Origin of the sequence: Romboutsia sp. 1001216sp1 (genome assembly GCF_039841805.1) — a bacterium.
Lineage (GTDB): Bacteria > Bacillota > Clostridia > Peptostreptococcales > Peptostreptococcaceae > Romboutsia_C > Romboutsia_C hominis.
Map to the genome: position 1 here is coordinate 57,672 of NZ_JBDPHA010000003.1, position 57,671 is coordinate 115,342.

Below are 57,671 nucleotides of genomic sequence, written 5' to 3' on the forward strand. Positions count from 1 at the left end.
TTCAGATCTTTAAATATAAATTGATTTTAAAATGATTATCCATTTTCTTAAAGTATATTATAAAACATGAATTATTTATTTATCCATATATTTTTCACACAATCAATAATATAATCTATTTCTTTTTCTGTGTTAAAGTACCCAAAACTAAATCTAACTGTACCATTAGGAAAAGTTCCTAGTGTTTTATGAGCAGAAGGTGCATAATGAAGACCACTTCTAGTTGATATACCGTAATTTTTATCTAACATATGACATACTATCCATTATCAAGTTCTTTAAAATCAGGAGAAACTACCGAGGTTCTATTTTTAGTATCAAGCTTTCCAACTAACAAACTTTTATCTATTCCTTTTATTCCATCTACAAATCTTTTAGTTTGATTTCGCCTAAAAAGTTACAATTAACTTTTGTAATCATTATGTCATTTAAAGAATTCAACGGTCTCATAACTGCATTGTGCTCCATAGAAGAAACTATTACATTGTCACCTTTTTTTAGTAAGCCTTTAATTACTATATTTAAGCTAGTTGTAATATTGGGTGTGAAAACAACATTTTCAGGTTTATCAAAATTGAATAATTCACATATTAATTCTCTAGTTTCATATAGAACATTTTCCGCTTTATAGGATGATGAATATGCACCTCTATTTACATTACAACCTACATTATTTATATAATCTAACATAGCTTCACCCATTAATGGTGCCTTTGGATATGATGTTGCTCCATTACCACAATATATCTTATTCATTTTTGTCTAATTATCTACAAAATGGCTATGTTATACTTTGCGTGGAAAAGTATTTTGTATTTAACAATTTCATATGGGGGTATTTTTAATGAAGGAAAAAAGAAGTATCATTATCGGTTGAGCTATAATTTGAATTATATCTGTTTTATCCGTACTTTGTGGAAATCCAAGGAATATGAGAATATGTGTAACTTGATTTATTAGAGATATTGCAGGTTCATTGGGCCTTCATAGAACTGAAATAGTTCAATATATAAGATCTAAGATTATAGGAATGGTGCTAGGTTCTTTTATTTTAGCACTTAGTAGTCGTGAATTTAAGTCTCATGGTGGCTCTTCTCCATTTATAAGATTTTGTCTAGGATTTATAGTAATGAGGAGCATTAATGTTCTTAGGTTGTCCTACTAGAATGGTGCTTATACTTGCAAGTGGAGATTTAAATGCTTTATTTGGTATAGGTGGTTTTGTAGTAGGTATACTTATTGGTATAGTTTGCTTGCAAAAGGATTCTCTCTTAAGAGAAGTTACAAACAAACTAGATTAGAAGGATTTTTATTCCCAGCTATAAATATTGTATTATTCATTATGCTAATATCATCTTCTGCTTTATTGTTATTCTCAAAAGAAGGTCCTGGTTCTCAGCATGCTCTAGCTTTTATAGCTTTAATAATAGGGCTAGTAGTTGGAGTTATATGTCAAAAAACTAGATTGTGTATGGTTGGTAGATTTAGAGATTTAATATTGTTTAAAGATTATTATTTTTTATTAGGATTTTTAGCTATGCTAGTAGCTGCTTTTATAGGGAATTTAACTTTTGGATTCTTCACTCCTGGATTTACTGATCAGCCAGTAGCCCATACAGATGGTTTATGGAATTTTTTAGGTATGGTATTAGCAGAATGGGGTTCTGTATTATTAGGTGGTTGTCCTATGAGACAATTAATTTTATCTGGCGAGGGAAATATTGACTCTGTAATAACTATATTTGGTATGCTTGTTGGAGCAGCTTTTTGTCACAACTTCCAATTAGCATCTTCTTCAAAAGGACCTACATCTAATAGTCAAATAGCTGTGATTGTATGCTTTTTTATACTTGGTATCATTTCATATTACAGTTGCAAGGCTGATAAAGATATAAAAAATAAATTAAAAGTATATGTTAGTATTGGCTAAAAAAATAGATGCTAGAGGATATTCTTGTCTTCAACCTGTACTCATGGCTAAGAAGGGTTTAGAAGAAAATCCTTAAGGTGTAGAAGTTTTGGTAGATAATAATGCTGCTTGTCAAAATATAAAAAGTTTACTCATTCTTGCGCTATTAAATTTTCTAGATTTTTAACTAAAAGTGGTATGGAAAATGAGTCTTCTCCAGTTCCCAGAAATTTAAGCTCTAACTGTGGTATTGGAGTTAGCTTTTCTTATACAGATGACATAAATAAACTTTATATAAAAGATATAGAAAAAATTTATTTTATAGATTGTAATGAGTACTCTTTGTATAAGGATTTTGATGATTAAATAAATTTATAAAAGCTGTAGATAAGTTTGTTTAATACAACTTTACCTACAGCTTATTTTAATTCAATATGTTTACCTTAACCAATCAGGATTTCCTGGAACGAAAGGTCTTTTACCAAACTTTTCTTTATATTCATCAAGAGCCTTTTTTATAAGTTCTTGATTATCTTTAAAAGTATTTACTTCTTTTATAGTTTCTAACTCTTGTGCAAATGGACATACTGATATACACATCCCACAATCTGTCCCCATATACAACCATTTTATGTAACAAGATTCTTGCTCTATTACCCAAGAATCTTTATCTGGCTTATTGGATAAAGATTGCGAAGGACAAAAATGTGCACACTTGTTGCACAATTTACAGAAGTCATCTAGCCCAAAATCTATTTGCTCATCTACATCTAATTCTAAATCTGTAGTTACCACTCCAAGTCTTATTCTTGAGCCATAATCTTTAGTAGTTAAAATAGTATTTCTTCCTATCTGTCCAAGTCCAGCATCTTTTGCCACCCTAACTGGCATCAATAAATAATTCGAGTCCATATGATTTCTAGCTTCATAGCCTAGGTTTCTTATGTAATAACTAAGTACCATCCCAACTATAGATGCATCTACATAGCACTTACTAGTTTCTATAACTTCTGCTATCATAGGTCCTCTATTTATCATATCTTTATCCATCTCTACTGCAAATACTATTCCATATTTGTGATGATTAGTTATTTCTTCACCATAATTTTCTTCATGTCTTCCTCTATGAGTATAATAATGATAGTCTTTTAATTCTGTTATCCCTACTAATTTAGCTCCATACTGTTTTGCAAACCCCTTTATTTTCTTAGTTATTATTTTTTTATTTACTTTTACCTTTTCTGGTTTAGGTTTGTTTTCACATAAGTGCTTTATGTCTGATAAAAATTCAAATGCAGACAAAGCCATTGGTGAATTTGTTGGATTATACGTCATACTTTCCTCACTGCATAGATAAGGTCTAGTTCTTATGCTATCATCTATATCCTTTTTTTCAGGATTTCTCGAGTAGTAATCTACATAAGCCTCACTACCCTTTTCATAGTTTGATCTAGCAAACATTGTATCTCTTTCATCAACTCTATTCATTATTTTACTTGTCATCCCCTTTGACTTAGTGTTAGTAGATAATATATTCGACTAAATCTCCTATAATCCTTTATACAAAAAAGATACTACATAATTTATTGTAGTATCTTTTTATATATTAATTGTTAACACAAGCCTCTAGATTTTTATTATCTTTTTCTTTATAATCAATATCTCTAATCCACTTTTTGCTAAATAATCTAAACACACACCAAATTCCCTTTAAAATCTCATCTGATTTTAATACAATAAGAACTATTCCTGGAGGTAATTCTAAAACAATCCCAGCTACATATCCTAGTGGAATAGATATAATCCATAAAAATAATACATCCGCAATCATTAAAAACTTAGTATCTCCACCAGCTCTAAGTACCCCTTTTGTAAGAAGTGTTGCTACAGACATAAATACTACTAAAACTGACGTTGAGTTCATTAATTGATAGGCAATAGATTTAGTATAATCTGATATATTATAAAAATCTATTACAATATATTTAAGGCTAAATATAACTACTCCTGAACATCCCCCTAATATAATAGCCATAGCCAAGAACGTAACAGCTCTTTTATATGCTGATTCATAATCTCCTTTACCTATAGTATTGCCTGTAATAACTCCACTTGCATTAGATACACCCATTAAAAATACATTAGTAAACTGTAGGACAACAGCAGATATACTGTTAGCTGCCACCATGTCTGAACCCATTCTACCCATTATTACAGATACCATGTTAAGACCAAGAGCAAGTATAAGATCACTTACTAAAACAGGTCCACCTATTTTTATATAACTTTTAAGTAGCTCTTTATCTAAAGTAAGTAAATACTTTAATTTGAAGTTAAGTTTTTTATCTATCTTAAATAAGTAAGTAACTACCACTGTAAATTCTATAATTCTAGCTATAAGAGTAGCTATTGCTGCTCCTTGTATTCCAAGTTCTGGTGCGCCTAATTTACCAAATATTAAAACCCAATTTAGAAAAATATTAAATCCAAAAGATGTTAAAGATGCAAATAAAGCAACTTTAACTGACCCTACTGTTCTAAACAAAATATTTACTGTAGTAGATATTCCTTGGAATATAAATGATAATGATATTATCTTAAGGTACATTACTCCTTGATCTGCCACAGGTAATTCACTAGTATATATAGACATTATTTTATCTGGCATAAACTGTGATAAACTTAAGAAAATTATAGCAAAAGCTATACTAGCTCTTATCAATATTGATAATACTTTGTTAATGGAATTTATATCCTTCTTGCCCCAAAATTGACCAGATAATACACCTGCTCCTCCACCTAGTCCAAAGTTAATAATTAAAAATATAAAACAAAATTGATTCGCTAAGGATGCTGCTGATAGTGTTATCTCCCCAAAAGAGCCTAACATCATAGTATCTGTCATACTTACACCAACATTTATAAGTCCCTGCATAGCTATCGGTATGCTAATTTTTAGTACATCTTTATAAAAAGATTTTTCTTTCACAAAAACACTCATATTCTCTTTCCTCCTTATGTTAATAACTTATTTATGATATAAAAAGCTGGATAAGTTGCAAGCTTAAAGCTCACTTCTTATCCAGCATATAATCTTAATTTATAAGCACATTTTAATTATTAGCTTGATTATTTTATTATATTATATAATATAATATTTTATTTGTAAATTATTTAAACTTAAAACAATATCACAATTATATAAAATTCCTTTTGCTAAAAATATAATTTAACTTGTCCATAGTTATTATTTTTAGAGTGAGATTTTAGAGTTTTTTGATTCCGAATAAAAATAAAAGAAGATATTATCATAAGACTATGGTAGCATCTTCTTTTACCTTTAATACTTTTAGATTAAATTTCGCTCATTACCTAACTAAACGTTATATTATTAAAAATACATCTTATCGCTATCTTTATAACAGTAATATGTCTTTTCTTTTGTTTCTATACGTAAAGAATCATCATATACTACTATCTCATCTATAGCACTGTCTTCTACTTCACATACAGTAGTATTTTTACATTCTCCAAAACTTAGATATCCTTTATCTTCTTTAGGCTCATATCTAAATTTTATATTAGCCTCTTTTATATTCATTTCTTCACCATTTACTTTGCTGCTTACTTTTATATCTGTATATTCATTTGTAAGAAGTAAATTTTGTATTTTGTAAGTTAATTTATCAGTCATAATCTTATGCCTATTTCTAAGTACATTTAATACTTAAAATCCTTTCATTATATTTATATGTTTAATATAACAAATTTAATTGACATTAACAATTAGGCACTTTTTTGTAACTACCATTTTATGGTACATTGTAAAAACACCCTATCAAATATTGATATGGGTGTTTTCTTTTAAAATTTATTTACTTTTTTAAACTCTCTTAATAAAAATATACCTACTATAATCATAGTACTTACATCTGCTATTGGTTGTGATGCCCATACTCCATTTAATCCGTATATTCTAGGTACTACAAGTATAACAGGTATTAATATTATAACTTGTCTTAATAAACTTAAAAACATAGATATCTTTGCACTACCTATTGATTGGAAATATACTGCTCCCAAAATAGAAATACCTATTGTTGGTAATGTAAATGTATATATATTTACTCCATTCATAGCTAACTCAGTAAGTTTACTGTCATTTGTAAATATACTGATGAATAACTCTGGGAATAATCTAATAAATATAAACCCAAAAGTTAATATTATTGTTCCTACTAACATAGCTATTAACAATGCCTTTTTAGTACGTCCATATTGCTTAGCTCCATAATTATATGCAATTATAGTTTGCATTCCTTGGCTTAATCCAAATACAGGCATTAAGAAAATCAAGTATATAGATGTTATGGTTGTCATAGCTCCTATTGCTAAGTCTCCACCGTATATTTTCAGTACTCTGTTTGTTACTAGATGTATAGAACCTGATGCTAGTTCCATAAAAAATGGAGTTAATGCTATTAATATAATAGCTTTTAAAAGTCTTTTTTCTAGCCTAATATTTTTGATTTTTAGCTTAAGATTTGATTTTCCTAGTGTAAAATAATAGGTAGACCATATAAATACTAACAGTTGACACATTATAGTTCCTATAGCTGCACCTTTTATTCCCATATCAAATCCAAATATAAATATAGGGTCTAATATTAGATTAAGAATACAACTTATTATCATCATCGTAGCAGCTAGCTTAGGTCTTCCTTCTGCCCTTATAGCACTATTAAGTGCAAACCCTGGTAAATTAAACCATGTACCAAAGAATATTACACTCATATAATCTCTTGCGTATTTAATAGTATCAATACTAGCTCCAAATATATAAAGTATATCATCTAAAAAGAATGCCCCTATTATCATTATTGCTATAGCAACAACTATTTCTAAAGCAAATGTATTTCCTAATATTCTTTCAGCTTCTTCTTTATTACCTTCACCGAGCTTTATAGATATATTAGTACTTCCTCCAATAGCAATTCCTACACAAAATGCTCCTAGTATTGTAAATAAAGGCATTGTCACTCCAAGTCCAGATATAGCAAGTGCTCCTACATCCTTAATAGAACCTATAAAAGCTCTATCTACTGTATTATATAAAGATGTTACCATCATTGCTAATATAGCAGGTACTGAATACTTAAGTAGTAACCTTCCTATTTTATCTTCTTTTAAAGCTTGTTGACTTTCCATAAATTACTCCTATACCACCATGTCATAAGTTATACATACTGGTTTTTGAGTTCTAGGATCTTCAACAATCTCAGCATCTATATTAAATAACTCTTTAAGATTTTCCTTTGTCATAACCTCATGTGCACTACCTTGACATGCTATTTTACCCTTTTTAACACCTATCATATAGTCTGCAAACCTAGCTGCATTGTTAAGTTCATGTATTACCATAACAATAGTTGTTCCCTGTTTTCTGTTTAATTCTTCTAATAACTTTAATACTTCTAATTGGTGAGCTAAGTCTAAATATGTTGTTGGCTCATCAAGTATAAGTATATCTGTTTGTTGAGCTAGTGCCATGGCAATCCAAGCTCTTTGTCTTTGACCTCCAGATAAGGCTTCTATCGGTCTATCTCTAAATTCCTCTATTCCCGTTGACTTTAATGCCCATGTAACTATATCATTGTCTTCTTTTTTTAATTTACCAAATCCCTTTTGATGAGGAAATCTTCCATAAGCTATTAACTCCTCTACAGTAAGGCCACTTGGAGCCTGAGGACTTTGTGGAAGAACTGCCATAGTTTTTGCTAATTCTTTTGGACTTTGTTCCTTTATATTTTTATCATTTATATATATGTCACCACTTTTAGGTTGTATAATTCTAGCTATAGTTTTTAATATAGTTGATTTTCCACATCCATTAGACCCTATTATCGTAGTTATTTTTCCTTTTGGTATGTCTAAATTTAAATCTTTTACTATATCTAAATTTCCATATGAAATATTTAAATCTTTAGTATTTATACAGTTCATTTTTATCTCCTTTGGTTAATTATTTCGATTATTTAAAATGAAATTATTTATTCTGATAGCATCAGATAAATAAAGTATGGAACACCTATTATTGCTACTACTATTCCTACGGGGATTTCCATAGGTGCTATTAAATTTCTAGCTATAGTGTCAGACACTAGTAAAATTAAACTTCCCACAAGTGCAGCTGTAGGAATTAACTTTTTATGCTTAGGCCCAACTAATTTTCTAGCTATATGCGGTGCAACTAATCCTAAAAAGCCTATACTTCCTGCTACAGAAGTCGCTACACCTGCTAATATTACAGCATATATTATTAATCTTCTTCTCTCTTTTTCAACCTCTATACCTAACCCTGTTGCCACTTCATCTCCTAAATTTAGTACATCTAAATATCTAGATTTATATATTGTAAGCAAAGTAAATATTAATATAAAAGGTAAAACTGCTAATACATATTTCCAGCTTGCTCCCCATATACTTCCTGAAGTCCACGCCATTACTCTATTAAATTCTTGTGTTGTAAATCTTAATTGGAATATTGTAAGCAATGATGTAAATGCTACATTTATACCTATACCTATTAACAATAATCTAGATGAATTTATTCCGTTTTTCCATGCAAGTATATAAATTAAAAATGCTCCAAATATAGCCCCTGATAATGCAACTATTGGCATTGTAAATATAGTCATATTACTTATCCCATCATATACATTTCCATTCATAATATAAATGTATATAACAACGAATAATGCAGCTCCTGAATTTATTCCTAGTATTCCTGAGTCTGCCAAATCATTCTTAGTAACACCTTGTAAAATAGTACCTGCTATTGCCAAAGCTGTTCCAACTAGAATTCCAATCACTATTCTAGGTAATCGTAGTTTAAATATAGCAATTTCATGACTTTTAGATCCTTGTCCTACTAAAGTTTTTATAACATCTAATGGCTCTATAGACAGCGATCCCATATTTAAACTAACTAAAAATGTAGCAAATATTAATACCATTAAAATGCCTATAATCATAATAAATTTTTTATTCTTTTTTATATTCATAATCTATTTTGTATCCTTTCTAACAAGGTATATAAACATAGGAACTCCTAATAATGCTGTTAAAGAACCTATCGGTGTTTCATAAGGAGGATTAATCATTCTAGCCATAATATCACTATATACAAGTAAAACTGAACCTAATATCATTGAACTAGGTATTATATATTTATAGTCCGCTCCTACTACTCTTTTAGCAATTTGAGGAACTATTAATCCTACAAATACTATATTTCCAGCCACAGAAACAGATGCTCCAGTTAAAAATATTACTATTATTAAACTCACAAACCTAACTGCATTTGTTCTTTGTCCCAATCCTATGGCAACTTCTTCTCCTAAACTTAAAATAGTTATCTTAGGTGCCATAAACATAGCCCCTATAAATGCAGTTCCTCCTACTATAGCTAGTAGTTTAACACCTTCCCACTTAGCACTAACTAGTCCTCCAGAAATCCAAAAGCTTAGCTGTTGAGATAAGTTGAAGTACATTGAGATTCCCATAGCTAATGATATAAGTAAAGTACCTAATGCAGTTCCTGCAAGAGCAAGCTTTACTGGATCTACTTTCCTTGCCGACCTTGAGCTTATAAAATAAACTAAAAGTCCACTTATACTAGCACCTAAAAATGCAAATATCATCAACCCAAAACTTCCTATAACTAAATTTTTATATACCCTTTGTAATACAAAAGCTACTGCTATCATAAACGTAGCTCCTTGTGTTATACCCATTACAGATGGTTCTGCAATAGGGTTTCTAGTTATACCTTGCATTATAGCTCCAGCTACTGCTAAGAATCCTCCAACAAGAGCTGCACAAACAGCTCTTGGTATCCTAACATCTCTAACTATCTTAATACTTACATCATTACTATTTGTAAATATGCTATGTATTATTGTTTGAAAATCTATATCTTTCGCTCCTAGTGAAATAGACATAACTATTCCAGCTATAAGCAATATTATTCCTATAAGCATAAATGAATAAGCTAAAGTTTTTTTGCTTAATTTTTTCATAGTTCCTCCTTAGATTAAATTTAACTGAAATACTCTTTTAAATATACCCATAAAATTTAATTGTAATTATTTTTTAATTGAAATTAATTCTCTATAAATTAAATAGTAGGTGACAAAAGTTATATCCTTTTACCACCTACTTTATATACTTATATTATTTTACAACTTCATCTTTTATTGATTGTAATAATAATTCTCTTCCTATTGGATTGTATGCTTGACTAAAGTATGGACTTGCATCAAGTATTGTTACGTTACCTTCTTTTACAGCTCTAATTTCTGGCCATACTGTACTTTTTTCTAAATCGGCTTTATCTGAATCTGTAGCTATAACTATTATATGGTCTGCATCTATCTCTGTTAAACCTTCCATAGTAACAGTTGGTAAAGTTATTCCATCTTGCTTAGGCATATTAGCAGGTTGAGGTAATCCCATATCATCTTTTAATATTGTCCCTATACCACCTTCAGTAAATACCATAAATTGACCTTGACTAGCTAATACTGTTAAGTATGTTTTGTCCCCATTAGCTTTCTTTATTTCATCACCTAATTTTTTAGCTTTTGTATAGTAGCTATCTAACCATTTTTGAGCTTCTTCTTCTTGTCCAAATAACTTAGCTACATCTTTAAGTTTAGCTTTCCAATCATTTGCTTCATCTTTTAGCATAACTACTGGAGCTACTTCTTTTAATTGATCATATATCTTTTCTTGTCTTGGTGCCATTATTATTAAATCTGGATTAGATGCTAATATTGCTTCTATATCCATAGTATCCATCATTGAGTGACCAACTACTTTTGACTTTCCTAACTTATCCTCTACGTATGATGGAACTTTATCTGTTTCATATGAATCTACATTTGCTGTAGCTACTGGAGTGTGACCTAGTAAAACTAGCTCCTCACTACTTCCAGATATATCAACTATTCTTTTAGGATCTGCTGGTATTTCTACCTCCCCTTTTACTGATTGTACTACTCTTGTTTCTTCTTTTTTATTACTATCTTCATTGTTACTGTTTCCCGAACAACCAGTAACAATTCCAAGAGTAGCTATTGTTACACCTAATACTACTAATGATTTTAATCTTTTCATGTCATTCCTCCGTGTTGTTATTTATGTAATTATTATCATTATTTTTTGTTATTAATAATTATTATCACTTGATTTATATAATTATTATATCATCTAATTTTTTATAGTCAATATATTTTTATTTTATAAATTTTTTTATATATTTTAAAATAAATAAAAAAATATTATCATACGCTTATGATAATATTTTCTTATATTTGATATATTTAAAATGTATTTTACTTAACCCTATTTAATTTTTCCTTATTATTTTTCTGTTAATCTATCTATAATGCTAACAAGATTAACTATTTCTGGCTTAGTTATCTGTTCATCCGCTCCAAGTGCCTGACCTTTAATACGTATTTCTTCACTTATTAAAGATGAGAATAGTATTAGTGGAATATCTTTTAAAACACTGTCTTCTTTAACAAGTTTTGTTAGCCTATGACCATCCATTAGAGGCATTTCAATATCTGATACTATACAAGAAACATGATTTTCAATTGGGTCACCACAAGTTTTTACTTCTAATAAATAATCCCATGCTTCTTGTCCATTATCTGCCTTAACTGTGTTTTTATAGCCTGCTTTGTGTAAACACTCGATTATAAGTTTTGAAAGTAACATTGAATCTTCTACTATTAAAATAGTTTTATCATTACATTTACGATCGCCTAATTTTTCTATAGCTTCAAATTGAATACTTGATTCCGGACTAATTTCTGCAATTATTTTTTCAAAATCTAATATAGTTATAAGTCTATCCTTGTATTCTGCAATACCTGTTGCTGCGCCTTCATCTCCACCATATATAACTCTATCTGGTTTTTTTATATCTTTCCAAGAAACTCTATCAATCCCAACTACTGAATTTACACGGAATGCAAAGTTTAACTTGTTAAAATGAGTAACGATAAATATATCATGTCCTATATCTTTTGGCTTAGGAAGATTTAAATATTTTCCAAGGTCTATAACCGTGATAATCTCATCTCTTGGCTTAAATACACCTTCTACAACGTCATGTGAATTTGGCATTTTCTTTACTTCTTGAGCCATTAAAATTTCACGTACTTTTGCTACATTTATACCAAATACTTCACCTGAAATTGTAAACTCCATAATCTCAAGTTCATTAGTGCCAGACTCTAAAAGTATTTTCGTTTGGCTTGTATTTTCTGAAAGTCCCATTATAATCCTCCAATTTTCTCTACTAACTATTTTGATGTCTATATATTCTATATACGTCTTTTATGTATAAATCTATAGGATTATTAATCATCTATTGTAACTAAACTCTTGTAACGCTATAAATAAAAATACTCTTCTTTAATATGAATAGCATGTTTATAAAAACAGATAAATAATTGTTATTATTGCTATGATAATAAATATGCTTGATAGATTATCTGAAACCGTACCTACATAGAAATATGGATTTATAATAAACTTTAATAACTTACCTTCATCATTTTCTCTTTCTTCTTTATTTATTTCTAATTTGCTATCTTTTATAAATATGACAGCTTCTTCTATTGCTGCCATATTTATTTTTAATTCACTTTCTGAAATAATACCTTTACTGCTCATATTTTCTATATTCTTAATTTCTTTTGATACTATTTGTTGCCTTTCTTCTTCATTTTTACATAACTTTAATTGTTCCTTTAAGCTATTACTTTTATTTATATATTTTTCTACTTCATGTCTTAACTCTGGGTACTTTTCATTTATAAGATTTTTTTCTTTAGGAGTTAATTTCTCACTTTTAATCATTTTGATAGCTATTATTTCTGACTTTTTAAGTTCTTTTTGAATATTCTTTATGAACTTTTCAACTTCTTCTATTCCTGACATTTTAATTCTAGTTTGTGCTTCAGAAAGTATTCCTTTTTTATTCATTAGTTTTATATTGTTTATTGCTTTTGATATTGCTTGTTGTTTTTGTTCTTCACTTTTTAAGTTTTTTATCTCATGCTTTAATTCTTTTACTTCTTTTTCAGATTCTTTTGCTAATTGCTTTAAATCTGGATATTTTTCTTTTATAAAGTTTTTTTCGTCAGAATTTAATATCTCTCCTTTAACTATTTTTACTGCTATCATTTCTGCCTTTTTAAGTTCTGTTTGAATATTCTTTATGAACTTTTCAACTTCTTCTATTCCTGACATTTTAATTTTAGTTTGTACCTCAGAAAGTATTCCTTTTTTATTCATTAGTTTTATATTATTTATTGCTTTTGATATTACTTGTTGTTTTTGTTCTTCACTTTTTAAATTTTTTATTTCATGCTTTAATTCTTTTACCTCTTTTGCAGATTCTTCTGCTACTTGCTTTAAATCTGGATATTTTTCTTTTATAAACTTTTTTTCTTCAAAATTTAATGTCTCTCCCTTAACTATTTTTACTGCTATTATTTCTGCCTTTGCTATTTCTCCTTGAATTCGCTTTAATAAATTTGCTACTTCTTCTTTTTGAGATTTATTTAATTTAGCAAATTGTTCCTTTGATACTGCCTCTAAATCTATTTTTATTGCTGACTTATCTTGTATTCTCTTAGCTTGATTATTTCTATTTGTTAATACTGCTTTAGATAAATTGCTATATGAATTACTATTTATATTATTAATCACCTTGTCTCCTCTTTAGCATTATATTTATTTTAAGTAAAACTATCTTTTATTATATTTTATTACAAAAATAAAAACCACCTATCCATTATAAACCGTCTTAAATATTAGCTTCAGTTTATTTATGAAAAAGTGGTATCTAATATTAAATAATATAAATAAAAACTTCTCTATTCTTAATGATATTATTTAATAAGTTAATTTATTCTTTCTTTTACGTTCTAATACTAAATATAGCATAATTAATACTAATGATATTGATACTGCTGCTAATAAATCTAACCCTATACTTAAATAACTCCCCTCCATAATAATCTTTTTAAATGCTGAATTTATCCAAGTTAGTGGTAAAATCAGTGAAAAATGTTGAACTGATTCTGGCATAAATTCTATAGGAAGAAATCCACCACCTAATAAGCACATTGGAGTTACTATTACAGAAAGTAGTGTATAATACATTGTTGAATTATTAGATATACTTAAAACTACTAAAGCTACTGCTATCCCTACAATGGATAATGCAAACGATAGTAGCATCATCCATATTAAGTTAATATCAAACTGTGGATTTAGTATATAAAAAGTAGCTACTAAAGTTACACCTTGAAACAACAATAATACAAAGCATCCTAATATGTGTCCTAATGTATATTCTACCTTACTTATCTTAGACATTAAAATTCTCCTGTCTATTTTGAGCTCCCTTTCTTTTAATAATGGTGCTATACATCTTCCTCCTATAATTAAAAATGCCATTTCAAATAAACCAAACATGATTATATAATGGAAAGCATACGATAAATCACTATTTTCATAAGTAAATTTATAGCTATTCTTTTCATATTCTTTATATAATTTTAGGTATTCATCTTTGTTATCTCCAAAAGATTGAATTTGCATAATTCCAGTATTTATAACGCTAAGTATATACTCTTTATTTCCTGAATTACTTTGAGAAATGACTTCTATTGTTCCTTCTTTATTAGTTTTTATATCTTTATATATATCTTTACTATTTATTATGACTCCAACAGATATATCTCCTTTATCTAAAGTTTCTTTAAGCTCTTTTACACTACTAACTTTAAAAAAACTACCTACTTTATCTGGTGGCAATAAACCATCTACTATTTCACTATTGTCTTTTGTATATATCCCTACATTAAAACTATTATTTGAATCTTCTAGAGATGAGTCTACTTTATCAACCAACACGCTAACAAGTATATTAATAGCTATTGGAAATATTAATACTAACCAAAACCACCCTTTCATAGTACCTTTTAAATTATGCTTTAATATAATCATGATATTTTTCATATTATTTCACCACTTTTCTACTTAAAATTAGTATTGATATAGCCATTAACACAATAGATGCTATAATTCCAACACCTAATGCAGTATATAAATTTTCACTATAATTTAAAGTTACTAATGAATTAAATTCTTTACTGATCCATACAAATGGATTTAACTTTAATATTGGAATATTTTTTGCAAATTGTTCCATTTTCGGCATAAGTTCGCCTGAAGCTAAAGCCATAACAGTTACAATTATAGAGCAGACATTTTCTCCAACGCTTCTTTTCTTACATATAGATGATGCAAATAGTCCTATACAAACAGAAAGCATACTAAGTACACTTATCAAGGCTATCATTCCTAATAAATTTTGTTTAGTAATATTTACACCATATAAAATGGATATTGCAAGTAACATTATAATTCCTTGACCAAAAATAACTATGAATGAGCCTATTAACTCTAGTGACATAAGTTTAGATATTTTCATTGGAGAGGACTTTGCCCTTTCTCCTATATTTTCTTTTATGTAAAAGGTATTTTTAAAAGAACAAGCACTTACTGCAAGGATTGCCATTTGAAGCATGACTACACTGAAGTATTTACCATAATCTATATCTTCTGCTATTAAGTTTTTATTTCCTTCACTTTTGTATTCTGATACCTTTACTAAATTATTACTTATACTCGGTACTTCACCTTCTTTGGCCACTGATTCGTATACAGACATTAAATTAAAAAATTCTTTTGTAATCCCTTCAATAACTTCTTCACCCATACTAAGTTTTTTGCTTCCTTCAAACTTTATATTCCTATTTTTATCATCTATAATTACAGTTAAATTACTCTTATTTACTTCTTCAATATTTTTATCAAGTTCTTCTTTGTTATAGATTTTATAATCTAAGCTTATCATCTCATTTTCTTTATCAAATTCTTCTAATGCTTTTACATATGATTTGTTTATTTCACTATTTTTGTTTCCTACTATACTTATATCAAGGCTTTCCTTTACACTATCAAAGCTAAAAATTATTGAGAATATATAAGGAAGCATTATAACTAAAAATATAGTACCAATGATTGTATTCTTATCTCTTAAACTTCTTTTTATTGCAGATAGTATTATACTCATTTTTTCCTCCTCCTTAATCTCTAAGCTTTCTTCCTGTGAGATTTAAGAACACATCTTCAAGTGTTAGTGCCTTACTTTTTATATCTAAAATTTTAATGGATTTACTACTTATATAAAGTATGAACTCATTTAAACCATTAATTTCTCTATCTATACTTACAATAATTTTATTGTCTTTAAATTCAACACTATCTATTCCTTTTATATCCATTAACTCTTTTTCATTTATTTCTGTAATATCATTAACCATTACTTCAAACTTGTTTTTATCTGTAATAATTGATTTTAAGCTTTCCTTACTTCCACTTGCTATGACCTTCCCTTTATCAATTATTGCGATATTATTGCAAATAGCTTCTACTTCTTCCATATAATGTGTTGTGTATATTATTGTGCATCCGTTTTTATTTAGAAATTTTATAGATTTCATTATATGATTTCTGGATTGTGGATCTATTCCAACAGTTGGTTCATCTAAGATTAATAACTCTGGATTGTGTACTATTCCACAAGCAATGTTTAATCTTCTTTTCATTCCTCCTGAAAAAGTCTTGCTTAACTTTTTAGTGTCTTCTAATCCTACAAATTCCAAAGCTTTTAATGCTTTTTCTTTTAAGTCTTTTCCTCTTAGCCCATATAGGCTACCAAAAAACATTGTATTTTCTAATGCTGTCATATCTTCAAATATAGCTAAGTCTTGAGGAACTATCCCAAGCTTACCTCTTATGTTAGCATCACTCCTTCTTAACTCTTCATTACATATTTTTATACTTCCCCTATCTTTTTCTAGTAGTTGGCAAAGTATATTTATTGTTGTACTTTTTCCAGCTCCATTTGGTCCAAGCAGGCCAAATATATCCCCCTTTTCTATATATAGATTTAAATTTTCTATAGCATTTACATCCCCAAAACGTTTATATAAGCCACTTATCTCAATATATTTCATAAATATCACTCCCATTTATTTACATTAGTTTATATTTTAATTATATTAAAGATATATAAATTCCTTAAGTACACATAGTCATTGATTAACCATGACTAAAGTCATAAATTTCATGATTATCAAATAACCTTAATCATTTACTAATTTCATTTAAAATAATTCCTTGTTAAATAAAAAAGAAAACCTAAGTGGTTTTCCTTCAAAATCAATTATGTAATTAGTGTATTTTACTATTTAAATACTCTATAGCTATCTGTGTCCTATGTTTCAAATCCATTTTAGACAGAATAGATGTTATATGATTTTTTATGGTTCCTTCAGATAAAAAAAGCTTATTTGCAATTTCTTTATTTGATAAGCCTTTTGATATAAGTCTTACTATGTCTTTTTCTCTATCTGTTAACCCATAAATATTTAAACCCTCATCATCTGACTTATCATTTTTATTACTACTACCCACTACCAATTTTGACACTATATCAGACTCAAAAACACCATTTCCAAGATAAACAGATTTTATCCCACTTATGATTTTCTCTGGCTTACTACTCTTTAGCAGATATCCACTAGTCTTATGCTTTATAGCACTACTTATTAGTTTTTCTTCATCAAAAGTTGTAAGTATTAATACCTTAACCTTTATATTCCTCTTGCTAATTTCCTCTAGCACTTCTGCACCATCCATCACTGGCATTCTCATATCTAAAAGTACTACATCTACTTCATTTTCACTTAAAAAATCTATACATTCTTTCCCATTTTCCAAAGCTTTAACTACTTCAATTTCACTATCTATCCCTATTATTATTTTTAGACTTTCTCTTATTAAAACATCATCATCTACTATAATTAATTTTATCATTTTCTCACCTTTTAAGTATTATTAGGTTTGAAAATCCATCTTCATTATTAAAATAAATATCTCCACCTAAATTGATGATTCTCTCTTCAATCCCTAATAACCCCATTCCTTTTTTTATTTCACCCTGATAACAACCATTATCTTTTATATGTAATCTTATAATTTTATTTAATACGCTAATGTCAATGTTAATTAATTCCCCATTGGAATATTTCATGCTGTTTGTCAATATTTCACTACAACATTCTATTATAGCTTTCCAATAAACTAAATTTATCTCATTTAAATCTCCCTCTATATTTAATTTAGTATTTATATTAGATTTATTAGAAAAATCCTCTAACATTAACCTTAGATTATTTATATTAACTTGCGATTGATCTGGCTTTATTTTTCTTAAAGTTTGCCTTATATCATCCATACCATTTCTTAAGTTTGTAATTATATTTTCTAGCATTTCATTGCCTTTTTCTTTATCATTTACAATTACTATTTTTAAAGCTTCTAGTTGCATTATACTTCCTGCCAAAGTATGTCCTATCTTATCGTGAAGTTTTTGAGATATCATATTTCTTTCTTCGATTTTTACAACTTCAACATTTTGATGTCTTATACGATTTTCTTTTTTTCTTCTTTCTTCAATGTTATAGTTTTTCTCTTTTAAATCATAGTTAATTTTTTCTATTTTCAAGATTTTTTGTTCATATCTCATAATTTCATAAGTAAAAATACTAGCAATTATTCCTATAAATATATCATTATAATTTAATCCTATCTTTATAGATAACATTATATATACAAAAAGTAAAATATACCTACATTTATAGCCTTTAACTTGTATATATTCAGTTATCATATATGTCAAAATCACTAAAGATGGAGGATAAAGGTAGGTTACTATAATCATATATAAAATATTTCCTAATAGTATTTTTTTATTTTTAAGTTTGATTATGTATAGCATATAAACTGATAAGCTTATGCTAATTAAAGCTATACATATTGGATAACTTACTTTGTCGAAGTATATATCATTTTCCATACCATATAAAAATATATTTACTGCCAAAATAATGTTTACAATTATTCTAAGTATCATTATTATTCTCCCAATATAAAATTTAAATCTATGATTTAATTAGCTTTAAGCCCCCCACTTTAATCCTATTTAAACTTTATTCAATTACTTAATTGTGTTCTTTTCAATCATATCACATAAATTATATATTATTTAATACTTAAAAACTAATATAATTTTTTTGTAAAATAAAAACCATATTGAATCTTTCATCAATATGGCCAATTATTACTTTATATAAAGTCTATTTAAAAGTACTTTTAAAATCATTAACTCTGCTTTATCTTTACATCTACCACAGGCTCTTCCTACATTTGTTTCTTTAACTATCTCTTCAACACTTGTGCATCCATTTTCTTTAGCTTTTATTATATCTTCAATAGTCACATTGCAGCAACCACATATTCTATCATTATTCATAGTAAAACCTCCCTAGGCTAAAGTATATTTTATTTATACCTAGTAAACACTTAATTAAACTATGGAAATTCTATATTCTTAAATAAATCTTTATCACCTTAAATTTTTATAATATTAAATGTATTTTTTATTTATTTACTAACATAAAGATGACTATAAGTAATCGTTTATTCAAAATCCGCATTATACTCTTTTATATAAAATGGCATATAAAAAACAAGTGTAAAAACTACACTTGCTTTCTTTATACACTTAATCCTTTGTCATCTACTGTTTTAAATTTACTAAATAATAAACAAACAGCTTTAATTACTACATATGCTATAACTAAAGTAGCCACTACACACTGGAAATATAATAATATTTCGCATATCCCTTGTAAATTTGAATTTTTATTTCCAAGATATTTTACATATCTTTGAGAAGCTATAACTCCTATAGATAATGGGAATGTCAATGGTGCTAAATGCGGAAGTGATTTTTCCCTTATAAGTTGTGGTAATAATACATAACTATAAATAATAGATATGTATGTTAATATTGCAAGAATGCTTACAAGTATTTGATTTTCCATATTGCTAGTAGCTAAACAACCCGCTAAACATACACTAGCTGGAGCTGTAAATATCATTATTGTAGATTTTGCAGGCCCTTGTAATTTAGAATGTTTTTTTAGTCTGTAAATCATAATTGGTGTTATTATTGCAAACATAGCTAATGCATAGTAAAATACAATGTCCGAAAGTAAAGGCATATTCATTGGACCGCTGGTAACGGCTCCTACTCCTATTCCCACACTAGGAATAAACCAACCTGGTATCATTTTATCTAATTTAAACTCTTTAAACATTTCTTTGAAGAAAAATATACTTATTATAAAATGTAGAGCTATTGCAAATATCCATGTTCCTTTTCCTATCATATGATTAAAATCATTAAAATAGACAGCTATAACCATAATTGTCATACAGACAGTAGGATAAACACTTCCTAATACAGGGTGTTTTATTTCTTCTAAAACTACTTTTGGGTGCATAACATACTTTAAAAATATAAGTCCTAAACAAATTACTGAAAATAAAACTGCTATGTGTCTTACCCATAAAATATTAAATCCTGCAAAGGCAGTTCCCAATCCCATAAAACCTAATGATATAGCTGATAATGCTATTGGTATATTCTTAAAATTATCTTTCATAGTAACTAAATCCTTCGACTATTTATTTAATTTATTATCTTCCATTAAAGTTTTTGCTACATATGCGCAAACTTCACCAGTTATTTTTATACAATGTTGTCTTCTTTCTTCTGATACAAATTCAAAATTTCTAGTCATAACCCTACAACAAGTGCTTTTGTAAAGTTCTTTTATGTGGTCATGTAATCCAGATGAACGTTTAAACATATCCTCATTCATAGGCTCTCCATGTTTTCTACCATATACCATTCCTAGGGCCATTACTCCACCACTTACTGCTCCACATAAACATCCAGCTTTACCTATTCCTATAGGAAAACCTGATGCTAGTTTAGTTATATCATCACTAAAAGGATTACCTAAAGCGTCATTTATAGTTTTTACTACTGCTTCAGAACAGTAAAATTCTCCTCTTTCAAAGTATCCTTCGCCTATTTTTCTTATTTCTTTTGCTTTTTGTTCAATATTATTCATAATATCCCTCCTATTTTTTCTGGTTATTATTATAACATTGGAATTTTCCCACGTTAAATAGATATTTTCTATAATTAAGGACTTGAATATAGAAATCATCGCATATATTTAAGAAAAGAAAATCTACGATAAATTAATTTTAGTGGTGCATATATTCAAACATTTTACTATTTTACAGATTATAAAATAGTAAAATGCTTGGATAAGCTTTCTCTATAAAATATTTTTTAAAAATTTATACATAAAAATGAGCTAGGTTTTACCCTAGCTCTTGAAAATCCATATATGATTTTATTTTGATATAATCTTACCACTTTGGTATTTATTAATCTTTTACTATATTAAAAATACATTTTATCCTTATGATTATAAAAGTTATAGTTTTTTTCATTGACCTTTAAATTTATGGAATCATCTTTTATGGATATTTACGTAAATTCATTTTGTAAAAGAATATTTTGTATTTCATAAGTTAATTTAATGTTCATACTTTATATCTGTCTAATCAACTTATATTAACTAGAATATTATTTATATGCTTTGAATCCTTTAAGTCTAAGTGCATTAGTTATTACAGATACTGAGCTTAAACTCATAGCCGCTGCTGCAAGCATTGGATTTAATAATGGTCCACCAAACATATATAATACACCTGCTGCTACTGGTATTCCTACTGTGTTGTATGCAAATGCCCAGAATAGATTTTGTTTTATATTTTTTATAGTTTCTTTACTTAATTTTATAGCTGTTGGAACATCCATTAAGTCACTTCTCATTAAAACTATATCCGCAGATTCCATGGCTACATCTGTTCCACTTCCTATTGCTATACCTATATCTGCTTGTGCTAATGCTGGAGCATCATTTATTCCATCTCCTACCATTGCAACGAATTTACCTTGTTGTTGAAGTTTTTTAACTTCATTTGATTTATCTTGTGGTAAAACTTCTGCAAGTACTATATCTATTCCAACTTCTTTTGCTATTGCATCAGCAGTTTTTTTGTTGTCTCCTGTTACCATAGCAACTTTTATTCCCATGCTGTGAAGTTTATCTATTGCTCTTTTGCTACTTTCTTTAACTACATCGGCTACTGCTATTATTCCACCTAATTCATTTCCTAAAGCTATATACATAGGTGTTTTACCTTGCATTGCTAATTCATCTGATTTATTACTTAAATTTCCTAAGCTTATTTTTCTATCATCCATAAGCTTTTTATTTCCAAGTAATACATTTTTATTATCTATAGTTACCTCTATACCATGACCTGGTATAGCTTTGAATTTCTCTACTTTCATAAATCCAATATTTTTTTGTTCACCAAATCTTACTATGGCTTCTCCTAGTGGATGTTCTGAACCTTTTTCAGCACTTGCTGCTATTTTTAATAAATAATCTTTATCAATATTGTTAGTTACTACTATATCTGTAACTTTAGGTTTCCCTTCTGTTATTGTTCCTGTTTTATCAAATATTATAGTATCTATCTTATGTGCTAATTCTAATGCTTCTCCACCTTTGATTAATATACCATTTTCTGCACCTTTACCTGTACCTACCATAATCGCTGTAGGTGTTGCAAGTCCTAGTGCACATGGGCAAGCTATTACAAGTACTGATATAAATATTGTAAGTGCAAATTCTACACCTTTTCCTCCAACTGTAAACCAAAGTAATGCCGTTACTACAGCTATTGTTATAACTGTTGGTACAAAATATCCTGATACAGTATCTGCTAATTTTGCTATTGGTGCTTTTTTACCTTGTGCATCTTCAACTAATTTTATAATTTGAGATAAAGCTGTATCTGCTCCAACTTTTTCTGCTTTAAACTTTATACTACCGTTTTTATTTATACTTGCTCCTGTAACTTTATCTCCTACACTTTTCTCTACAGGTATACTTTCACCTGTAAGCATAGATTCATCTACAGAAGTATGTCCTTCTATTACTATACCATCTACTGGTATCTTACTTCCTGGTTTAACTATTATTACATCTCCAACTTCTACTTCTTCTATTGGAATTTCTATTTCTTTTCCACTTTTTATAACTATTGCTGTTTTAGGTTGAAGACCCATAAGTTTTTTTATAGCTTCACTTGTTTTTCCTTTTGATCTCGATTCTAAATATTTACCAAGTAATATTAGTGCTATTATTATACCTGCACTTTCATAATATAATTGTTGATGTTCATGTCCTGCTACCATATTTGTAGTAGCCATTTGGACTGTTGTATATAAACTATATAAAAATGCTGCTAATGTTCCTATTGCTACTAGTGAATCCATATTTGGACTTTTATTTATAAGTGCTTTAAATCCATTAGTGTAGAATTTATTTCCAGCTATCATTACTGGTATTACTAGTACTATTTGGATTAAAGCATAGTTTAGAGAATTTGTCATTGGGTTTATAATATCTGGAACTGGCCACGGTCCAATTGGACTTGGTACCATAGGTCCCATCGCTATATAAAATAGCGGTATTGAAAATCCTACTGCCACTAAAAACTTTATAAATAGTGTTTTCATTTCTTTTTCTTTTCTTAATTTATCTTCATCTACATTGTTTGATTTACTAGTTGTACTTTTTTCTAATACTTTATATCCTGCTTTTTCAATAGTATTTCTTATTGCGGTTAATTTTAGCTTAGATGAATCATAACTTATAGTTGCTTTTTCGGTAGCTACATTTACATTAATACTTTGTATTCCATCCAATTTATTGACTGCTCTCTCTATTGCTTTTGCACAAGAAGCGCAAGTCATACCACCTATTTTAAAATCTATTTTGCTATAACTAACATCTTCTAATAAATTGTAACCTGCCTTTTTTACTGCATTTTGCAATTCCTCAAAGCTAACCTTATTTTTATCATATTCTATGTTAATTTTTTCTGTAGCCATATTTACACTTTGGCTGACTACGCCATCTATTTTTTTGACAGCTCTTTCTGCAGCTTTACCACAGGCTGAACATGTCATTCCTGTTACTTTGTAACTTCTTTTTACTATATTATTCATGTTAAATCTCCTTTCATATTTTTTATAGACTTTATATATTTATAAGCCCTATTTTTTATTTCAGCCGCTTGAATACTATTTTCATTATACCCCCAGGGGGTATTAATATCTATAAGTATATCTCATTTTTTTTATTTGTCAATAATCTTTAAGAAAATAGAATATATTCTTAAAATAATTTTAATCAATTTAAATATACACTATACAATAGAAGTTAAATCTATCATTAAACTTCATATCAAATTGATATAAACCCTTATTTAAATTAAGGTGGTTCTTTGTTATACAGTACCTTATTTATACATAAATTATTTTTACATAAATAAAAACCATATTGATAAATTCATCAATATGGCTCTTAATAGTGAAAGCTACTCCTATTCTTACCTCTTAATATTCGCAATAATTAGGTTGATTATAATCTATCTATAATCAAATTTTAATCTTATTTAAGAGCATCCTTTATATCTGAAATTATTAACTCTTCAGTTAGGTGATAACGCTCATATAATTCTTTTAATGATACACTATCTGTAAATTCTTTTGATGCTCCAAAGTTTAATACTTTCATATCTTTATCCCCATAGAATCTCGATATCTTTTCACCAAATCCACCGTCAAGTATTCCATCTTCTAATGTTACTACTAATCTATGGTTATCCAATAGCTCAGTTAATAATTTTTCATCTATTCCACTTATGAATCTAGGATTTATTAATGTAGCATTTATTCCTGTTGATTCTTTTAGCATCTCTTGTACCCTATTTCCTAAATGGTAGAATGAGCCAAGTCCAATAATTGCTACTTCACTTCCTTCTTTAACTTTTTCATAAGTGTTTAAGTTATCAAAATTAGGTTCTACCTTAACACCTGTTGACACTACCTCCATATTAGGAACACGTATTGCAACTGGATGTCTATCTTGCTCTATTCCCCACTCCATCATTGCAATATATTCTTCTTTATTAGTTGGTGCAAGATATACTATGTTTGGTATATTAGATATAAGCGGTATATCAAATAATCCAAGATGTGTTACATCACTATCTGTTATTCCTCCCCAATAAACCATGATAAGTGCAGGATTATTATTTATAGCAAGATCTTGAGATAATTGGTCATAAGTTCTTTGTATAAATGAACTAACAAAAGATGCAACGGGTTTACCACCTTGTGATGCTATACCTGATGCAAGTGCTATTGCATGTTCCTCAGCTATTCCAACATCTATAAATTGATCTTTAAATTCATGTCTAAATGAACCTAAACCAACTGGCCCAGGAGTTGCAGCTGTTATTGCTACGATACTACTATCTTTTCTTGCCTTTTGTGATAAAAATTCGCCTGCAACCTCTGAATAAGATTCACCTGTACTTTTAAATCTTGGTTCTTTTGTTTCCAAATCAAATGGCATTACCCAATGGAAAGCTTCTTTATTTTCCTCTGAATCTTTATATCCCTTTCCTTTGATAGTATGCATATGAACTACCACTGGATGATTTGTGTCTTTAACTTTTGAGAATGTTTTAATTAAAGACTCAATATTATTTCCATCCTTAATATAATGATAATCAAATCCTAATGCTTTAAAGAAGTTATTTTCTGATTTTCCATTAGTGTTACGAAGTAAAGCTAAGTTTTGATAAAGACCTCCGTGGTTTTCAGCTATAGACATATCATTATCATTAACTACTATTATTATATTTTTTCCTGATGCTGCTGCATTATTTAATCCTTCGTAAGCTTGCCCACCACTTAAAGAACCATCACCTATAACTGCTATAATATTTTCATTACCACCTTTTAAATCACGAGCCTTTGCTAATCCACATGCTAAACTAACTGAAGTTGATGTATGTCCGATTGTAAAGAAGTCATGTTCACTTTCTTGAGGTGAAGTATATCCTGTAACACTGTTGTATTTATCAGGATTTATAAATGCATTTTTTCTTCCCGTCAAAATTTTATGTGTATATGATTGATGAGAAACATCATAAACTATCTTATCTATAGGTGAATTAAACACATAGTGTAGTGCTATAGTTGCTTCAACCATCCCTAAATTAGGACCAAAGTGGCCACCTGTTGTACTTACTTTTTTTATTAAAATTTCCCTTATTTCGTCAGCTAATACTTTTAAGTCATTACTACAAAGTCCTTTTAAATCTTTTGGTTCATCAATTTTATTTAAAACATTTAATATCATATTAATTCCTCCTAGATGCTAGTCTTTAAAGTAATTTTCGTTGTTTTAATAAGTATACCCCTTAGAGTAAACTCTAAGTCAATAAGTATTTTTTAGTTTATCTATTTTGATTTTGCTTACAATTAACTATAAAGGTATAATATATTATCATATATTTTAGGAGGCTATATATGTCATATACTATTAAAGAAGTAGCACAAAAATATAACTTGTCACCTCATACACTTCGATACTATGAAAAAGAAGGGTTACTCCCTTTTATTGAACGTAATGAACAAGGCAATAGAATATTTAAAGATACAGATTTGGAGTGGCTTAATCTAATATGCTGTTTAAGAAATACTCATATGCCTATTTCTAAAATTAAAGAATATGTTAATTTATGTATAGAAGGTCCAGATACCATATGCCAACGTGAAGATATACTTTTAAAACATAAAAAATATATCGAAGATGAGATAAAAAATTTTAATTCTTCTCTTAAAATTGTCAATAATAAGATAAACTTTTATATTAAAGAACAAAAATCTAACATATGTAAATAATTAAAATTTATATAGTATTTTTCTACTATTATTTTCTTATAAAAAAACCTACCATCAATAAATCGATAGTAGGTTTTATCTTTAAAATTAATATCTCTATATAAATATATTTGTTTTTTGGTAACTAATTTTTTCTCTATACTATTTGATAAAATAGTCCGTGTTCTTTACAATAAAAATATAATTTACCACGTCCATTTTGATTTAACCTAAACTGCATATTCCACTCTGGATATTGTTTTACAATCTGAACTCTATCTCCTTTTACATGTGCTACAAAAGAAATATAATGTTCCTTCTTCATTTCATGTTCTGATGTAATAAATAACTCATTTTCTATATTTTCTACATTAAGTCTATGTCCATCTTCTGCTTTTTTTGCAATTGATGGTTCTATTTTCTTACCACAACAAGATATAGATGCTTCACCTGTTGTTGTTATTAAATTTCCACATTTATCACATATATAAAATCTTATATTTTTCATATTTCCTCCCTCTAATTCATTTAAATTTATTTCTCCTGATAGAATCCCGTCTATACTTACACCAAATATATCTGATAATTTTAAAAGTAAAGAAATGTCAGGGCAACCTAATCCTCGCTCCCATTTACTTATTGTTTTATCACTTATATTCATTAATTCGGCAACTTGTTTTTGTGTCATGTTTTTTTCTTTTCTTAGTTCATATATTAATTTGCCAACTTTCTTACAATCCATCAGTTTCACCTCTTGTTAATAATTTAAACTATTAGAGAAAATCTTTCAATAAACTAATCGTAGAGTTTATATTATGTTTTTCTTTTTATATTAATTATTTTACATCATTTAACTATATCCATTAGTCATTTAAAAAAAGTTTTGTAATATATTAAAAATAGTTGTAGTTAAATACAATATTTAACTACAACTATTAGTATTTGATTATTTATATTTATAAATTAATATTGTGTATCTAATAATCCACAGTACGCATCTACTGAGCTTACACCGACAAATTCTGATCTACCTAACATCTTTTCAACTAATGCTTTTATAGTGTATTCTTTATTATCATAAGTGTTTATATAAGTTTTTACTTGAGGTACATCAGCTAAATGGAATGGACATTGTACTGACACAAATATTGTTGGTATTTCATTTACATAAAATGGTATATCAGGAGTACCTTTACTCATTGGCCATTGTATACGTTGGTCTGTTCCTGGTCCAATATCTGCTATGTTTATTATTAAATCATATTTGCTAGTTAACTCAGATATAGGACGCTTTCCTGAGTAAATATCCATCATTGATTTCATCATCTCTTCTGGTGGTAACTTCATTGCTTTTTCCATTGGAGATTCATATATTTCAACTACAAATCCTTCTGCTTCTAATAACTCTTTCATTAACTCGATTGCATTTTTACCTTTTCCACCCATCATAGCCATTAGTTTTCCAAATCCACCGTCATGACCTTTAGGCTCTACAAGTAATACGCGTTTTTGATTTTCTGGAGATATAGGGAATATATCTTCTTTATTCTTAACTAATGTTATAGCTTTATCTGCTATTTCTAAAGCAGGTATTTTATTTTCTTCTAATCCTATTTTAGCCATAGCTTCTTCTTTTGGTTTTAGTATTTCTGTTTTAGCTTTTTTATGTAATCCTAAAGCAGCTTTTAATCCTAATATACGAGTTAATGCTTCTTCAAGACGCTCATCAGTTATTATTCCATTCTTATAACCATCCATCATCCACTTGAAGTCCTCATCTGGATCATTGAAGAATAGGAATAAATCACTACCTGCCGCTATAGCTGTTGGTAACATTTCACTACGCTTCATTGCCGATGTCATAGCTACCATATGGCTTGCATCTGTTACTATTACTCCATTGAATCCCATTTTTTTACGTAATAAATCTGTTAATATATATTTACTTAATGTGGCTGGCATAGTTAATTCTTCAATAGTTGCTTCTGGATTAAAGTAACGTACATATTCAGGTAAAGCTATATGTCCTGCCATTATTGATGGAAGACCTGCATCTATTAATCCTCCGTATACCTTTCCAAATGTAGCATCCCATTCGTCTACTGAAAGCCAGTTTGGAGCAAATGATAAATGTTGATCACGTTCATCAATTCCATCTCCAGGGAAATGCTTCGCCGCAGGCATAATACCACTTTCCATTATTCCTCTCATGTACTCTAAAGAAAATTCTAATACTTGCTCTGCACTAGATGAATAACAACGAGAAGATATTATTGGATTTCTCCAGTTTCTATTTATATCAACTACTGGTGCAAAGCTCCAGTTACATCCTATTGCTGCTGCTTCCACACCAGAAACACGCCCCATTTCATAAGCATATTTAGGGTCATTTGTTGCTCCTATCTTAACTTGGCTTCCTACATATGTCCCATCTGTACATGCTCCATTACCACCATTTTCAGTATTTGCAGCTATTAATAGTGGTATTTTACTATTTTCTTGTAATATTTTATTTTGATCATATACATCTTCAGCTTTACCTGGATTGTATCTAACTGCCCCTATATGATAATTATTTAAAACACCTTTTAAGTATTGTTCATCACGGCTTGCACCCATATTTACAAATAGTTGACCTATTTTTTCTTCTATTGTCATATTTGCAATTGTGTCTTTTACCCATTGTATAGATTGTTCATCAAGATTATAAGGTTTTGATTTTAAATTTAACATATAATTATTCCCCCTATTGTATTTATTATGGATGTTTTTTATTACAAATATTTTTATTATTTTAATGAATCATTAAATTCCTTTATTAATTGATTTTGATAAGCTTCATCAAATGTACCATTCATTAATTTAGGAACTACTTCATTTACTAATCTTTTCCAAGAATAACTTTCCTTATTTACTAATATAGGATAGAAATTTACATTATTATTTTTAGCAGCTTGTAAATCTCCTGGTGCATCTCCTACCATTAATATTTTCTTCTCATCATATCCTTTTTTCTTAAGCTCAGATATACAATATTGTTTTGTTCCAGCTTCTTGCCCTAGTAGTGCTTTAAGATGCCTAACAAAATTATGCCTATTCCACTCATCATCTAAAGCTTCTCCATTTGCTGATGATACTACTGCAACATCTACTAACTTAGATAATGTTTCTAATCCTTCTTTTACATTTTCAAATGGTTCATCACCCTTTGGTAATTGTTCTATAGATTTGTTTACATTTAAAGACCATTCATATGCCATTTTTAAGGCCTTACTATTAGTCTTTTCTATTTCTCTTTCTAAGGATTTGTTTGATAATTCATTTGTAGTCTCAACCCAATTTACAAGACTATCAAGGTCATCTATTTCTATACCTTCGTTGCTTATGATTTTAAAGGTTTCAGCTAAACCTTTAAATCTGTTTATACCCCTAGTTTTTGTATAAAGATTTATGTCATACCAAAGGTTTAATATATAATCTTCTTTTTCATATAAGTTCCATGTTTTTATCATCTCTGGTGCAAAACATCTTCTATGCTTTATTTCCATAGTATTCATTGCACATCCATCAGAGTCAATACATATTAAAAATTCTTGTGTCTTTTCATACTTATCAAATATATTCGCCATAATATCCTCCATTAGTAAGCAATTATATAGCTCTTTCCTTTATACTAGTATACTAACATACGCAATAATTAAAGGCAATCGTTTTTCAATTCATTTCTACAAAAATTTTGCTTTTTAAAGTTAATAAAAAATAAATTGATAAAATTCTAATACCTAATATAATTTAGCCTATAAACTATAAGCCCTTGTACATACAAGGGCTAATAAGTATTTATATCTGTTTTGCTTAATTTTCTTATAATTTTATAGTAATTTCCTATATTTATCCCCTTCTAAGTTCTAACTCCTTTGTCATTTCTGCTAATTTAGTTTTTGATAAGTTATACACAAATGTCATAGCTATAGTTGAAATTAAAGCTGATACGAAAGGTAGTATTGTTATTATGTATTTTATCCCTTGAGCAACTTCTGGTGTTTGTGTTGCTACCCCTGCTTTGTATCCAATGAAAGTAAGCGCAAATCCACCTATTCCACCAGCTATAGCTTGACCTAGCTTTCTAACTAAAGAGTAAGATGCATAAACAATACCTTCTTCTCTCTTACCAGTTATATATTCTTGATAATCTATTGCATCACCTACTAATGCCCAAATTAATACATTGAAGAACCCAGTTCCTATAGATGCTATAAAGTTTATAGCCATATACACATATGGACTTTTTATAGGCATTAAGAATAATGCTAAGTTTGCTGCTACAGCAATTAACATAGTTCCTACTGAAAGCTCCTTCTTTCCAAACTTATTAACAAGTGGTGATAAGAATGGTAATATTAAAAATGATGAAATCATTCCAATTACACCACCAAGAGATATTAGTTCTGGTGCTTTAAAATAATCTTTATATAAGTATGGTGTTAAAGCATTAACTGCCATCATAGATGCTAACATACCAAATGAAGCTAACATTAACCCTATTAAAGCTCTATTACTTAGTAAAGTTTTAACTGTTTTTATAAAACTTGACTTTTCTTTTGTTTCTTGAACTTTATGCTTAACACGCTCTGTTGTTAATTTAAATGCCCCAAAATAACATAAATTAGAAAATACTACAAAGACAGCCGAAGCTTTCATAAACCCACCTGCTGTGGCTACACCATCACTAAATACTAATTTAGGTACTATAATCATTATTGCTAAATTTGCAATTAGTGCACCTACTGATCTAAATGTAGATAAAGATGTTCTTTCCACTGGGTCTGTTGTCATTACTGATGCCAATGACCCATAAGGTATGTTTATAGCTGTATAACACATACCAAAACCTATGTAAGTTATATATGCATATACTAACTTTAAGTTATCTGGTATACCAGGTATAGCTGTAAATGTTAAAAATCCCATAATCGTTACAGGCAACGCGGCGTATAATAAGTACGGTCTAAATTTACCATTTTTGCCAACTTTTCTTCTATCTATAAAAGTCCCCATCATTGGATCATTTATTGCATCCCATATTCTAGCAATTACTAACATAGTTCCTACTGCCCCCGCAGTTATTCCTAACACATCTGTATAGAATAGCATTAAATATCCACTTACAAATTGGAAGAATAAGTCATTTCCTAAATCCCCTAACATATATCCTATCTTGTCTTGCAGACCAAAAGGTTTTACTACATCCTGCTTTAGAACTTTTTCTGTTGATATTTCCATTTCCCCACTCCTTAGAACATATTATTATTCTTTTTTCCTTATGATATTTCAAATTTTTCACTTTGTTTTATACTAGTATACCAACTTCCCCCCAAAGTTAAAATATCGTTTTCTTAATTATTGATGATTGCTAAGCGCAATTTAGTATATAATCTGAAATATCTGATTTGGACTTAGTCATTATCCATATAATTTCCTTTGTTATTTTTTTATCTATCCAAGCCCTTCTTCTTTATACTAGTATACTAACACACTTTTTGTTTTCTTAGCAACCGTTTTCTAGAAATTTATCAATTTTTGTCATTAATTTTTAATTTAAATATTTTATAGCACTCTGATATTAATTATTTATTTAATTATTCACCCCATATATTCAAAGCAACCCCCTTAATGTGGTGTGCCTTTTTCATAAAACTATTTGAAAATAAATTTCTAATAATTTCTTCATTTTTTTCGGTTATAAAAATTTAAATACTTCCCATTTGCTAGTATTTCATCAGTAGTATTTAAAGTAAGCAAATCTAGAGCAATTTGATGACAATTATGAAATACAACTACCTTTTCACCACCATAGAGTGCATTATAAAGTTCTGATAAAAATAAATTATCTGCATCTTTTTAAAGTTTATATTTTGAAATATTTATTGAATATGCTCCTTTTTCTTTTATTATTTTTTGATCTTTTAAAATTTAGTTATTAATTTTACTTATACGTGTCTACCAAAACTCTTAGGTCGCGTTATAAATATAGTATTGTTTACATTGTATCTTTTTCTATATTCAAATGGTCTTTTAAAAACAATTACTAGCTTAGATAAATCAATATGTTTAATAAAATATAAAAAAATCACTGCCTATTAAAAATAAGCAGTGATTTTTCTATAGTTAAAAAAGTAATATTTTGAATACTTTTTTAATTTATATTGAATAAATATATCATTATGCCATCAAAATCTTCGTCTTCAAATAATACATGAACACCATATAAACCTTTAGGTAAACCTTCTATACTTATAACAGACTCATCTTTAGCATCTTGTTCTATTACTGTATTACCATCTTTATCTACAAGTTTAACAGTTTTAGCTACATTTTTTCCTTCTCTGTTATATGCTTTAGAGTCAACTACAACTTTACCATTAGATGGAGTTAATTCTCCTACTGCAATAATTTGCTCTTTTGCATCTAATGTTTTAAGTTTTTTTAGATTTGCTAATGGTCTTAAATCTTTAACTTCATTATAGCTCATTTCTAGAGTCTCTAAGTTTCTAGCATGCTCTATACCTGTTAAATCGACAACACCAGATAACCTTAAAGTAGTTAAACTACGCATATCACCTAAAGTTATATTTCCGGTTTTTCCCAATTGATTTTGTATAGATTTAACTAAATATTTATCTGGAATATTAACAACTTCCTGTAGATTTATTTCTATTAAACCTTTTACATTATCTTGAAGTTCTTTTGTCATAGCGTCTATAGATTCTTGATTTGGTTTCTCTTCTGTTAATAATGCTTCAGCTTTAGCTATACTGTCTGCTAAAACTTGATAACTTTTGTCTGTATAATTATCCTTATCCAACTTCTTAGCTTCTTCTAATGCAGTAGTTAATTCTTCAGTATAAACTCTTTCAGTATTAACATAATGTAACTTAGCATCTCCCCAAGTAGCATGATCAGAACCTATTCCGTTTCCACCATCTTTAGCTATTAGTTTAAGTTCTTTAGCTCCTGCTAAGTCTACATCCACAAACTTTTGTGAATCTCTAGAATTCATTAAACCACTATCATAAACTTTTTCACCATCTACATACACTTCAAATTGTACACTACCTACTGAACCATACATAGCACGGTCTACTCCTACAAATGCACTAAATAAGTCTACATTTTTATCTGTTAAATCATATACTATTGTAGAGTTTGCATGAGTCCCAATTCCTTTATCATATACAACCTCTTGACCATCTTCTCCAGTAAGTTTTAACTTATTTCCACTTACTGCGTTGTCTTTCCTAACACTTTGCCAGCCTGAATTTGCAGACTTCCAATCAAAGTCACTCAAGTATTTAAAGTCTTCCATGTTTATTACATTTATAACTCTACTCTTCTCTACCTTATTGCCGTCTTTATCTGTTACACTATAAGTTATAGTATAGTTACCAACTCTATTAAAGTTAACTTTGTCTTGTCCAGTCACGACTACATTACCAGTTATGTCACCGTCTTCGGCATCTGTAGCTTTGTAAGTTCCAACTATGTCTTCTAAAGTTTGACCAACTTTAACAGTTTGAGACTTAGGTATAGTTAACTCAGGTTTAGCATTATTAGTTGTTAATTTAGGTTCTACAAATATACCGTGGTCTGAAGTATTTCCGTTTCCACCATTGTTAACTTCTAATCTAAGTTCTTTAACTCCTTTTACAGGAACATTTATATACTGCATATTATCCTCATGCTTTAATACTTTAGTTGTTGCTAAAGTCTTTCCATCGCCTACAATCTTGAAAGTTATACTTGAATTATTTTGAGCTTCTAAGTTCATGTCTACTCCAACTTTAACCTCAAAGTTATCATAGTTATGCTCACCTAAATCATAAACAACATTTCCGTTAGCATGTAATCTTATTCCCTTATCGTAGTCTTTAATCTCTCCTAAAATTCTTCCCTTTATAGAGTTATTACGTGATGGTTTACCCCAATCGGTATGTTCACTCTTCCACTCACTATCTGATAAGTAATCATATTTACTAACAACATTAACGTTCATTGTTTCTTTAGAAATTGCATCATTATCAGTTACCTCATAAGTTACTGTGTAGTTACCCTTCTTAGTAGTATCCACATCACTTGTGACCTTAATGTCTTTCAATTTATTACCATTGTAATCAGTTGCCTTAACATAATCTAAAGCATTGAAATTTTCACCTAAAGCTAATGTCAACCCTCCGACTGTTTCTAATATAGGTTGATGTGCCTTAACGCCTACACCTTCAGAAGGATTTAATTGAGTATCGTAAGCAACTACTTTATACTCGTGATTAGTACCTGGATTTATGTTAGTGTCAATGAAAGTATCTTTAGTAGTAAATCCTATCACTTTACCATCCCTAATTATCTCATATCCAAGAAGACTATTAGCATTGGTTTTATCTATTGATATATCTAATTTAACAGAAGTCTCTTGTGTCTTAACTTTAACTTTACAATCTACCTCGTTATTGAAACCTTCACCTTTGTTCAGATACTTATTATCATTTATATACCATAACTTCTTATCTGGCTTTTTGTACTGAGCCATATGCTTAGCAGTCTCTTCATTAACGTAGAAACCATGTCTAGCAAAATGTTCTTTTAAGTCTAATTGAAGAACATCTGATGCAACAACTGCCCAAGCTTCATGCTTGTTATTCCAGTCACCACCACCTATGTTTCTCTCTCTAAATTGTTGCTCAAAACGAGGCCAGAATGTATTATCATATAGTTGTAATTGCCATAATGGTGCCATATGAGTTAATGAACTAGTGTCACTTGCAGGGTACCACTCATTGTTAGAATAATCTTCTTTACTTACTTTAGGGAATATTTTACTCTCCCATAAGTTTTGTTGAGATATCTTACTAGCTTCACCTTTAATCATTTGGAAATGAAGAGGTAAAATATTATTAGTTATCTCAGGCATTGCTCTATTATTTGTATCAAGGTTGTGTCCTAATTCATGCATGAATCCCCAGCCAGTGTCAACGTTTAGAGCTCCACCTTGTTGTCCTTGGTTGTATCCAGTTATACCGTTTCCTGCATTCATGAATACTCCACCACTTAAGTTCTTAAGCATAGTTACATATCTAAAGTTGAAGTCCGAATGTATATCTTTAGAACCATCAAATCCCCAGAACTTCATTGCTTCCTTTATTACTTCGTCAGATCTATCTGCTGTATAACTAGGTACTTTATTATTTTCTGTATACCAATCTAAAGCATACGTTGCTCTAACGTTTACTAAAGCTTTATCTCCTAATACTTCGAATACATCAGGTAGTTTAGGATCTTTCTTTAACTTCTCAGTATATTCACGTAACTCATTTATTACCTGTTCATCATTATCTACACCTTTTACGAATTGAGGATAACTTACACCACCTATTATTCTTATCTTAGGCTTTCTTGCTTGTTGCTCTGGAGTATAAGGATTTGAAGCATATAATACTCCTGCTTTAGCAGTCCCTGGTCTTATATCATTTACTTCGACCTCAGGTATTGTAATTTCGTTCTTACCTCTAGTTAATCTTATATCTGCTAAACCGTTATGTCTACTATCCATTTGTTTAAATACTAAGTTAGGTACTGGGTCGCCTGTTTCTGTATCAACATACACAGTTATCTTTTCACCTGACTTAACTGCTAAACCTGTAGGTTGCCAATCTCTGAAATTCCATACCTTTCTCTTTTGACTTTCCTTTATAGCGTCTCCTCTGCTTTCTAATTCATAAACATGACCTTTATTCTTATCAGGAGATTTAATTAAATCTTTAGCCATGTCTATACTTTCCATAAGTTCTACTTTTAATGGGTGTGTTTTAACTTCTTTCTCTAAAGCTTCAATAGCTTCTAATGAATTGAATTCTGGGTTTAACTCATTCTTTAATTCATTTGTAAATAAGTTATTAACTTTATCTGAAACTATATCTCTCTTAAAGAACATTATTTCGTTTAGTGTAGCCCAGTTTTGGTTACTTTTAACCCACTTTAATTTCATTCTCTTAAATGTTGTAGGTTTGAATTTAGCTTCAACTAAACCAGAAGTACTGTCTGCTCTACCTGTAGCCACTAATTGGAAGTTATCACCTTTAGTAGCGTTAGAACCATATATCTCGAATTCCTCTAAAAATCCTTTTCTATCTGACTGTCTAGCACCATAAGCTATTCTGTCTACAGTTATAGGTTGTTTGAATTCTATAGTTACTTCATTAGACCATTCTTTATCGTTTCCTCTATTAGTCTCCCAGTAAGTGTCTACATTACCATCAACCGCGTTATTTATATGCTGTTGTAGATATTGCCCTGCATTATTACTTATACTCTTTATATTCTCGTAAGGTATTCTAAATTGTTTTACATACTCCGCATTATCCAGATGATTAAACTTCTTACTTGTAGCAACAGAACTCTCTACCTTGCCTTGTTCTATTAGAACTCTTGCATTGTATAAGTCCTCTTTAAAGTCTTCAAAGAATGGGTGTGTACTACATTCGTTCTCTAAAGCTTTTAATTTATCAACTGTATCAAACTCTTCACTTACTTTAGACATAGTATCATCAGTGAATAACCTTTGTATTTTATCTAGAGTTTGGTCTTGTTTATATAATCCGAACTCTGACGCTAAAGCCCAACCTTCATATCCTTGCTTATAAACAAACTTAACTCTTCTAGCTTGAGTTGGATTAAACTTTATAGATATAGAGTCTCCAGTTCTTGAAGCACTACCACTAGTTACTTTAGTAAATGTGTCTCCTTCACTAGTCTTAGAAGTATAGATATCGAACTTCTCTGCGAAACCTCTATCTCTCGGAGAATAATATACTATTCTATCTAAAGTTCTTATTTGGTCTAAAGTCATTATAACTTCGTTTGTATGAGTTTCGCTATTTCTAGCATCAGAATGCCAATTAGTGTTAGGATCACCATCTATAGCTTTATCTATAGTTTGATTTGACCAATGTCTACCGTTAGTAGTTATATTCTTTATATGACTATTATCTATCTTATAAGTCTTATCATACTCTGCTAACTCTGGAGTTCCAAAAGCTTTAAACTTCGAAACTTTAGCATCTGCATAAGTTACCTCGTTACCTTCTAATACAAGTTTAGCATCATCTAAATCTTCTTTGAACTTACTGTATAAAGGATGTGCCTTCGCTTCATTCTCTAAAGCAGTAAGTTTCTCTAAAGTCCCAAAATCAGGGTTTACTGTATTCTTATTACTGTCTGTAAATAGTTTATCCATTTTCTCTGATAAAGCATCTTCTTTATAGAACCTAGCTTCTGATATGAATGGTCTATTTTCATGGCACTCTTTAAATACAAACTTCAGTCTCTTAAAGTTTGTTGGGTTAAATTTAAATTGCATGAAGTCTTTAGTAACTTCTGCAGTACCGCTAGAAACTAATTTGAATGTATCCCCTTGAGAAGTTTCTGAAGCATATATTTCATACTTAGTAGGAAATCCTTTTTGATTTCCGCTTCTAGGTAATAATGCTATTCTATCAAGTTGTTCTATTTCATCAAAAGTGAATACCACTTCATTAGTGAAACCATTACCATTGCTTCTGTTTGTTTCCCAATGTGTATTAGGGTCACCATCATACATATATTCTATTTTTGTTGTAGAGTAAGTTCCACCATTTACTTGTGTATTAACGATGTGGTCTTTACCTAACATAAACTTGTCATCATAAGCTTTTTGGTTTTCAGTTCCATACCCTAATAACTTAGATACTTTAGTTTCAATAAAGTTAACCTCTTTGTTCTCTAGAACAAGTCTTGCATTATCTATATATTCTTTAAAGCTATCGCGGAATGGATGTCCTTCAGTTTCTTTCTCTAAAGTGTTTAATGCTTCAGGAGTTGCAAACTCTTTACTTACTTCATTCATGTTTGCATTAGTAAATAATCTTTCCATCTTATCTAGAATTCTATCCTCTTTATAGAACCAAAACTCTGCGGCACTTGCCCACTCGTCATGTGCTTCTACGAATTTGAATTTAACTCTCTTTGCTCTTACAGTATCAAATTTAAATTCAACCATTCCACCTGTAACTTTACTTCCTTCTATTTTTCCTGCTAGTTTAAAATCTTCACCTATTTCACTCTCTGAAACATATATCTCTGCACTAGTAGGATATCCTTTACCTTTAGCCCCGTCTTGTCTTGTAGCATAAGCTAATCTATTTATCTCGGCTATATCTTTAAACTCCACAATTACTTCATTTTTAAATTCATTTGTATTTCTAGTGTATGTTTCCCAATGTGTATTAAGTTTTCCATCTATAGCATTTTCTATCTTAGTTCCTGGGTAACTTCTTCCATTGTTTGTTATAGACTGTATCTCAACTCTATAAAGTTCATTATACTTAGCGAAGTTAGGATTGTTCTTAATTTTAAAATCACTAACTGTCATACTTTTAGAAACTTGTTCCTCTATCGCTAATGCTTTTTCCTTTATTACTTCGTTAGCAAAAACATTTAAAGTAGGTGTGCTGTTTGTTGCTATAACAGATATGGCCAATATTGATGCTATCTTTTTCTTCATAATATTCTCCCTCTTATATTATATGAATTTACAATAACTAAATATTTTACCCCAAATTTCAAAATATAGTCTTGCTATAGAGCTATAGTTGTTTTTATTAAATAAAAAACTACCCTTTATAAAGGGTAGTTGCCATCTAAAGTAAACATTATAAAACAATCTTACAATTATATCATAAGATAACTCTATAAAAACAAAGAATATCAATTCTTTGGCAACTGGCTGGCATAGTCTAATTTTACCTTAGCCCCTTTAGCTTTGCGTCGCTAGATTTCTCTAGGTTTGCTAATATGTAATTTTTAGTCATCTATATTAATTATACATAATTTTTTATAAATTAAAATAGTTTTTTTTAATTTAAAATAATTTTAATATATTTTTGAATATATTCTATTAAAGCAAATATTAATTATTACTACACAAAAATATTTATTAATTTTTATCTGTAATTAAGCTTCTAATATGAAATTTTTACCATTTAGGCTTTTTCCACTTATATTTATATATATGGTATAATAAGTGTAAAAATTTATACATTTTAATAAGGAGACATCTATGGATAAAATTGCACAAAACAGAGAATTTTTCAAAGCTGATTTTGAAATACTAAAACAGATAAAAACGGATAAACAAAAAGGAATACCCGCTCCTTCTTTCCAAAAAGAATATGATTCAAATTCTAATTTAATAGAGTTACCTCCTGTAAGCAAAGACATTTTAGTTAAACCTAACGTACTAGATTGTATAAATGATAGAAGAAGTATAAGAAAATATAGTGATGAAAAAATAAATTTATCTGAACTTTCGTATTTACTATGGGCTACTCAAGGAATCCAAACTGTAAAAGATAAATTTAGTGCCTTAAGAACTGTACCTTCTGCTGGTTGCACTCACCCATTTGAAACATATTTAATAATAAATAATGTTGATGGTTTAAAGAGTGGAGTTTACAGATATTTACCTTTAGAACATAAACTTTTATTTATAAAGACTTTAAGCAATATAGATGATGAAATAGATAAAGCAACTCCAAACCAACCTTTTGTTCAAGGTTTCGTATCTAAAAGTGCCGTTGTGTTTGCTTGGAGTTGTATTCCATATAGAAGTGAACATAGATTTAGTATAACTGCTCATAAGAAAATACTTATAGATATTGGACATGTTTGCCAGAATCTTTACATAGCATCAGAATCTCTTAATTACGGGACTTGTGCTATCGGAATATATGATCAGGATATAATTGATAATATGTTAGATTTAGATGGAGAAAATGAGTTTGTAATTTATATGGCTTGTTTAGGTAAAAAACTTTAATAAATTAGCTTAATTATTAATATAATTGTATTACTTTAAAGTAAAAATCTCAAAAATATCTTAAATTAAGATACTTTTTGAGATTTTTTAATTTTAATATTTTTAAATAAAGTATAGTATAAAGTACTTTATTTTGATATTTGACTTAATATATATGAGGTTACTTCATCAGGAGAAATATTTAAAATAATCGCAAATTATTCATTTAATAATCTTTCTGCTTCTTTCATAATATTATTATCTCCTTTAGAAATTATATTTCTCATTGAAATTTTATTATTATGTTATTAGAATAACCAGAATTTAATACATAAATTTATAAAATTGGAGCTTGGTTATTCATTGAATATCCATCATTTCTAACATCACTCATATCTAATGTATCATCTTTTATTTTAACCTTGCTAAGTTTTTTAACTGCTCCATAAGGCTCTCTTAATGAAAGTTTGTCTCCTCTTCCTGAAATAACCCATAAAATTTTATATCCTCTAGGTATTACTTGTAGCCTGTCTTCTCCTTTACCATCAGTAAAGTATACCAATAAATTAATTTTTTTATTATTAGCATATTCAAAAACTGGGCTAAATTTAGTTGATCCTCTTCTTTTAAGCCTTTCTTTTATATCTTTTACAGATTTGACTTTATACACACGTCTAATTTCATTATCACATTCTATGATTGTAATTTCATGGTTATAATTTTTTACTATATTAAGTACTTCCTTAATAGCTTGTTTAAATTCTTCATCACTAATACTTCCACTTATATCAAGTGCGACAGCTATCTCTGCTTTATGAGATCTCAACTGTCCCCTCAAATCTAATCTATTTGGCTGTCTTCTATTTCTTCTTGTTATAGTCTTCTTTTTATTGCTTTCGACTGTTCCCATCAATCTATTAAGATATAAGTTCCAAGGCAATTCACCTTTACTATTTTTAAGTGATGATATCATACCATCTAAGTATTCTGGAATTTTACCTTTTTGAGAATTATTAATAGCTTTTTGGGTAAATTCTTTAAGAGTTTCCTCATCTATATTACTAGAATCTTCCCAAATATCATGAGTTTTTTCTGGATTGTATTCAGTTTCTATATCATCAGACTGACGAGTATCATCTTCTTCGCCATCTTTATCTACTTCTTGTAAATCTAATTCAGTTTGAATTTTTTCTACATAGTATTCAAAAGGCTCATAAGGCTCAAGTTTTAAATTATATTTTACATTTACATTTTCTAAAGTAACAGCATATGGTGGTAAATTATTTAAATATTTATTAACCACTATATCCATCGCCATATTAATAGCTAATGTACTGTATTTTCCTTTTAATTCTCTTGCTCTTACTAAATGCATAGATATTACATGAAGAATTTCATGTTTAATTGTACTTTCCATTTGTCTCATATTAAGGTCTAAAAAAATTATTGGATTAAAGTATATGACATACTTAGCACCTTTAAAATTTATAGCAGTGGGACTACTTATATCAAATCTTATTTCTCTTGATGTTTGAAATAAAAAATATCCATAGAAATTATCTTTGTCTTCCATAAGGCTTAGATTAACTTTATCTACTAAACTGAAAAATTCATTTTTGAAATCTTGTGGTATATCTATCTCAAATTTTTCACCCTTGTGATTTGCTTTTAACATAGCATACGTATCTATAATTTTTTCTGTTTTATAATAAAGATCTCTTTTTTGTTTATCAAAGTAAGTTTCCATAGGCTATCCCCTTATTAATTTATAAGATTCGAAGTAAGCTTCTACAAATTCTTCATTTTCTATAGCTTTTTCATATACTTTTTTATAGCTATTTTTAATCTCTTTCATAATTCCTACCATTAAATCTATAGGGTATACTTTTAAAAACTGTACAAATCTATTAATATAATAGCTTGCCTCATAATCTTCATTTTTAATATTTGATTCTAAATCCCTTAAAATATTCATTACTGATAAATAAAGTCTTGTATGACTTTCATTTTTTACTTTTTCTATAACAGATTCACTTAAAGTTTCTCCACAAAAAACCTCTTCATAAGATATAAGTGGACTATAATCTGATTCAATAAAGTTTATAAATTCCTCTGCGATAACTTTACCTACATTTCCTTTTATAACATTTAAAAATACAGCCTTTGGTATTGAATCTTTTTGATCCTTATATACTTTGTAACTTTTAGAAACTCTTTCATAACTTCTTGGAGTTGCTGATACATCTCCTTCATTTATTTTGTGTAAATATTCTGGGAAGGTTGAAATAAACTCTATAACCTTTTGTTCAAGACCTTCACCTATTGCCCATTTTAGCCATTGATTATAATCAGACTCCATATTTAGCCATACAAATCTATTTTCTTGAGCTGCATCCATATCTACAACTTGATAATCAAAATCTGAACCATACTTACTTGATGGATTCATTGCTGCTAAAATTTTTACATCATCATGTAACTTATATCCATTTATTTCTCTATTTAATATTAAGTTCATAAGCTCTTGTTGTACCGTATGCTCACAACGATTTATTTCATCTATAAATAAAAGAACATTTCTTCCTTTAGATATTTCTTCATCAATTTCCCTTAGCTTGTTATGAACTGCATATACTGTTGTTTTCTTTACTATCTCCTGACCATTAGAATTACTTATTATATAAGATTCTACAGTTGGTAAGCCTCCTATTTCACCTTCTTTAAGTAAGTTTCCATCAATAACAATTAAACTCCACTCATTTTCTTTAGCAAGCTTTTTTGCTAATGCAGTTTTTCCTATTCCACTTTCGCCAACTACTAAAGGTACTTCCCCAGTAGCTAAAACTAAGTCAACGCTTTTTAATGTCTCTATAAAATTCATTTTTTATTTCTCCTATATCATCTTAAGTTTTTCATCTACAGCTATTTTTTTAGCTTTTTTACTTCCGTATTTATGAATGAATATTATCTTATCCATGGATATATTATCATTATTTTTATCTATAGTTTTACAGTTTAAAAAATCTCTAACATATTTTTCTTCAATATCTTCCTTTGATAGCATTTCTTTTAACACTTCTTCTAATTCTTCTTTAGATATCTTATTTGAAATATATTTAATAGTTAAAATATTTACCTTTAAAAATTCTAACATTTTACTTTTATCCAAGTTTTTTATAAATCTAATAGCCGATTCATTGCTTTTAATAGCTAAAATCTGTGCATTATAGCTAGGTGAATCTATATATCTTAATGCAGTATAATTTATTTTTACAGCCTCTTCTTGAACACTTTCATAAGGATTTTTTATATATTTTAATGAATCATAATCTTTCCTTACTGCTAATAATTGTAGCTCCTCATTTGGATTTTCAACATATTTAATAGCCCATCCAGCTTTATCTATAGCTAATTTAATTACCTTATCAGTTGGATTTTTAATGCACTCTAAAATAGTCCATCCATCGCTTACAGCTTTTATCATCATATCTTCTGTTGGTTTATCTATATATTTAATTGCTCTAGCATTGTTGTCTATAGCTAATTCTTGCATCTCTATAGTTGGATTTTCTATATACTCTAATACAAGCCCATTTTTCTTTATAGCTAATAACTTAATCTCATCTGTTGGATTGTTTATAGTTTTTATAACAAATGGATTATTATTTATCATCTTTATAAGTTTTGCTTCTTCCATAGCATACCTTTCCCTCTATGTTTATTTTAAATTTTTATCTATTATAATTATTTCTTATTATAATTAATATACCTTTTTAATAAATTTAAACAGAATAATTATGGCAATATATAAAAAAAGTACCTAAAACTATTTTAGCTTTAGGTACTTTTTTATACAAATCCTTCTATTCTTCTAATTTATTTTAAATTTTTTATTTTTTAGAATGATGGTGGTGTTACTGCAAATATAACCTCACAATCCTCATCAGAATTATTTTCCCACTTATGATTTGAGTGTGGTGGTATTTTTACACTATCTCCACAATTTAACTCAATAACTGTATTCATCAAATGTAAACTTACACAGCCTTTCATAACATAAGCCACTTCTTCGCCCTTATGACTAAAAAGTTCTTTTGAAGATGACTCTCTTTTAGGTATCTTCATAAGCATAAACTCTATGGTTCCTCGCGAGTTTGGAGTCAATAATTCATAAGCAAAGCTATCATCCTCAGCAAACATTATTTTTTTTCGACTATCTTTTCTAACTACTAAATTTTCAGTAGGATTATCATTTATAAAAAAATTAAATAGGGGTATATCTAAAGCCTTAGAAATTTGTTTTAGCGTATTTATAGACGGGTTTGATGTTCCCTTTTCTATTTGACTAAGTAAAGAAGGTGTTACACCTGTTAAGTTAGCTAATTCTTTTATGGTTAAATTTTTACTTTTTCTATATTCAGTAATATTTCTTGATATATCTACTTCATTCATATGTTAATTTACCTCTTTTGTGTATTTGAAATTATCATTACATATTATATCAATATAACTTATTCTTATCAATTTAATTAAATTTTATTTAACTTTTATAATAATAATTAAATTCAATTGACGTCAATCATAAAAAATGTTAGTATTAGTTAAGTATTATTTAACTATTTGAAATAAAATTAATTAATACTTATTTAAATTAACAAATAGTTTTAATATAAACTTCATTTATCTTAGGTAAATTTATATAAATATTTATCTTTAAGAATTAAAAATAAAAATATAAGGATGGTTATTATTATGTCTAATGCAAAAGTTTTAAACAAAGAAATATCAACTTGGATTGATGAATATCCTTTATTACAAGAAATAATAGATTTAAAAGAATCAATATGGATAAATCCACTTCATACTAATTTTGATAAGGGTATGGAAAATGTTTCGCTTTCTGAAGCTGATGTACTAGATGCAGAAGCAAGATTAAATAGATTTGCTCCATACATAGCTCAAGTATTCCCTGAAACTCAATCAGAAAATGGAATAATAGAATCTCCAATAGCTAAAATAGATAACATGAAAGCTAAGCTAGAAGAAATCTGTGGTAAAGAACTTGCTGGAAATCTATTATTGAAATGTGACAGTCACCTTAAAGTATCAGGATCTATAAAAGCTAGAGGTGGAATATATGAAGTATTAAAACATGCTGAAGATTTAGCTTTAGCAAACGATATAATATCATTAGAAGACAACTATGTTAAATTAGATAGCGATGAAGTTAGAAAATTCTTTTCTCAATATTCTGTAGTAGTTGGCTCTACTGGAAATTTAGGCTTAAGTATAGGTATAATGAGTGCTAAACTTGGTTTCAAAGTTACAGTTCACATGTCTGCAGATGCTAGACAATGGAAAAAAGACTTATTAAGAAGCAGAGGCGTTGAAGTTATAGAGTATGAATCTGATTACAGCAAAGCTGTTGAAGAAGGAAGAAAACAAGCTGAAGCAGATGCTAATAGCTACTTTGTAGATGATGAAAACTCTAAAAACTTATTCTTAGGGTACTCTGTTGCTGCTAAAAGATTAGATAAACAATTAAAAGATATTAATGTAAAAGTAGATGATAATCATCCACTATTTGTATACTTACCATGTGGTGTTGGTGGAGGTCCTGGTGGAGTTGCCTTTGGACTTAAGCTTTTATACAAAGATAATGTACACTTCTTCTTTGCTGAACCAACACACTCTCCATGCATGATGATAGGATGTATGACTGGTGAGCATGATAAAGTTTCTGTTCAAGACTTTGGAATAGACAATATAACTGCTGCTGATGGATTAGCTGTTGGTAGAGCTTCTGGATTTGTTGGTAAAACATTAGAAAAATTAATGAGTGGATGCTACTCTGTTACTGATGAAAATATGTACAGATTATTAACTAAAATGGCTGATGGTGAAAATATATTCTTAGAACCTTCAGCTCTTGCTGGTGTCCCAGGTATAATAAATGTACTTACTTCTGAAGAAGGTAAGAAATATTTAAAAGCTAATAATCTTGAAGATAAGATAGAAAATATAACTCATATAGCTTGGGCAACTGGAGGAAGTATGGTTCCTAAGGATATGATGGATGAATACTATAACAAAGGTGTTTCACTACTTAAGTAGTAAATAAAAGGTATTATCAAGATTTTGATAATACCTTTTATTTATAAATTTAATTTTCTATTTAAATTCCCCTACTTTTTATATGACTTCGATTTCATTTTTTTAAATTTTAAATTATTCTTCTATATAAATCTTCAGACTAAATCTAACAACTGTATTTATTTATCAAGTGTAGCTATATTACTTATCCAACCAACTAATTTATCTATGAATTTTACTTTTATTTTTCATAGTATATTCAATACACATAGTGCCCTCATCAATACTTTCACTAACAACTTCAAAATTCATCTTTTTATAAAATTCAACAGATTTTGTATTATCTTTATAAACAGATAAAGTTAAGTTATCGTATAAATTAATGATATGTTCAATTAACTTTCTACCAATTCCACGATCTTGGTAATTATTATCAACAAATAATGCACCTATAAATTCACTATTTATAATTGCTATAAATCCTTTTATATTTTCTCCGTCTTCATAAACAAAAACATCTGATACAGGTATATAATCATGTTTTACTGTATTATAATTATCTTCCCAATATTTTTTTTCTATAAAATCATGAGCTTTTATAGTACTTTCTAACCATATTTCCATTATTCTATCTATATCTTTATTCTCTAACATTCTTATCATATCGGATGTTTTCCCCCTACTTACGTATTTTATTTTAATGTTATAATTAACTTTTAAGTAATACTTAATACATATATATTTTGTATAATTTTTGTACTATAAAAAAGTGCATTAAGTAATTTTTTAATTACTTTAACGCACCTATTTTTTATTAATCTAATATAAATATATTCATCTATGTTTTCAGATTGAAAAATACATCTTACTTTATTAAATATAAAATAAATGTAAAATTTAACATTAGGCATTTAGAATAACTCATTATAAATATATTTAATATTTTCTTTTGATAATGAAGTATAACTCTGACTAAGTAATCTTTGTTGGTTAGCTATAACATTTTCAGTAAATAGTAATATGTCAGATTCCTTCATACCGTACTCTCTTAAAGATTTTTTTTCTATAATATTACTTAGTAACTTTTCCATTTCATCATATACATTACAAACTTCACATTCTAGTAATCCACTTAAAATAATATTTAAATCCATTATCTTTCCACTTGGATTTTTTTTATTATAGACTTTAAAAACAGATGTGAAAAATTGATAATTAGCTTCACCATGAGGTACATGATATGTTCCACTTAAAGGAGATGATAAAGCATGCACTGCTCCATTTCCTGCATTACCAAAAGCAATTCCAGCTAAATTACTAGCAATAAGAAAATCATCTAGCATCGAAACTCTTGCATCTTGCCCGTCTTTAACAATTCTTTTAAACCCTTTTATTATTATTTCCATAGCTTGCTTACTAAACATCTCTGTATAAACATTAGCCTTTGGTGAAAGAAATGATTCTATAGAATGAATTAACGCATCTATTGCACTTGTTGCAAAGAATTTATATGGTAAATTTACTAGTAACTCTGGAATAAGTACCGCATAATCTGGATATAACTCATCAATTGCCAGTCCAAGTTTAGAGTTTAACTTAGTTATTTCTGTTATACTAACATTTGATACCTCTGACCCCGATCCACAAGTTGTTGGAATTGTTATCAATGTTCTTACTTTTTCTAACTTTATCTTTTTCTCAAATAAATCTGCTGTACACTTTCCATTTTTTAGAACTAATATTTTAGCCATATCTATTACTGAACCACCACCAATGGCTATAACTCTTTTGTAGTTACCTTTATTAAAATCTTTTAATAGAGCATCCATCATTATATCTGTAGGCTCACCATTTCCATATGTATCTTTATAAGCTACCGTTGCCTTTATATCTAACTCTTTAAAATTTCGTTCATATATACCTTTACTTGCAAAAATAAAGTCATTCTCTCCTATTTTAAATTCTTCAATAAACTCTTTTGCCTTTTCAAATTTATGAATATTTGTCTTTGCCATAAATAAATTCATTATTTTACCCCCGATGTTTATATTTTCTGTATATCATTTGTACTTAAAATAGTATATAAAAATACAGTCTATCCAACTAGTCTATAATTAAATTTATTTATATGCTATAATTTAAATATAGAAAATAACTCATCCGATAACTTAAACTTTCAATTATAGGATGAGTTATTTTTATTCAATGGTTGATACAATCATTAAGAATCATATGCAATATTGACTATCTATGTTCTTTCAATAGTACATACTTTAATTACTTATTTACAATTCTCCTATATCCTTTACATGTTCCAAAGAAGTATATAGCATAAATTACACATATACTCACTACTGCAACCACATTAGTTCCTACTGTATCATAGTCTCCAAATATTTTAATTACGTTATTTGCTACCTTTATTCCAAAATAACTATGAACTAAGGCTAAGGCTATTGGAAGTGAGAAATATATAAATACTTGTATAAAAATTGATTTGTTTATCATTTTTGAGCTTACTCCAAGTTTTTTAAGTATTTCATATCTTCCTAAACTTTCTGTTGCTCCTGATAATTGGTTAAGTGCAAGTACTGCTGCACTAGATATTAAGAATATTATCCCTATATATAAACCAATGTATAAAAACATAGCTGCATTAGACATATTAATTTCTAAAACCATTTGTTTACTTATAAATATTAAGATTGAACCATTGTCTTTTTGATATTGAATTTGTTTATTTTTACTTTTTTCAAGATTTTTAGTTAGATTATTTTCTGTATCTTTTTTATCTCCTACATAATTAAAACTTAAACACTTTTGACTTATATCATATTTATCTGCGTATTTATCTTCAACTACAAATGTTATAAAATTATCTTTTGTTAAATCATTTTCTAAAGATTGATTTTGATAGTTTTCATTTATTTTAAATTCATCATTTCCTATTTTTATACTTTTATTATTTTTTATATAATCTTTTATTGGGTTCTCCATAGTAGATGAATTTGTAACAAAAAGTACTTCTTTATCTTTTAAATTTATTGGTTTTTTACCTGCCATTTTATTTAGCTTATTATAATCTGATAGTTTTATAATAGGAATATTATGATCCATCGTAACTTTTAATTGCTTAGATAAAAAATCATCTGAAGTATTTTCAAACATTTTAATAAACTTTATAGGAGATTTGTAAAAATTATAATCTAAATATTCTTTTGAATAATCATTTACATTTAAATCTAACTTTTTAAGTATTTCACTTAATTTTTCATTGTTATAGTTTGTTTTTTCTTGAGGATTGTACGTTTCTATAAAAGTTGCATCATATGGGGTTTGAGACTCTGCTGATTTTTCCATGGCATTTTTTAGTCCTATTGCTGAAGAATACATCCCAATTGATATAAATAACATTAAACATATAATACTCATTGATATATAGTTTGTATTAATTTTACTGTTTAATTGTCTTAAAGTGAAAGTGTTAAGATTTTTTAGATATAAGTTTTTATCATTTTGAACTAATTTTATTAAAAATCCTGCCAAAGATCTAAAAAATAATACTGTTCCTACAACCCCTAAAAGTATAGATAGTTTAAAATTATTATCTGTTATGTCTACAAGAGCATTTTCTAAAATTAATTTATATGCAAATCCTAAACAAACTATAGATATTATAAATAGTGCTACAGATAATATTAAATTTGTGCCTTTTAACTTTTCATTTTTTCTTTGACTATTTATTAAATTTATAAGTTTATATCTTGAAACTACTACAAAATTTAGAATCATAGTTATAAAAAACATTATACTAAAATATATTATTGTTTTTATACAAGCTTCCTTTGAAAATATAAATTGATATTTTTTCATATCCAGTGAAAATAATTTTGCAGTAACTGAAGCTAGTCCTTGAGATAAAAATACACCTACAAATAGTCCTACTGCTAAAGACATAACCCCAACTATTATAGTTTCATAAAATAGCATAAAAGCAATTTTACTTCTACTAATACCTAGTGTCATATATATACCAAATTCTCTATTTCTTTTTTTAATTATAAAGTTATTTGCATATATTATTAAAAAACCTAATATGAAAGACACAAAAACTGATACTATTGAAATTATCATAGTTGTAACTTCCATTAGCTTTTTTTGATTTTCTGTCATATCCATCATAGCTGTTTGAGCTTCTACTGAGTTGAATATATAAAATATACAAACTCCTAGAACAAGTGTAAAAAAGTAAATACTATAATCTTTCATACTTCTTTGAACATTTCTTTTGGAAAGCTTAAATAACATTGTTATTGTCACCTCCTAAAAGAGTAACAACTTCTATAATTCTTTTGAAAAATTCTTTTCTATCATCATTTCCTCTTACTAACTCATTAAAGATTTTTCCATCTTTTATAAATAAAATTCTTTTACAATAACTAGCTGTAAAAGCATCATGAGTTACCATCATTATTGTAGAATTCATACTTTCATTTAGGTCAGATAAATTTTCAAGTAAAACTCTTGCTGATTTTGAATCTAGAGACCCTGTTGGTTCATCTGCAAGAATCAAAGACGGCTCATTTATTATAGCTCTTGCACAAGCTACTCTTTGCTTTTGTCCTCCTGATATTTCGTATGGAAATTTACTTAATATCTCTGATATTCCAAGTCTACTTGATACACTTTTTACTCTTTTATCTATTTCTGATCCCTTTACTCCTAGTATAGATAATGCTAAAGATATATTTTCATATACAGTTAAAGTATCTAGTAAATTAAACTCTTGAAATATAAATCCTAAGTGTTCTCTTCTAAACTTTTCTATATTTTTTCTTGATAAAGTTGTTATATCTTTATCTTCAATTTGTATGTTTCCAGTAGTTACCTTATCTATTGTTGCTATACAATTTAAAAGTGTAGTTTTACCACTTCCACTAGGTCCCATAATCCCTATAAACTCACCCTTATCAACTTCAAACGAAATATTGTTAATAGCTTTTGTTAAATTCTTCTTATTCCCATAATATTTTTCTATATTTTTAACTTTAAGAACTGTACTCATTTTATCTCCTCCATATTTTTTAATTTATAACTTTATTTTATAATCTTTAGAGGATTTAATTAATAAGATAACCTTACGACTATCTTACGAAAATGTAAGTTTATTTACTTCTTAGGAAATTATATTTAATCCTGATTTGTGGATAAATATAATTTCCAACATATAAACTTGAGTAACGGACCTGTTTTTCAAGGTCGTTGGCAACATGAACAAAGCGAATTTTTTATATTTGAATCATATTACTTTTTGGAAAAGTTATTTTTACAGTAGTTTCTTTATTAACAACAGAGTATATATCTAATCCTAAATACATCTTTTCTGCTAATCGTTTTGATATATAAAGTCCCATTCCTGTTGATTTTTTTAGTTTTCTTCCATTAATACCTGTAAAACCTTTGTTAAAAACTTTTTTTAAATCCTTCTTATCAATTCCAATTCCATTGTCTTTTATATACAATTCTAGACTATTGTCTTTAAGCTTTGTGTATATAGATATCTTTGGAAGTTCTTTTTCTAACTTTTTATTTATAGTTTTATCTCCTATGTATTTTATAGAATTTACTATAATTTGATTTAGTATAAACTCCATCCATTTTGCATCACAATAAACTATTTCTCTAAAATCTTGTATATCTATACAAATCTTCTTTTCCCTAATTAAGTTTTTATTTCTTTTAATAGTGTTATTTATACACTTTCTTAAATCTGTTTCTTTTATTATGTAATCTATTTCTATTTCATTAGATTTTGAATAATAAAGAGCTTGTTCTATAAAACCTTCTACTTTTTCTATTTCTTCTAAAATACTTAATGTATGTTCATTTTTATTATTTTCTATAACTAACTTACTAGCTGCTATTGGAGTTTTTATTTCATGAACCCACAAATCAAGGTACTCTCTGTATTCTTCTTGATTAAATTTATATTTATTGACTTCTTCATTCATAGATTTATCTGTAATGCTAAGTACATCATATAAAATTCTTCCTTCGCAAAAAGATGGTCTTTTTATAACTACTGGTAGTAAATACTTTTTGTCTAGTTCATTTAAGGAATTTATTACTTGATCGTAGTAACTTTTCTTTTTAAAATATCCATAAAAAATTTCTATGCTACTTAAAACTATCCAAAGCATTGTTGTAAAAATTATTGTTATTCTTTCAACTTGAGATGCTTTTAGTATAAAAATTACAAAAGCAAAAAATATAAAATTTAATAATATAGCTAAGTTTCTATCTTTTAAATAATCTTTTACATTCATAGTTACGGCATTATATAGCCTCTCCCCCTTTTAGTTTCTATATATCCACTACATCCAATTTCACTTAATTTCTTTCTAAGCCTATTTATATTAACAGTTAGAGTATTATCATCTATAAATAAATCTAAGTCCCATAAATAATCCATTAAATCTCCTCTTGATACTATCTTCCCCTTATTTTTCATTAAACAATTTAGTATTCTAAATTCATTTTTAGTTAAGTCTACTTCTTGATTTTCAAATATAGCAATATCTTTAGATAAATCCAATGCCAATTCTTTATATAAAAGTATATCTGTATTAGATTCTTTATATGTTCTTTTTAAAATAGAATTTATTCGTGCTAATAAAATTTGAGTATTATACGGCTTTGTTATAAAATCATCTGCTCCTAAATTCATACTCATAAGCTCATCCATTTCTGTATCTTTACTCGTTACTACAATTATAGGTATATCAGATTTTTTCCTTATTTCTCTACAAATATAATACCCATCATATATAGGTAAATTTATATCTAATAAGATTAGATGTCCATTCAACTTTAAAATATCTTCTATAATATTTTCAAATTTTGTTAAGCATACAACGTCATATTTATATTTTAATAAGAAGTTTTTTAGCTCCATTCTAATTTTTTCTTCATCTTCTACTATAATAATTTTCTTCATAATCTCTATTACCTCCACTTTAAAGATAATTATATCATTTTGGTTGATTCTTTCAATTTGTTAATTTCAAATATTATACGAACAGGTAATAAGTTTTAGCTAAAATACACACTTTATAGTAAAATATAAGTTTCTAATATTTTAAATATATTTTTAGGTATTGAGTATTCATTTTTATTAATCATTATTAATATTGTCGATTTTATTAAATTACTTTCTTTTTCTAGTTTAATTATGAAGAACTTTTTATTTCATTTTGTTTTATAGATTTGTAATAGTAAGTATGCTTGAAAAGCTCTAATAAAGTATTTACGAAATTTTTAAAATAAAAAAGTTGAAACAAGTATCGTAAATAAATACTTGTCCCAACTTTTATATTGTTAATTAACATTCCCTTTTTGATATGATATTTTAAATAGTATGAGATGTTTTTATTAATATGCTGCTTTAAATATATTTATTATATCTTGTTTGTTACCTTTTCTAGGATTACTAAATGCATTTCCATCTTTAAGAGCCATTTCAGCCATATATTCAAAATCTTCTTCTTTTATTCCCATTTCTTTTAGTGAAGTTGGTATACCTATATCTTTAGATAATCTAAACATTGCATCTATTGCTTTTTCAGCTGCTTCATGAACTGATAAACCATCTATGTTTTCTCCCATAAATTCAGCTATATCAGCGAATTTTTGTGGATTAGATATTATATTATACTTACAAACATGAGGTAATAACATTGCATTAGCAACACCATGTGGCATATCATATAATCCACCTAATTGGTGAGCCATAGCATGAACATAACCTAAGTTAGCATTATTAAATGCCATACCAGCTAATAATGATGCATAAGCCATATTTGTTCTAGCTTCTAAATTCTCACCCATAGCAACTGCTTGTCTTAAGTTATTAGATATTAATTTTATTGATTGTATGGCAGAAGCATCTGTTACAGGGTTAGCATCTTTAGAAACATATGCTTCTACTGCATGAGTTAAAGCATCCATTCCTGTAGCTGCAGTAAGTCCTGCTGGTTTTCCAACCATTAATTCTGGATCATTAAAAGATACTAATGGTAAGTTTCTCCAACTTACTATAACATATTTTACTTTTGTCTTTGTATTAGTTATAACACAGTGTCTAGTAACTTCACTTCCAGTTCCTGCTGTTGTGTTTACTGCTAATATTGGTGGTAGTGCATTAGTTAAAGTTTCTATACCTGCATATTCATATAAATCACCTTCATGAGTTGCAGCTATACCTATACCTTTACCACAGTCATGAGAAGAACCTCCACCTACTGTAATTATCATATCACAGTTTTTATCTTTGAAAACTTTTAAACCATCAGCTACATTTGTATCTTTTGGATTTGGTTCAGTTCCATCGTATATAACAACTTCAAGACCTGCTTCTGTTAAATATTTTATAGTTTGTTCAACTGCTCCATTTTCTTGGTTTCTTAAGAATTTATCTGTAACTATTAAAACCTTTTTCCCGCCTAACATTTTAGCCCTTTCGCCAATAACTTTTAAACATCCTGGTCCCATAAAGTTGACACTTGGTACTAAATAATCATACATTCTGCCCATTTTATATTCCTCCAATTTGTATACATTATTTTTTATTTATAAAAAGCATAAAATATTTTGGGATTAAATTTTGTATCCTACCCCAATTTAATGTTTTCGTTTTCCTTGTTATAATTTTAACTTTTTTTCTTATCAAATACATCTTAATATCTTGTTTTTCTATGTAAAATTTTAGTCTATTTTTATTAAAAAAATGTAATTTTTTGTTCTTTGCTATTTTTCCCATAAAAAAAGTCCTATTTTTCAATAAGACTAGTTATATATATCTAAATTCTTTTGGCGTTATTCCCTCTAACTTTTTAAATACCCTTATAAGGTAGCCACAATTTTCAAATCTTAAATATAAAGAAATACTATTTATTGATTTGTCTATATCCATTGACAGTGGTTTTGCCCCTGCTATCTTTTTCATATTTAAATATTCGATAAGATTAATTCCCATTTTCCTCAAATAAAATTTGACTTGTCATCATAGCTCCTAAATAAAAATAAATCCCATATATATCGATTAAAATTCAATATATATGGGACTTACCTTTTATGCCTTAAAATTGATTTAAGCTTTTTGACAATACATACTTATATAAGTTTCTTTTATTCTATTTAGAGCTTCATTTAATGTTTCTTTAGGGCATCCTATATTAAGACGAATAAATCCTTCTCCATCTTTTACAAAATAACTTCCAACTACCATAGTTAAATTTGCACTTCTAAAGAATTCTTTAGACTCTTCTTCATCCTTAAATACTTCTCTTACATCTATCCATGCTAAGAAAGAAGAGTCAGACTTCATAACTTTTGCTTTTGGCATATATTTCTCAAAGAAGTCATAAACTATTTCGAAATTACTTTCTACATAATCTCTCATCTCATCTAACCATTCTTCACTTTCGTTGTATGCTGCAACAATGGCTGGAATAGCAAATACATTTGGAGAAGTTATTGAGTTACTTTTTAGTCTTTCCAATAAAGTTTCTCTAACCTTAGCATCTCTTATTACTACATAAGATGTTTTTAGCCCACCTAAGTTAAATCCTTTGTTAGGAGATGCACATATTATACTATTTTTATAAATTTCTGGATGAGCATTCCATAAAGATATAAATGTATGTCCTTTAAATACTACGTCTCTATGAATTTCATCACTTACTAAAAGTACATTATACTTCAAGCATAATTCTGACACTTGATATAGTTCTTCTTTTGTCCATATACGGCCTGATGGATTCTGTGGACTGCAGAATATAAATACTTTTATATCACCAGACTTCATTTGATTTTCCATATCTTCAAAGTCAAGATAATATCTATTATTTTCTAGCTTTAATAGGCTACAATATAACTTTCTACTGTTATTTACTACAGCTTCTGCAAAAGGATCATAAGCAGGTGTATTTATTAATACTCCTTCTCCTTCTTTAGTATACGCTTGAACTATATAATGAAGAGTTGAAACTGTTCCGAAAGTTAATTTTATCCACTCTTTTTCTATATGAAAATCAAATCTTCTTTTGTTCCAATTTATCACGGCTTCATAGAAGTCATCTCCTATAAAGGTATAACTATAATCTCCCACAAATGCTCTTTTTGTAATAGCTTCTTTTATAGCTGGAGCACACTCAAAATCAATATCAGCTAAATCCATAGGAATTGCATCTTCATCTAATCCGAATTTTTCTTGAATTACACTATTGCTCCATTTTCTACAATTACCTTCTTTACGATTTAACACTTTGTCAAAATTATATTTCATAGCTTTACTCTCCTAATATTATAAAGTCCTTAGATGTCTTATTAAGTGAAATACCTTTCCCATCAATTATGACAATATCATCTTCTATTCTAACTCCCCCTACATCTGGAATATAAATACCTGGCTCACAGGACATTACCATACCTTCTGTTAGAATATCATCACTTCTTGGGTTTAGTGTTGGCACTTCTCCATCACCAAGACCTATTCCATGACCTAATCCGTGGTTAAAATAATCACCAAATCCATGATTCTCTATAATTTGTCTAGCAATTTTATCAATATCACTAGCTTTCATGCCTTCTTTAATTGACTCTATTGCCGATAGTTGTGCTTTTAAAACTACATCATATATTTCTTGAATAATTTTAGGTGGCTTACCTATAGATATTGTACGAGTCATATCAGATTGATATCCTTGGTAAACAACACCAAAATCTATTGTTATAGCTTCATTTTTCTTTAATTTTTT

General features: G+C 28.2%; 47 protein-coding genes and 1 riboswitch (1 of these 48 only partly in view). Of the genes, 6 read left to right on the plus strand and 41 right to left on the minus strand.

From position 1 onward, the window contains the following. Positions 1-71: 71 nt before the first annotated feature. Positions 72-251: an aminotransferase class V-fold PLP-dependent enzyme gene (locus tag ABHC41_RS04610; RefSeq protein WP_330383683.1), complete on the minus strand. Its 180-nt coding sequence runs from the start codon at positions 249-251 to the stop codon at positions 72-74. Between the two features lie 112 nt (positions 252-363). Continuing rightward, the gene (locus ABHC41_RS04615) at positions 364-756 is read right to left on the minus strand and encodes an aminotransferase class V-fold PLP-dependent enzyme (protein ID WP_330678015.1); all 393 of its coding nucleotides are present in this window, start codon (positions 754-756) and stop codon (positions 364-366) included. Between the two features lie 386 nt (positions 757-1,142). Between ABHC41_RS04615 and ABHC41_RS04620 the strand changes: the two genes are divergently transcribed. The 3 genes from ABHC41_RS04620 to ABHC41_RS04630 all read left to right on the plus strand — a co-directional run bounded on the left by ABHC41_RS04620 (position 1,143) and on the right by ABHC41_RS04630 (position 2,275). Further along, positions 1,143-1,301, plus strand: coding sequence for a hypothetical protein (locus ABHC41_RS04620; protein ID WP_330678014.1), 159 nt, complete (start codon positions 1,143-1,145; stop codon positions 1,299-1,301). Beyond that, complete coding sequence (gene yedE / locus ABHC41_RS04625) at positions 1,250-1,930, plus strand: YedE family putative selenium transporter (RefSeq protein ID WP_330678013.1); 681 nt, start codon at positions 1,250-1,252, stop codon at positions 1,928-1,930. The genes ABHC41_RS04620 and yedE overlap by 52 nt, the downstream gene beginning before the upstream one ends. Before the next feature lie 108 nt (positions 1,931-2,038). Beyond that, complete coding sequence (locus tag ABHC41_RS04630; protein ID WP_166504809.1) at positions 2,039-2,275, plus strand: putative Se/S carrier-like protein; 237 nt, start codon at positions 2,039-2,041, stop codon at positions 2,273-2,275. A gap of 72 nt (positions 2,276-2,347) precedes the next feature. On the opposite strand, the gene ABHC41_RS04635 is transcribed toward ABHC41_RS04630, so the two are convergent. The 20 genes from ABHC41_RS04635 to ABHC41_RS04730 form a co-directional block, all read right to left on the minus strand. After that, complete coding sequence (locus tag ABHC41_RS04635; RefSeq protein WP_166504808.1) at positions 2,348-3,397, minus strand: reductive dehalogenase domain-containing protein; 1,050 nt, start codon at positions 3,395-3,397, stop codon at positions 2,348-2,350. Positions 3,398-3,515: 118 nt separating this feature from the next. Then, on the minus strand, positions 3,516-4,910 hold the full coding sequence (locus ABHC41_RS04640; protein WP_092922876.1) for an MATE family efflux transporter: 1,395 nt from the start codon (positions 4,908-4,910) through the stop codon (positions 3,516-3,518). 390 nt (positions 4,911-5,300) lie between these two features. Then, entirely contained in the window at positions 5,301-5,603 is a 303-nt protein-coding gene (locus tag ABHC41_RS04645) for a hypothetical protein (RefSeq protein ID WP_092922873.1), read from the minus strand. 170 nt (positions 5,604-5,773) lie between these two features. Beyond that, entirely contained in the window at positions 5,774-7,117 is a 1,344-nt protein-coding gene (locus ABHC41_RS04650) for an MATE family efflux transporter (RefSeq protein WP_166504807.1), read from the minus strand. Between the two features lie 9 nt (positions 7,118-7,126). Further along, complete coding sequence (locus ABHC41_RS04655; RefSeq protein WP_166504806.1) at positions 7,127-7,912, minus strand: ABC transporter ATP-binding protein; 786 nt, start codon at positions 7,910-7,912, stop codon at positions 7,127-7,129. A 47-nt stretch (positions 7,913-7,959) separates the two neighbouring features. Then, a complete protein-coding gene (locus tag ABHC41_RS04660; protein WP_166504805.1) occupies positions 7,960-8,973 on the minus strand; it encodes an iron ABC transporter permease in 1,014 nt (337 codons plus the stop codon). A 3-nt stretch (positions 8,974-8,976) separates the two neighbouring features. Beyond that, entirely contained in the window at positions 8,977-9,990 is a 1,014-nt protein-coding gene (locus tag ABHC41_RS04665; protein WP_092922861.1) for an iron ABC transporter permease, read from the minus strand. Positions 9,991-10,144: 154 nt separating this feature from the next. Continuing rightward, positions 10,145-11,089 carry an iron-hydroxamate ABC transporter substrate-binding protein gene (locus ABHC41_RS04670; protein ID WP_271893191.1) on the minus strand — a complete coding sequence of 315 codons (945 nt, stop codon included), beginning with the start codon at positions 11,087-11,089 and terminating at the stop codon, positions 10,145-10,147. A 246-nt stretch (positions 11,090-11,335) separates the two neighbouring features. Next, on the minus strand, positions 11,336-12,262 hold the full coding sequence (locus tag ABHC41_RS04675; RefSeq protein ID WP_092922854.1) for a chemotaxis protein: 927 nt from the start codon (positions 12,260-12,262) through the stop codon (positions 11,336-11,338). A 156-nt stretch (positions 12,263-12,418) separates the two neighbouring features. Beyond that, the gene (locus ABHC41_RS04680; protein WP_271893193.1) at positions 12,419-13,702 is read right to left on the minus strand and encodes a hypothetical protein; all 1,284 of its coding nucleotides are present in this window, start codon (positions 13,700-13,702) and stop codon (positions 12,419-12,421) included. 186 nt (positions 13,703-13,888) lie between these two features. After that, complete coding sequence (locus tag ABHC41_RS04685) at positions 13,889-15,019, minus strand: ABC transporter permease (protein ID WP_271899769.1); 1,131 nt, start codon at positions 15,017-15,019, stop codon at positions 13,889-13,891. 1 nt (position 15,020) lies between these two features. Continuing rightward, positions 15,021-16,139: an ABC transporter permease gene (locus tag ABHC41_RS04690; protein ID WP_195237934.1), complete on the minus strand. Its 1,119-nt coding sequence runs from the start codon at positions 16,137-16,139 to the stop codon at positions 15,021-15,023. A 13-nt stretch (positions 16,140-16,152) separates the two neighbouring features. After that, positions 16,153-17,085 carry an ABC transporter ATP-binding protein gene (locus ABHC41_RS04695; RefSeq protein ID WP_092922843.1) on the minus strand — a complete coding sequence of 311 codons (933 nt, stop codon included), beginning with the start codon at positions 17,083-17,085 and terminating at the stop codon, positions 16,153-16,155. Positions 17,086-17,302: 217 nt separating this feature from the next. Next, positions 17,303-17,947: a response regulator transcription factor gene (locus ABHC41_RS04700; RefSeq protein ID WP_271893198.1), complete on the minus strand. Its 645-nt coding sequence runs from the start codon at positions 17,945-17,947 to the stop codon at positions 17,303-17,305. 4 nt (positions 17,948-17,951) lie between these two features. Continuing rightward, positions 17,952-19,046: a histidine kinase gene (locus tag ABHC41_RS04705; RefSeq protein ID WP_271893200.1), complete on the minus strand. Its 1,095-nt coding sequence runs from the start codon at positions 19,044-19,046 to the stop codon at positions 17,952-17,954. Positions 19,047-19,253: 207 nt separating this feature from the next. Then, a complete protein-coding gene (locus tag ABHC41_RS04710) occupies positions 19,254-19,445 on the minus strand; it encodes a (2Fe-2S)-binding protein (RefSeq protein ID WP_092922834.1) in 192 nt (63 codons plus the stop codon). A 244-nt stretch (positions 19,446-19,689) separates the two neighbouring features. Further along, positions 19,690-20,643 (minus strand): TDT family transporter, encoded by a 954-nt coding sequence (locus ABHC41_RS04715; RefSeq protein ID WP_271893203.1) that lies wholly within the window; start codon positions 20,641-20,643, stop codon positions 19,690-19,692. A gap of 18 nt (positions 20,644-20,661) precedes the next feature. After that, entirely contained in the window at positions 20,662-21,117 is a 456-nt protein-coding gene (locus ABHC41_RS04720) for a C-GCAxxG-C-C family protein (protein ID WP_271893206.1), read from the minus strand. Positions 21,118-21,644: 527 nt separating this feature from the next. Next, positions 21,645-24,146: a heavy metal translocating P-type ATPase gene (locus ABHC41_RS04725; RefSeq protein WP_271893208.1), complete on the minus strand. Its 2,502-nt coding sequence runs from the start codon at positions 24,144-24,146 to the stop codon at positions 21,645-21,647. 445 nt (positions 24,147-24,591) lie between these two features. Further along, positions 24,592-26,352, minus strand: a complete 1,761-nt coding sequence (locus tag ABHC41_RS04730; protein ID WP_166504796.1) for a 1-deoxy-D-xylulose-5-phosphate synthase — start codon at positions 26,350-26,352, stop codon at positions 24,592-24,594. A gap of 170 nt (positions 26,353-26,522) precedes the next feature. Between ABHC41_RS04730 and ABHC41_RS04735 the strand changes: the two genes are divergently transcribed. Beyond that, positions 26,523-26,897: a MerR family transcriptional regulator gene (locus ABHC41_RS04735; protein ID WP_092922819.1), complete on the plus strand. Its 375-nt coding sequence runs from the start codon at positions 26,523-26,525 to the stop codon at positions 26,895-26,897. Positions 26,898-27,033: 136 nt separating this feature from the next. Here ABHC41_RS04735 and ABHC41_RS04740 read toward each other — a convergent pair whose 3' ends face one another. The 5 genes from ABHC41_RS04740 to ABHC41_RS04760 all read right to left on the minus strand — a co-directional run bounded on the left by ABHC41_RS04740 (position 27,034) and on the right by ABHC41_RS04760 (position 39,468). After that, entirely contained in the window at positions 27,034-27,618 is a 585-nt protein-coding gene (locus ABHC41_RS04740; RefSeq protein ID WP_271893212.1) for a helix-turn-helix domain-containing protein, read from the minus strand. A 221-nt stretch (positions 27,619-27,839) separates the two neighbouring features. After that, complete coding sequence (locus tag ABHC41_RS04745; RefSeq protein WP_092922813.1) at positions 27,840-29,609, minus strand: glycoside hydrolase family 3 N-terminal domain-containing protein; 1,770 nt, start codon at positions 29,607-29,609, stop codon at positions 27,840-27,842. 56 nt (positions 29,610-29,665) lie between these two features. Next, on the minus strand, positions 29,666-30,505 hold the full coding sequence (locus ABHC41_RS04750; protein WP_195237940.1) for an HAD hydrolase-like protein: 840 nt from the start codon (positions 30,503-30,505) through the stop codon (positions 29,666-29,668). A 262-nt stretch (positions 30,506-30,767) separates the two neighbouring features. After that, a complete protein-coding gene (locus ABHC41_RS04755) occupies positions 30,768-32,159 on the minus strand; it encodes a glycoside-pentoside-hexuronide (GPH):cation symporter (protein ID WP_166504793.1) in 1,392 nt (463 codons plus the stop codon). Positions 32,160-33,072: 913 nt separating this feature from the next. Continuing rightward, a complete protein-coding gene (locus ABHC41_RS04760) occupies positions 33,073-39,468 on the minus strand; it encodes an NPCBM/NEW2 domain-containing protein (RefSeq protein WP_271893213.1) in 6,396 nt (2,131 codons plus the stop codon). 210 nt (positions 39,469-39,678) lie between these two features. Next, a riboswitch (cyclic di-GMP riboswitch) is annotated at positions 39,679-39,765 on the minus strand. 258 nt (positions 39,766-40,023) lie between these two features. Between ABHC41_RS04760 and ABHC41_RS04765 the strand changes: the two genes are divergently transcribed. Then, complete coding sequence (locus ABHC41_RS04765) at positions 40,024-40,782, plus strand: SagB/ThcOx family dehydrogenase (protein ID WP_166504791.1); 759 nt, start codon at positions 40,024-40,026, stop codon at positions 40,780-40,782. A gap of 316 nt (positions 40,783-41,098) precedes the next feature. Here the strand turns inward: ABHC41_RS04765 and ABHC41_RS04770 are convergent, their stop codons facing one another. From ABHC41_RS04770 to ABHC41_RS04785, 4 genes are all read right to left on the minus strand, one after another. After that, a complete protein-coding gene (locus ABHC41_RS04770) occupies positions 41,099-42,508 on the minus strand; it encodes a VWA-like domain-containing protein (RefSeq protein WP_166504790.1) in 1,410 nt (469 codons plus the stop codon). A gap of 3 nt (positions 42,509-42,511) precedes the next feature. Continuing rightward, a complete protein-coding gene (locus ABHC41_RS04775) occupies positions 42,512-43,642 on the minus strand; it encodes an ATP-binding protein (protein ID WP_195237944.1) in 1,131 nt (376 codons plus the stop codon). 12 nt (positions 43,643-43,654) lie between these two features. Then, the gene (locus tag ABHC41_RS04780; protein ID WP_092922792.1) at positions 43,655-44,458 is read right to left on the minus strand and encodes a hypothetical protein; all 804 of its coding nucleotides are present in this window, start codon (positions 44,456-44,458) and stop codon (positions 43,655-43,657) included. Positions 44,459-44,658: 200 nt separating this feature from the next. Next, on the minus strand, positions 44,659-45,213 hold the full coding sequence (locus ABHC41_RS04785) for a helix-turn-helix domain-containing protein (RefSeq protein ID WP_092922789.1): 555 nt from the start codon (positions 45,211-45,213) through the stop codon (positions 44,659-44,661). 300 nt (positions 45,214-45,513) lie between these two features. Here ABHC41_RS04785 and ABHC41_RS04790 point away from each other — a divergent pair, with 300 nt between their 5' ends. Then, positions 45,514-46,875 (plus strand): D-serine ammonia-lyase, encoded by a 1,362-nt coding sequence (locus ABHC41_RS04790; protein ID WP_195237946.1) that lies wholly within the window; start codon positions 45,514-45,516, stop codon positions 46,873-46,875. Between the two features lie 201 nt (positions 46,876-47,076). Here the strand turns inward: ABHC41_RS04790 and ABHC41_RS04795 are convergent, their stop codons facing one another. From ABHC41_RS04795 to ABHC41_RS04840, 10 genes are all read right to left on the minus strand, one after another. Further along, positions 47,077-47,517 carry an N-acetyltransferase gene (locus ABHC41_RS04795; RefSeq protein WP_166504787.1) on the minus strand — a complete coding sequence of 147 codons (441 nt, stop codon included), beginning with the start codon at positions 47,515-47,517 and terminating at the stop codon, positions 47,077-47,079. Between the two features lie 248 nt (positions 47,518-47,765). Then, positions 47,766-48,881 (minus strand): 4-hydroxybutyrate dehydrogenase, encoded by a 1,116-nt coding sequence (locus ABHC41_RS04800; protein ID WP_271893219.1) that lies wholly within the window; start codon positions 48,879-48,881, stop codon positions 47,766-47,768. A 250-nt stretch (positions 48,882-49,131) separates the two neighbouring features. Further along, positions 49,132-51,162 (minus strand): ABC transporter permease, encoded by a 2,031-nt coding sequence (locus ABHC41_RS04805; RefSeq protein WP_271893220.1) that lies wholly within the window; start codon positions 51,160-51,162, stop codon positions 49,132-49,134. After that, entirely contained in the window at positions 51,152-51,919 is a 768-nt protein-coding gene (locus ABHC41_RS04810) for an ABC transporter ATP-binding protein (RefSeq protein ID WP_092922774.1), read from the minus strand. Before ABHC41_RS04810 ends, ABHC41_RS04805 begins: the two co-directional genes overlap by 11 nt. A 223-nt stretch (positions 51,920-52,142) precedes the next feature. Next, entirely contained in the window at positions 52,143-53,180 is a 1,038-nt protein-coding gene (locus tag ABHC41_RS04815; RefSeq protein ID WP_271893223.1) for an ATP-binding protein, read from the minus strand. A 2-nt stretch (positions 53,181-53,182) separates the two neighbouring features. Beyond that, positions 53,183-53,851, minus strand: coding sequence for a response regulator transcription factor (locus tag ABHC41_RS04820; RefSeq protein WP_092922768.1), 669 nt, complete (start codon positions 53,849-53,851; stop codon positions 53,183-53,185). Positions 53,852-54,285: 434 nt separating this feature from the next. Next, on the minus strand, positions 54,286-55,446 hold the full coding sequence (locus ABHC41_RS04825; protein WP_092922765.1) for an iron-containing alcohol dehydrogenase: 1,161 nt from the start codon (positions 55,444-55,446) through the stop codon (positions 54,286-54,288). A gap of 256 nt (positions 55,447-55,702) precedes the next feature. After that, positions 55,703-55,888, minus strand: coding sequence for a helix-turn-helix domain-containing protein (locus ABHC41_RS04830; RefSeq protein ID WP_092922759.1), 186 nt, complete (start codon positions 55,886-55,888; stop codon positions 55,703-55,705). 114 nt (positions 55,889-56,002) lie between these two features. Beyond that, positions 56,003-57,199, minus strand: coding sequence for a MalY/PatB family protein (locus ABHC41_RS04835; RefSeq protein ID WP_271893226.1), 1,197 nt, complete (start codon positions 57,197-57,199; stop codon positions 56,003-56,005). Between the two features lie 4 nt (positions 57,200-57,203). After that, positions 57,204-57,671: the final stretch of a Xaa-Pro peptidase family protein gene (locus ABHC41_RS04840; RefSeq protein WP_271893228.1), read on the minus strand. Its footprint extends 603 nt past the window's final position; 468 of the gene's 1,071 nt are visible here — the last part of the coding sequence; its start codon lies beyond the right edge, outside the window; it ends in the stop codon at positions 57,204-57,206.

Excerpts from the sequence above, each read along its gene's own strand:
- ABHC41_RS04715 (WP_271893203.1), bottom strand. The coding sequence starts at position 20,643 with ATGAAAGATAATTTTAAGAATATACCAATAGCATTATCAGCTATATCA.
- ABHC41_RS04655 (WP_166504806.1), bottom strand. The coding sequence starts at position 7,912 with ATGAACTGTATAAATACTAAAGATTTAAATATTTCATATGGAAATTTA.
- ABHC41_RS04675 (WP_092922854.1), bottom strand. The coding sequence starts at position 12,262 with ATGGGACTTTCAGAAAATACAAGCCAAACGAAAATACTTTTAGAGTCT.
- ABHC41_RS04770 (WP_166504790.1), bottom strand. The coding sequence starts at position 42,508 with ATGGAAACTTACTTTGATAAACAAAAAAGAGATCTTTATTATAAAACA.
- ABHC41_RS04620 (WP_330678014.1), top strand. The coding sequence starts at position 1,143 with ATGTTCTTAGGTTGTCCTACTAGAATGGTGCTTATACTTGCAAGTGGA.
- ABHC41_RS04710 (WP_092922834.1), bottom strand. The coding sequence starts at position 19,445 with ATGAATAATGATAGAATATGTGGTTGCTGCAATGTGACTATTGAAGAT.
- ABHC41_RS04815 (WP_271893223.1), bottom strand. The coding sequence starts at position 53,180 with ATGAATGTAAAAGATTATTTAAAAGATAGAAACTTAGCTATATTATTA.
- ABHC41_RS04800 (WP_271893219.1), bottom strand. The coding sequence starts at position 48,881 with ATGAATTTATTTATGGCAAAGACAAATATTCATAAATTTGAAAAGGCA.
- ABHC41_RS04700 (WP_271893198.1), bottom strand. The coding sequence starts at position 17,947 with ATGATAAAATTAATTATAGTAGATGATGATGTTTTAATAAGAGAAAGT.
- ABHC41_RS04665 (WP_092922861.1), bottom strand. The coding sequence starts at position 9,990 with ATGAAAAAATTAAGCAAAAAAACTTTAGCTTATTCATTTATGCTTATA.
- ABHC41_RS04825 (WP_092922765.1), bottom strand. The coding sequence starts at position 55,446 with ATGGGCAGAATGTATGATTATTTAGTACCAAGTGTCAACTTTATGGGA.
- ABHC41_RS04725 (WP_271893208.1), bottom strand. The coding sequence starts at position 24,146 with ATGAATAATATAGTAAAAAGAAGTTACAAAGTAACAGGAATGACATGT.
- ABHC41_RS04610 (WP_330383683.1), bottom strand. The coding sequence starts at position 251 with ATGTTAGATAAAAATTACGGTATATCAACTAGAAGTGGTCTTCATTAT.
- ABHC41_RS04650 (WP_166504807.1), bottom strand. The coding sequence starts at position 7,117 with ATGGAAAGTCAACAAGCTTTAAAAGAAGATAAAATAGGAAGGTTACTA.
- ABHC41_RS04670 (WP_271893191.1), bottom strand. The coding sequence starts at position 11,089 with ATGAAAAGATTAAAATCATTAGTAGTATTAGGTGTAACAATAGCTACT.
- ABHC41_RS04615 (WP_330678015.1), bottom strand. The coding sequence starts at position 756 with ATGAATAAGATATATTGTGGTAATGGAGCAACATCATATCCAAAGGCA.
- ABHC41_RS04775 (WP_195237944.1), bottom strand. The coding sequence starts at position 43,642 with ATGAATTTTATAGAGACATTAAAAAGCGTTGACTTAGTTTTAGCTACT.
- ABHC41_RS04690 (WP_195237934.1), bottom strand. The coding sequence starts at position 16,139 with ATGAGTATAATACTATCTGCAATAAAAAGAAGTTTAAGAGATAAGAAT.
- ABHC41_RS04785 (WP_092922789.1), bottom strand. The coding sequence starts at position 45,213 with ATGAATGAAGTAGATATATCAAGAAATATTACTGAATATAGAAAAAGT.
- ABHC41_RS04740 (WP_271893212.1), bottom strand. The coding sequence starts at position 27,618 with ATGGATTGTAAGAAAGTTGGCAAATTAATATATGAACTAAGAAAAGAA.
- ABHC41_RS04760 (WP_271893213.1), bottom strand. The coding sequence starts at position 39,468 with ATGAAGAAAAAGATAGCATCAATATTGGCCATATCTGTTATAGCAACA.
- ABHC41_RS04635 (WP_166504808.1), bottom strand. The coding sequence starts at position 3,397 with ATGAATAGAGTTGATGAAAGAGATACAATGTTTGCTAGATCAAACTAT.
- ABHC41_RS04795 (WP_166504787.1), bottom strand. The coding sequence starts at position 47,517 with ATGATAAGAATGTTAGAGAATAAAGATATAGATAGAATAATGGAAATA.
- ABHC41_RS04820 (WP_092922768.1), bottom strand. The coding sequence starts at position 53,851 with ATGAAGAAAATTATTATAGTAGAAGATGAAGAAAAAATTAGAATGGAG.
- ABHC41_RS04835 (WP_271893226.1), bottom strand. The coding sequence starts at position 57,199 with ATGAAATATAATTTTGACAAAGTGTTAAATCGTAAAGAAGGTAATTGT.
- ABHC41_RS04755 (WP_166504793.1), bottom strand. The coding sequence starts at position 32,159 with ATGGAAATATCAACAGAAAAAGTTCTAAAGCAGGATGTAGTAAAACCT.
- ABHC41_RS04640 (WP_092922876.1), bottom strand. The coding sequence starts at position 4,910 with ATGAGTGTTTTTGTGAAAGAAAAATCTTTTTATAAAGATGTACTAAAA.
- ABHC41_RS04780 (WP_092922792.1), bottom strand. The coding sequence starts at position 44,458 with ATGGAAGAAGCAAAACTTATAAAGATGATAAATAATAATCCATTTGTT.
- ABHC41_RS04660 (WP_166504805.1), bottom strand. The coding sequence starts at position 8,973 with ATGAATATAAAAAAGAATAAAAAATTTATTATGATTATAGGCATTTTA.
- ABHC41_RS04695 (WP_092922843.1), bottom strand. The coding sequence starts at position 17,085 with ATGAAATATATTGAGATAAGTGGCTTATATAAACGTTTTGGGGATGTA.
- ABHC41_RS04750 (WP_195237940.1), bottom strand. The coding sequence starts at position 30,505 with ATGGCGAATATATTTGATAAGTATGAAAAGACACAAGAATTTTTAATA.
- ABHC41_RS04810 (WP_092922774.1), bottom strand. The coding sequence starts at position 51,919 with ATGAGTACAGTTCTTAAAGTTAAAAATATAGAAAAATATTATGGGAAT.
- ABHC41_RS04765 (WP_166504791.1), top strand. The coding sequence starts at position 40,024 with ATGGATAAAATTGCACAAAACAGAGAATTTTTCAAAGCTGATTTTGAA.
- ABHC41_RS04790 (WP_195237946.1), top strand. The coding sequence starts at position 45,514 with ATGTCTAATGCAAAAGTTTTAAACAAAGAAATATCAACTTGGATTGAT.
- ABHC41_RS04735 (WP_092922819.1), top strand. The coding sequence starts at position 26,523 with ATGTCATATACTATTAAAGAAGTAGCACAAAAATATAACTTGTCACCT.
- ABHC41_RS04805 (WP_271893220.1), bottom strand. The coding sequence starts at position 51,162 with ATGTTATTTAAGCTTTCCAAAAGAAATGTTCAAAGAAGTATGAAAGAT.
- ABHC41_RS04730 (WP_166504796.1), bottom strand. The coding sequence starts at position 26,352 with ATGATATTAAATGTTTTAAATAAAATTGATGAACCAAAAGATTTAAAA.
- ABHC41_RS04720 (WP_271893206.1), bottom strand. The coding sequence starts at position 21,117 with ATGAATAATATTGAACAAAAAGCAAAAGAAATAAGAAAAATAGGCGAA.
- ABHC41_RS04830 (WP_092922759.1), bottom strand. The coding sequence starts at position 55,888 with ATGGGAATTAATCTTATCGAATATTTAAATATGAAAAAGATAGCAGGG.
- ABHC41_RS04685 (WP_271899769.1), bottom strand. The coding sequence starts at position 15,019 with ATGAAAAATATCATGATTATATTAAAGCATAATTTAAAAGGTACTATG.
- ABHC41_RS04705 (WP_271893200.1), bottom strand. The coding sequence starts at position 19,046 with ATGATACTTAGAATAATTGTAAACATTATTTTGGCAGTAAATATATTT.
- ABHC41_RS04745 (WP_092922813.1), bottom strand. The coding sequence starts at position 29,609 with ATGTTAAATTTAAAATCAAAACCTTATAATCTTGATGAACAATCTATA.
- ABHC41_RS04645 (WP_092922873.1), bottom strand. The coding sequence starts at position 5,603 with ATGACTGATAAATTAACTTACAAAATACAAAATTTACTTCTTACAAAT.